Origin of the sequence: Nocardioides sp. REDSEA-S30_B4 (genome assembly GCF_001627265.1) — a bacterium.
GTDB lineage: Bacteria > Actinomycetota > Actinomycetes > Propionibacteriales > Nocardioidaceae > Nocardioides.
Window position 1 is genome coordinate 1 of the sequence record NZ_LUPI01000033.1, and the last position, 47,489, is coordinate 47,489.

General features: G+C 68.7%; 42 protein-coding genes and 2 pseudogenes. 25 read left to right on the forward strand and 19 right to left on the reverse strand.

Going from position 1 to position 47,489, the window contains the following annotated elements; translation table 11 throughout:
- Positions 1–422: 422 nt before the first annotated feature.
- Entirely contained in the window at positions 423–968 is a 546-nt protein-coding gene (locus A6R01_RS08545) for a TetR/AcrR family transcriptional regulator (RefSeq protein WP_166191367.1), read from the reverse strand.
- A 222-nt stretch (positions 969–1,190) separates the two neighbouring features.
- Here A6R01_RS08545 and A6R01_RS08550 point away from each other — a divergent pair, with 222 nt between their 5' ends.
- A complete protein-coding gene (locus A6R01_RS08550; protein WP_166191369.1) occupies positions 1,191–2,489 on the forward strand; it encodes a cytochrome P450 in 1,299 nt (432 codons plus the stop codon).
- 69 nt (positions 2,490–2,558) lie between these two features.
- On the opposite strand, the gene A6R01_RS08555 is transcribed toward A6R01_RS08550, so the two are convergent.
- Positions 2,559–3,611 carry an AraC family transcriptional regulator gene (locus tag A6R01_RS08555; protein ID WP_166191371.1) on the reverse strand — a complete coding sequence of 351 codons (1,053 nt, stop codon included), beginning with the start codon at positions 3,609–3,611 and terminating at the stop codon, positions 2,559–2,561.
- A 104-nt stretch (positions 3,612–3,715) separates the two neighbouring features.
- On the opposite strand from A6R01_RS08555, the gene A6R01_RS08560 reads away from it, so the two are divergent.
- From A6R01_RS08560 to A6R01_RS08575, 4 genes are all read left to right on the forward strand, one after another.
- On the forward strand, positions 3,716–4,036 hold the full coding sequence (locus tag A6R01_RS08560) for a 2Fe-2S iron-sulfur cluster-binding protein (protein ID WP_179616234.1): 321 nt from the start codon (positions 3,716–3,718) through the stop codon (positions 4,034–4,036).
- A 22-nt stretch (positions 4,037–4,058) separates the two neighbouring features.
- Positions 4,059–5,459 carry a cytochrome P450 gene (locus A6R01_RS08565; RefSeq protein ID WP_179616235.1) on the forward strand — a complete coding sequence of 467 codons (1,401 nt, stop codon included), beginning with the start codon at positions 4,059–4,061 and terminating at the stop codon, positions 5,457–5,459.
- Complete coding sequence (locus tag A6R01_RS08570) at positions 5,456–6,661, forward strand: FAD-dependent oxidoreductase (RefSeq protein ID WP_179616236.1); 1,206 nt, start codon at positions 5,456–5,458, stop codon at positions 6,659–6,661. The genes A6R01_RS08565 and A6R01_RS08570 overlap by 4 nt, the downstream gene beginning before the upstream one ends.
- 94 nt (positions 6,662–6,755) lie before the next feature.
- Positions 6,756–8,384 (forward strand): fatty acid--CoA ligase, encoded by a 1,629-nt coding sequence (locus tag A6R01_RS08575; RefSeq protein ID WP_292605034.1) that lies wholly within the window; start codon positions 6,756–6,758, stop codon positions 8,382–8,384.
- A gap of 243 nt (positions 8,385–8,627) precedes the next feature.
- Here the strand turns inward: A6R01_RS08575 and A6R01_RS08580 are convergent, their stop codons facing one another.
- Positions 8,628–9,773 carry a helix-turn-helix domain-containing protein gene (locus tag A6R01_RS08580; RefSeq protein ID WP_292605035.1) on the reverse strand — a complete coding sequence of 382 codons (1,146 nt, stop codon included), beginning with the start codon at positions 9,771–9,773 and terminating at the stop codon, positions 8,628–8,630.
- 470 nt (positions 9,774–10,243) lie between these two features.
- Between A6R01_RS08580 and A6R01_RS08585 the strand changes: the two genes are divergently transcribed.
- The 13 genes from A6R01_RS08585 (at position 10,244) to A6R01_RS08645 (ending at position 23,345) form a co-directional block, all read left to right on the forward strand.
- The gene (locus A6R01_RS08585) at positions 10,244–11,029 is read left to right on the forward strand and encodes an ABC transporter permease (protein ID WP_179616239.1); all 786 of its coding nucleotides are present in this window, start codon (positions 10,244–10,246) and stop codon (positions 11,027–11,029) included.
- Between the two features lie 58 nt (positions 11,030–11,087).
- Positions 11,088–11,894 carry an ABC transporter permease gene (locus A6R01_RS08590; RefSeq protein WP_292605036.1) on the forward strand — a complete coding sequence of 269 codons (807 nt, stop codon included), beginning with the start codon at positions 11,088–11,090 and terminating at the stop codon, positions 11,892–11,894.
- Between the two features lie 5 nt (positions 11,895–11,899).
- Complete coding sequence (locus A6R01_RS08595; protein WP_292605062.1) at positions 11,900–13,069, forward strand: MCE family protein; 1,170 nt, start codon at positions 11,900–11,902, stop codon at positions 13,067–13,069.
- A gap of 1 nt (position 13,070) precedes the next feature.
- Positions 13,071–14,114, forward strand: a complete 1,044-nt coding sequence (locus A6R01_RS08600; RefSeq protein ID WP_292605037.1) for an MCE family protein — start codon at positions 13,071–13,073, stop codon at positions 14,112–14,114.
- A gap of 255 nt (positions 14,115–14,369) precedes the next feature.
- Entirely contained in the window at positions 14,370–15,023 is a 654-nt protein-coding gene (locus A6R01_RS08605; RefSeq protein ID WP_292605038.1) for an MCE family protein, read from the forward strand.
- Entirely contained in the window at positions 15,020–16,228 is a 1,209-nt protein-coding gene (locus A6R01_RS08610) for an MCE family protein (RefSeq protein WP_179616244.1), read from the forward strand. The genes A6R01_RS08605 and A6R01_RS08610 overlap by 4 nt, the downstream gene beginning before the upstream one ends.
- Before the next feature lie 35 nt (positions 16,229–16,263).
- A complete protein-coding gene (locus A6R01_RS08615) occupies positions 16,264–17,472 on the forward strand; it encodes an MCE family protein (protein ID WP_179616245.1) in 1,209 nt (402 codons plus the stop codon).
- Positions 17,472–18,797, forward strand: a complete 1,326-nt coding sequence (locus A6R01_RS08620) for an MlaD family protein (protein ID WP_179616246.1) — start codon at positions 17,472–17,474, stop codon at positions 18,795–18,797. The genes A6R01_RS08615 and A6R01_RS08620 overlap by 1 nt, the downstream gene beginning before the upstream one ends.
- A gap of 71 nt (positions 18,798–18,868) precedes the next feature.
- Positions 18,869–19,333 (forward strand): hypothetical protein, encoded by a 465-nt coding sequence (locus A6R01_RS08625; RefSeq protein WP_179616247.1) that lies wholly within the window; start codon positions 18,869–18,871, stop codon positions 19,331–19,333.
- 74 nt (positions 19,334–19,407) lie between these two features.
- Entirely contained in the window at positions 19,408–19,875 is a 468-nt protein-coding gene (locus tag A6R01_RS08630; RefSeq protein ID WP_180923658.1) for a hypothetical protein, read from the forward strand.
- Between the two features lie 54 nt (positions 19,876–19,929).
- On the forward strand, positions 19,930–20,940 hold the full coding sequence (locus A6R01_RS08635; protein ID WP_292605039.1) for an ABC transporter ATP-binding protein: 1,011 nt from the start codon (positions 19,930–19,932) through the stop codon (positions 20,938–20,940).
- Positions 20,941–20,994: 54 nt separating this feature from the next.
- Positions 20,995–22,503 carry an aldehyde dehydrogenase family protein gene (locus A6R01_RS08640; protein WP_292605040.1) on the forward strand — a complete coding sequence of 503 codons (1,509 nt, stop codon included), beginning with the start codon at positions 20,995–20,997 and terminating at the stop codon, positions 22,501–22,503.
- Between the two features lie 14 nt (positions 22,504–22,517).
- A complete protein-coding gene (locus A6R01_RS08645; RefSeq protein WP_292605041.1) occupies positions 22,518–23,345 on the forward strand; it encodes an SDR family oxidoreductase in 828 nt (275 codons plus the stop codon).
- A gap of 82 nt (positions 23,346–23,427) precedes the next feature.
- On the opposite strand, the gene A6R01_RS08650 is transcribed toward A6R01_RS08645, so the two are convergent.
- Positions 23,428–25,122, reverse strand: a complete 1,695-nt coding sequence (locus A6R01_RS08650) for a GMC family oxidoreductase (protein WP_292605042.1) — start codon at positions 25,120–25,122, stop codon at positions 23,428–23,430.
- A 388-nt stretch (positions 25,123–25,510) separates the two neighbouring features.
- Positions 25,511–26,656, reverse strand: coding sequence for an acyl-CoA dehydrogenase family protein (locus A6R01_RS08655; protein WP_292605043.1), 1,146 nt, complete (start codon positions 26,654–26,656; stop codon positions 25,511–25,513).
- A 137-nt stretch (positions 26,657–26,793) separates the two neighbouring features.
- Between A6R01_RS08655 and A6R01_RS08660 the strand changes: the two genes are divergently transcribed.
- Positions 26,794–27,471, forward strand: a complete 678-nt coding sequence (locus tag A6R01_RS08660) for a TetR/AcrR family transcriptional regulator (RefSeq protein WP_292605044.1) — start codon at positions 26,794–26,796, stop codon at positions 27,469–27,471.
- 1 nt (position 27,472) lies between these two features.
- Here the strand turns inward: A6R01_RS08660 and A6R01_RS08665 are convergent, their stop codons facing one another.
- The gene (locus tag A6R01_RS08665; protein WP_292605045.1) at positions 27,473–27,985 is read right to left on the reverse strand and encodes a PaaI family thioesterase; all 513 of its coding nucleotides are present in this window, start codon (positions 27,983–27,985) and stop codon (positions 27,473–27,475) included.
- Positions 27,986–28,143: 158 nt separating this feature from the next.
- Between A6R01_RS08665 and A6R01_RS08670 the strand changes: the two genes are divergently transcribed.
- A complete protein-coding gene (locus tag A6R01_RS08670; protein WP_292605046.1) occupies positions 28,144–28,851 on the forward strand; it encodes a 1-acyl-sn-glycerol-3-phosphate acyltransferase in 708 nt (235 codons plus the stop codon).
- 9 nt (positions 28,852–28,860) lie between these two features.
- Here A6R01_RS08670 and A6R01_RS08675 read toward each other — a convergent pair whose 3' ends face one another.
- Both A6R01_RS08675 and A6R01_RS08680 read right to left on the reverse strand, forming a co-directional pair.
- The gene (locus A6R01_RS08675) at positions 28,861–29,532 is read right to left on the reverse strand and encodes a transglutaminase family protein (RefSeq protein WP_292605047.1); all 672 of its coding nucleotides are present in this window, start codon (positions 29,530–29,532) and stop codon (positions 28,861–28,863) included.
- Positions 29,532–30,608 carry a BtrH N-terminal domain-containing protein gene (locus A6R01_RS08680; protein WP_292605048.1) on the reverse strand — a complete coding sequence of 359 codons (1,077 nt, stop codon included), beginning with the start codon at positions 30,606–30,608 and terminating at the stop codon, positions 29,532–29,534. Before A6R01_RS08680 ends, A6R01_RS08675 begins: the two co-directional genes overlap by 1 nt.
- Positions 30,609–30,730: 122 nt before the next feature.
- Here A6R01_RS08680 and A6R01_RS08685 point away from each other — a divergent pair, with 122 nt between their 5' ends.
- Positions 30,731–31,357, forward strand: a complete 627-nt coding sequence (locus A6R01_RS08685; RefSeq protein WP_234411075.1) for a TetR family transcriptional regulator — start codon at positions 30,731–30,733, stop codon at positions 31,355–31,357.
- Between the two features lie 33 nt (positions 31,358–31,390).
- On the opposite strand, the gene A6R01_RS08690 is transcribed toward A6R01_RS08685, so the two are convergent.
- Positions 31,391–32,308 carry an IS30 family transposase gene (locus A6R01_RS08690; RefSeq protein WP_292605049.1) on the reverse strand — a complete coding sequence of 306 codons (918 nt, stop codon included), beginning with the start codon at positions 32,306–32,308 and terminating at the stop codon, positions 31,391–31,393.
- Positions 32,268–32,549, reverse strand: a pseudogene (locus A6R01_RS18270) (helix-turn-helix domain-containing protein); the annotation flags it as partial. The gene A6R01_RS08690 and the pseudogene A6R01_RS18270, both read right to left, overlap by 41 nt.
- Before the next feature lie 27 nt (positions 32,550–32,576).
- Here A6R01_RS18270 and A6R01_RS08695 point away from each other — a divergent pair.
- Positions 32,577–33,719, forward strand: a pseudogene (locus tag A6R01_RS08695) (IS256 family transposase); the annotation flags it as partial.
- Between the two features lie 139 nt (positions 33,720–33,858).
- Positions 33,859–34,173, forward strand: coding sequence for a hypothetical protein (locus tag A6R01_RS08700; protein WP_292605050.1), 315 nt, complete (start codon positions 33,859–33,861; stop codon positions 34,171–34,173).
- A gap of 18 nt (positions 34,174–34,191) precedes the next feature.
- Here A6R01_RS08700 and glnA read toward each other — a convergent pair whose 3' ends face one another.
- The gene (gene glnA / locus A6R01_RS08705) at positions 34,192–35,610 is read right to left on the reverse strand and encodes a type I glutamate--ammonia ligase (protein ID WP_292605051.1); all 1,419 of its coding nucleotides are present in this window, start codon (positions 35,608–35,610) and stop codon (positions 34,192–34,194) included.
- Positions 35,611–35,807: 197 nt separating this feature from the next.
- On the opposite strand from glnA, the gene A6R01_RS08710 reads away from it, so the two are divergent.
- A complete protein-coding gene (locus A6R01_RS08710) occupies positions 35,808–36,236 on the forward strand; it encodes an RDD family protein (RefSeq protein WP_292605052.1) in 429 nt (142 codons plus the stop codon).
- Between the two features lie 16 nt (positions 36,237–36,252).
- Complete coding sequence (locus A6R01_RS08715; protein ID WP_292605053.1) at positions 36,253–37,116, forward strand: DUF6612 family protein; 864 nt, start codon at positions 36,253–36,255, stop codon at positions 37,114–37,116.
- A 50-nt stretch (positions 37,117–37,166) separates the two neighbouring features.
- Here the strand turns inward: A6R01_RS08715 and A6R01_RS08720 are convergent, their stop codons facing one another.
- The 8 genes from A6R01_RS08720 to sucB form a co-directional block, all read right to left on the reverse strand.
- A complete protein-coding gene (locus A6R01_RS08720) occupies positions 37,167–37,883 on the reverse strand; it encodes a DUF4191 domain-containing protein (RefSeq protein ID WP_292605054.1) in 717 nt (238 codons plus the stop codon).
- 41 nt (positions 37,884–37,924) lie between these two features.
- Complete coding sequence (gene lipA / locus A6R01_RS08725; protein ID WP_292605055.1) at positions 37,925–38,866, reverse strand: lipoyl synthase; 942 nt, start codon at positions 38,864–38,866, stop codon at positions 37,925–37,927.
- Between the two features lie 66 nt (positions 38,867–38,932).
- Positions 38,933–39,904 (reverse strand): hypothetical protein, encoded by a 972-nt coding sequence (locus A6R01_RS08730; protein ID WP_292605056.1) that lies wholly within the window; start codon positions 39,902–39,904, stop codon positions 38,933–38,935.
- Positions 39,901–40,848, reverse strand: coding sequence for an ABC transporter ATP-binding protein (locus A6R01_RS08735; RefSeq protein ID WP_292605057.1), 948 nt, complete (start codon positions 40,846–40,848; stop codon positions 39,901–39,903). The genes A6R01_RS08730 and A6R01_RS08735 overlap by 4 nt, the downstream gene beginning before the upstream one ends.
- Positions 40,849–40,860: 12 nt before the next feature.
- Positions 40,861–41,598, reverse strand: coding sequence for a lipoyl(octanoyl) transferase LipB (gene lipB, locus A6R01_RS08740; RefSeq protein WP_292605058.1), 738 nt, complete (start codon positions 41,596–41,598; stop codon positions 40,861–40,863).
- 22 nt (positions 41,599–41,620) lie between these two features.
- Positions 41,621–42,529 carry a TIGR01777 family oxidoreductase gene (locus A6R01_RS08745; RefSeq protein ID WP_292605059.1) on the reverse strand — a complete coding sequence of 303 codons (909 nt, stop codon included), beginning with the start codon at positions 42,527–42,529 and terminating at the stop codon, positions 41,621–41,623.
- 54 nt (positions 42,530–42,583) lie between these two features.
- The gene (locus A6R01_RS08750) at positions 42,584–46,135 is read right to left on the reverse strand and encodes an ABC transporter ATP-binding protein (protein WP_292605060.1); all 3,552 of its coding nucleotides are present in this window, start codon (positions 46,133–46,135) and stop codon (positions 42,584–42,586) included.
- A 243-nt stretch (positions 46,136–46,378) separates the two neighbouring features.
- On the reverse strand, positions 46,379–47,489 hold a 1,111-nt coding region (gene sucB / locus A6R01_RS08755), incomplete at its 5' end, for a 2-oxoglutarate dehydrogenase, E2 component, dihydrolipoamide succinyltransferase (RefSeq protein WP_292605061.1).

A 47,489-nucleotide genomic window follows, 5' to 3' on the forward strand; every position in this document is an offset into this window, starting at 1 on the left:
TCCCAACCTCAACACCGGCTCTTCGGATCGGCCACTCCGGGGCCCGTCACGCCCCAGCCTAGAACGCCCCTGCCAGCCGTGTCTTGACACAGAGGGGAGACATGGGCGTGCACAAGGGAAGCGGCCGCGGGGGAGTGCCGGCGCCTGTACCTCTCGCCGTGCCCGGGATGCGACGAGGGCTCCGGCGACGCCGGAGCCCTCGTACTCGAACCTGTTGAGGTCGAGCCCTACGTGCACACGTGACTAAATGTCGTAGTAGTGACTGACTGACCCATGCTGACCTGCGCAGACTCTAGGAGATCTTGGTTACTTGTACCACGCTTGTAACGGAGGGCGGTTCCTTCTCGGGCGGCGCCGGGTTGGCGTCGTCATCGATGGTTGCACCCCGAGGCGCGAATCTAGTTCGAACAGGGTGTCCGCCATCAGAAGGCGGCACCTACGTAGCGTTCGATCAGTTCTCGCTCGGTGGTGGGGTCGTCCACGGGCCAAGTGATCATGCTGAGTACGACTCGAATGAGCCATTCGGCGCCGAGATCGTGTTCTTCGCCGAGGTCCATCAGAGACGCAGCGAGACGGTTCAGCATTTCGGAGTGGGTGAAGTAGGTGTCGTCGAAAGCCGGGGGTGACTTGACGAACTCAGCCAGGGTGCGGTCGCTGCGAATCGCTTGGACTCCGGCAAGGATCGACTCGATGACCAGTTGTTTGCCCTGCATCCCGCGAGTCTGCGTTCGCACCTGTTCGACCACGGTAGTCGCGGCTAGGCCTACCAGTGTGTCCACAAGGCTGCGCTTGTTGCCCACGAACCGGTAGACGGTCGCGCGTGAGCACCCTGCTCTGCGGGCGACCTCTTCCAAGCTGAACGTCTTGGGACCGCGCTCGCGCAGGACGTCGCTGCCGGCTGCGTAGATGCGTTCCAGGGCGGCTTCCCTTCGACTGCCAGGAATGAGCCATGCGTCGGAATCTGGCATTTTGTACCCTGACGTTACTGAGCGATTTAGTCTCACGGTGAGACGATTGTAAGGCTAGCGAAGACCCCGGTCCCGGGCGGCCTGGTGGCCTCCAAGAGGCGGCGCGCTTGGTCTGAGACGGCCTCCCGATGACTCGTCCCCGCCAGGCGTCTCAGTCATTCAAGAGGCCTTGTGGGTGCACGTCTCCGCGGTTGAGGATTGCTCCTGAGACGGAGGATCGTGATGACAACCCGCACACGCACAGACGGTGCCCCTGACCTGTTCAAGGTGGTCGGCACTGCAGCATGGCTGAACTTCGAGGGTGCCGCGCGCACCGTGATCCGCGGCCGTCGCGGCTGGGTGGGGGCGGTCAATACCGACTACGATCCCTTGGATCCACGGACGGCGGCCCAGCCGCATGCGGCGTATCGACGCCTTCATGAGACGGGGCGGGTGCACTACAACCCGCGTCGGGCCATGTGGGTCCTCTCGCGCCTCGACGACGTCCGCGCCACACTGAGAGCCACCGACAAGGTGACCAGCAGTCAGGGGGTCACCCGGTTACGGATCCAGGCGCCGCTCGTCGTCCTCACTGACGGCGAGGAGCACGCCCGGCTACGCAAGCAGATACAGCCCATGTTCACCACAGGTGCGATGGCCTCCTGGCGCGCGATGGCGGAGAAGCTGGCCTCCGAGATGGTCGACGAACTCGTGCGTGCTCCCGGCTCGGACGTGATGACGACACTGGCCACTCCGCTACCGATGAGCCTGATCGCTCACATCATGGGTGTCTCCGATGGCGACTTCGACGACTTCCGCCGATGGTCGGAGACGACGGTGCGCATCATGGACGCGAATGCGACGCCGCTGGGCATCCGGCACGCACGAGATGCCGCGACAGGCCTGGCGTCCCTGCGGCGGTACTTCACCGAGCAGTTCGACGCTGGGAGGATTCGGGAGTCTGACTCGGCTCTCGGTCGACTCATGAACCACAGTGAGAACGGTGCTCTCACCGGCAACGACCTGTTCATGATCGCGATGCTGCTCCTCGTGGCTGGTAACGAGACCACGACGAACCTGCTGGGCGGGATGTTCGAGACGTTTGCTCGCAATCCGGAGGAGTACGACCGCGTTCGACAGGATCCTGGTCTGGTCCCGATGGCGATCGAGGAACACCTGCGGTTCTCCAGCCCCATCCAGAATCTGTACCGCTACACGCGCGCTGACTACGACATCGCCGGTGTCACCATCCCGCGAGGGTCCAGGGTGTTGCTGTCCTTCGGTGCTGCGAATCGGGACCCCGAGGCGTTCGAGGAGCCCGACACCTATCGGGCTGACCGCAACCCCAGGATGCACGTCGGGTTCGGGCACGGCGCACACCTGTGCGTCGGAGCACCGCTCGCTCGGATGGAGGCCCATGTCGTGCTCACCGAGCTCCTCGGTCGCGTCTCGAGGATCGAGCTGTCCGGTGACCCGACATGGTCGACCAACAGCTCGTTGCGCGGGCCCACCAGACTCCCCGTTCGACTGGTCACCACGTGATGCGCCTCGCCTGTCGCCGCTTCGCGGATAGCCCGCTCCGGTCGTAGACGTGGCGCCGAGTGCGCCGAGCTAAGGGCGGCCGCTCCCGCTCAGGACGGCCGACCCCCCTGGTCCGAGGCGCCCCACGTTGCGGAACTCGCTCGGCGACTGCCCGGTCCAGCGCTTGAAGGCGTGGGAGAAGTTCCCAGGATCGCCATAGCCGAGATCGACCGCGATCTGACTGATCGTCAGGGAGTGGTCGAGAAGCAGCACGATGGCTCTCTCGCGCAGCAGGGACTGTCGGACCTGACGGAATGTCGTGCCCTCGTCCTCGAGCCGTCTCTTCATGGTGCTGGTGGAGACGTCGAGGAGTGCGGCGATGTCCCGGCTGCTCGACCGTCCTGGGTCCTGCTCGAGCAGTCGTCGCACCCGCTCCGTCACGCTGGTGGCACTGGTACTGCGGTCGAGCATGCGGCGCAGCTCGGCGATGGCCAAGCCGTAGGCGACCGGGTCCGGGAACCGGCAGCGGACACGAAGGGCCTCGGCCGGCACGTCGATGAAGGACGTGTGCGCGTCGAAGTCCAACCGTTCGCTCATCAGGTCGGTGCGAGTCTCCACAACTCCGGGGGCAGGCCATGCCAGCTGCAACGTCACCCCTGGTAGCGGGCCGGCCAGCAGGTCGAGTAGTCGAAGCAGCGCCGCACCACCGTAGGTGATGACCAGGCAGTCGAGATCGGGATCGCCGGTCTGACCGCTCAGCCCCACTGTCAAGCCGTGCTCGCCCGGGTGGAAGTGAGGGCGAAGAGCGCCGGAGATCACGGGCAGATACCCCAGCAACTGGAAGATCTCGTCCACCGAGCCAGCGCTGACCAAGGGCAGGCTCAGCGGGCCGAACGAGGTCAGCTGGGCCTTCTCGGCGAAAGCGAGCCCGAGGTAGGTAGCACCGTCGGGGTCGAGGTCCGGGTAGACCTCGCGGAACCATCGGATGGGCACTTGCCGGTCGCGCTGTACCAGTTCGACCTCCGAAGTGCCCTGGAGTTCGATGATCCGACGGAAGTGCGCGACGGCGCTGGGCTCAAGCGCGTCGCTGTTGAGGAGCTGGACGAACGCCAGCGGAGGCACGCCGGGTTCGGGAACTCTCACTGCACCTCCTGAGCCGAAATCACAATATATTGACGTAGGTGACCATAGCCACAGCCTGACGGGGAGACACAGGATTGAGGGCCGGTCTACCAAGGAGTTTCTTCATGTCCGTTGTCACCTTCATCTCCCACGACGGGGAGAAGCACGAGACACCGCTGGAAGAGGGTGTCTCGCTGATGCAGGTCGCCGTCGACAACATGGTTCCTGGAATCGACGGGGACTGCGGCGGCGAAGCCGCCTGCGGTACGTGCCACGTGGTCGTCGAGGACGGATGGATCGACCAGGTCGGCCGTTCGGGTCCCGTGGAGGAAGAGATGCTCGCCATGAACCCCGAGCGCGAGCCGAATTCCCGGTTGTCGTGCCAGATGCGGTTGAGCGACAGCCTGGACGGCCTCGTCGTCCGGCTCCCCGAGTTCCAGCTGTGACTGTCGAGAGGAACATCGCACCATGACGACCCTGACCACCGTGACCGACGCCATGACCGAGCGAGCTCAGTCCATCGTCCCCATGAGCATGCAGATCCGCGGGGCGCACCTGTACGACCGGGCGCGTCGCTTCGTGACCCGTACCAACGGGCAGAAGATCTTCGTCGAGAAGCCGATCCCCCCCGTGGAGGAGGTTGCCCTGGTCGACATCGACCTGAGCAACCCGTTCCTCTATCGGCAGGGCAAGTGGCAGTCGTACTTCGAGCGGGTGCGCAACGAGGCTCCCGTCCACTTCCAGGCCAACAGCCCGTTCGGTCCCTTCTGGTCGGTCACCCGCCACGCTGACATCATCGCGGTCGACAAGGACCATGAGACGTTCTCGGCTGAGCCGTTCATCATCATCGGCGAGCCGCCGCGGTTCATGGATGTCGCCATGTTCATCGCCATGGACCCGCCCAAGCACGACCGGCAGCGCGCCGCCGTCCAGGGCGTCGTGGCTCCGAAGAACCTGCGCGAGATGGAGAGCCTGATCCGCTCGCGGGTCCAAGAGGTGCTGGACGACCTCCCGATCGGTGAGCCCTTCAACTGGGTCGACCGCGTCTCCATCGAGCTGACTGCGCGGATGTTGGCGACACTGCTGGACTTCCCCTACGAGCAGCGCCGCAAGCTCGTCGAGTGGTCGGACCTGGCCAGCTCCATGGAGCAGGCCAACGGCGGCCCCTCGGACAACGACGAGGTGTTCCGCGGATTCGTCGACGCAGCGCAGGGGCTGAGTGCTCTGTGGCGCGACAAGGAGGCGCGGCTGGCGGGGGGAGAAGAGCCTGGCTTCGACCTGATCACGATGCTGCAGCGCAACGAGGACACCAAGGACCTCATCGATCGTCCCATGGAGTTCCTGGGCAACCTCGTCCTGCTCATCGTGGGTGGCAACGACACGACGCGGAACTCCATGAGCGGTGGGATCCTCGCCATGAACCGGTTCCCGGACCAGTTCGAGAAGCTCAAGGCCAACCCGGACCTCATCCCCAATGCGGTCTCGGAGATCATCCGGTGGCAGACACCTCTGGCCTACATGCGGCGGGTCGCCAAGAAGGACACGGTGCTCAACGGACAGTTCATCCGCAAGGGCGACAAGGTCGTCATGTGGTACGCCTCGGGCAACCGTGACGAGCGAGTCTTCGACCGGCCCGACGACCTGATCATCGACCGCAGCAACGCACGCAACCACATCTCCTTCGGCTTCGGAGTCCACCGCTGCATGGGCAACCGGCTGGCGGAGATGCAGCTCAAGATCCTCTGGGAGGAGCTGCTGCCGCGCTTCGAGAAGATCGAGGTCGTCGAAGAGCCTGAGTACGTCCAGTCCAACTTCGTGCGCGGCATCAGCAGGCTGATGGTCACCCTGACGCCGAAGACCCAGGCGTGACCGAGGGGAGGGCGCTGGTCGTTGGCGCCAGCCACGCCGGTGTCCAGGTGGCCGCCGGCCTGCGGCAGCAGGGCTGGTCAGGAGAGGTCGTCGTGGTCGGCGACGAGCCAGCGCTGCCCTACCACCGTCCTCCCCTCTCCAAGGCCTACCTCGCCGGCACGAGCAGCCTGCAAGACCTCGCTCTGCGCAAGGCGGAGTTCTACGCCAAGCACGACATCCGCCTGGTGCAGTCGACGGTCACGCAGGTCGATCGTGCCGCGCAGCAGGTGGGGCTGAACGACGGCACCACGATGGGCTACACCCATCTCGCCCTGTGCACGGGTGGCCGGGTGCGCACCCTGGACGTGTCCGGTATCGACCTGCCCGGGGTGTTCTACCTTCGGACCTTCGCAGACGTCGAGTCGATCCGGGCCTTGGCGGCTTCCGGCAGCCACGCCGTCATCGTGGGCGGCGGGTACGTCGGCTTGGAGACAGCCGCGTCCCTGCGCGCTCTCGGCCTGGACGTGACAGTCCTGGAGGCCGCCGAGCGCGTGCTCGAGCGGGTCACAGCACCCGAGGTCTCGGCGTTCTACGAGCGGGTCCACCGCGACGCCGGCGTCGTGATCCGGACGGGCGCCCAGGTCAGCGCCATGGCCGGCGACCAACGCGTGCGTGAGGTGGTCCTGCGGGGTGGTGAGCGGATCCCGGCCGATCTCGTCGTCGTCGGGGTGGGCTTGGTTCCCAACACCGAGCTGGCAGCCGAGGCTGGCCTGTACGTCGAGAACGGGATCGTGATCGACGACCTGGCTCGCACCAGCGACCCCCGCATTGTCGCCGCCGGCGACTGTGCCAGTCACCGGATGGCTCGCTACGACCGCCTCGTGAGGTTGGAGTCCGTGCCCAGCGCCGGGGAGCAGGCGAAGACGGCCGCCGCGACACTGTGCGGCAAGGAGAGGCCGATCGCAGCGCTGCCTTGGTTCTGGTCCGACCAGTACGACCTCAAGCTGCAGATCGCGGGGTTGAATCTCGGCTACGACGAGCTTGTGCTGAGCGGCGACCCCTCTCGAGATCGCGACTTCACCTGCTACTACCTCCAGCAGGGACGGCTACTGGCCGCGGACTGCGTGAACCGACCGCGGGACTTCCTGAAGGCCAAGCAGCTGATCAGCCAGGGCCTCGGGGTCGACCGAGCCCAGCTCGAATCTGCCGCGGCCGCATCCTGACGACCCCTGTCCCCCGTCTTCCGGGTCCACCCGACGCGCTGGCCGACCGGCCGCGTCCCTGCCCCCGAACAGCTTCGATACCCAAGGAACCCCCATGCAGAGCACCATGATGAACGTCCCCCTCACCACCGCCGCTATCCTGCGGCACGGTTCGCGCGTGCACCCCACGGCCCGTGTCCGGACGATGCAGCCGGACGGCTCGGTCAAGGTCGGCACCTTCGCGGACGTCGCTCGCCGCTCGGCGCAGCTGGCTCAAGCCCTGCGCGACTGCGGCGTCACGGGCGACGAGCGGGTGGCGACCCTGATGTGGAACAACCAGGAGCACGTCGAGGCGTACTGTGCAGTGCCCTCGATGGGCGCGGTCCTGCACACTCTCAATCCCCGCTTGACCCCTGAGCAGCTGATCTACATCGCCAACCATGCCGACGACCGGGTGGTCATCGTCGACGGCACGCTGGCTCCCCTTCTGGGGGCGGTCCTGCCGCACCTCGCCGGAGTGCGCACGGTCGTGGTGACGGGCGCCGTCGACCTGGCGCCACTGCAGCGTGAGGGCCTCAACGTGGTGGCCTACGAGGAGTTCATCGCCGGCCGGCCGGAGACGTTCGACTGGCCGGAGCTCGACGAGTTCTCGGCCGCGGCCATGTGCTACACCTCTGGCACGACGGGCAACCCCAAGGGCGTTGCCTACAGCCACCGCTCGACGTACCTGCACTCGATGGCGGCATGTGCCGCCGACGGGCTGAGTGTTACCGGTGACGACGCGATCCTGGCAATCGTCCCGATGTTCCACGCCAACGCCTGGGGTCTGGTCTACGCAGCGCTGATCGCTGGAGCGGATCTGGTCATGCCTGACAGGTTCCTCCAGGCGGAGCCGTTGGTCCGCCTCATCGCCAGCGAGCGCCCCACGATCGCCGGCGCGGTGCCGACGATCTGGAACGACGTGCTCCACTACCTCGAGGCCAACCCCGGGTCTGACATCTCCTCGCTGGGGCTGGTGGCGTGCGGGGGGTCGGCTGTGCCGCTGCACCTGATGCAGATCTTCCAGGAGAAGTACGGCGTGCAGATCGTGCAGGCATGGGGGATGACCGAGACCTCGCCGCTGGCTGCCATCGCCCGGCCTCCGGCGTCGGTGAGCGAAGAGGAGCACTGGACGCTGCGCGCCTCCCAGGGCAGGCCCGTCGCGGGCGTCGAGCTGCGGCTGGTGGACGACGAGGGCAACGAGGTACCGCACGACGGTGAGTCGGTCGGGGAGATCCAGGTGCGCGGTCCGTGGATCACCGGGGCGTACGTCGGCGGTGAGGAGACGGACAAGTTCGACAACGGGTGGCTGCGGACCGGGGACGTCGGTCGCATGGACGATCGCAGCTTCATCACCCTGACCGACCGCACCAAGGACGTCATCAAGTCAGGCGGGGAGTGGATCTCGTCGGTGGAGCTCGAGCTGCTGCTCGCCGGTCACCCCGCCGTGCTGGAGGCAACAGTCATCGGTGTGCCGGACGAGAAGTGGCAGGAGCGCCCTCTCGCGGTGATCGTGACGCGGGAGGGCGCCGACGTGACCCCCTCGCAGCTGAGGGACTTCCTGGACGGCAAGGTGGCCAAGTGGTGGCTGCCCGAGCGGTGGTGCTTCGTGCCCGAGGTCCCCAAGACCTCGGTTGGTAAGTTCGACAAGAAGGTGCTCCGTGCCCAGCACGCAGCCGGCGCCCTCACGGTCGTGGATATCTGAACTGCACCCCCTTGGCGGCGAGATCTACGCGAACGTGAATGCGCGGGCGGCCGTCCCCACTCACGCAGCAAGGGTCTCGGCGACAGATCAGGGCGCTAGCACTGCCGTCAACACCAAGCAGCCACGACCACGGTCTGCCCCGGGTCTACTCATCGCTGCTGTCCTGGAGGCCGCGTGAGTGAAGCCCATGAGCGCAGGCACCCCGGAGGGCCATGACTCGGTTGGCCGTGACGATAATCCCGGTCACGGCGCCAACTGCCCATTGTGGCTCAGTTCCAAGTGGCGCAAGGCGAGGGCCACCTCGCTGCTCGTCGGCCCCAGATCGCGGCCGAGGAGGGTGGTCGCCTTCTGGAGCCGGTAGCGAATGGTGTTGCGGTGCACTGAGAGTTCAGCTGCCGTCCGATCGATGCTGCCGCCCAGAGCCAGATACCTCGCGACGGTCTTCCGGAGGCTGACCTCATGGACCGCATGGCCGGCCAAGTTGCCTAGTGTGCGCCGCATGAAGTCGTCCACCTCCTCGTTGCATCCGAGGAGCACGAGGGCTTCGTGATGAGCGTGGAGGAAGACGCCCCGCTTGTCGGGATGCACGATGTCCAGTGTCCTCCGAGCCAGTTGATGAGAGGACGCGAAACCAGCCAGCCCAGGTCTACTCGGCCCTACAAGGACACGCAGATCGCCAACAGGGCTGTTGGACAGCGTCAGCTCCGCGTCGGGGGTCAGCTGTCGACTGGTCGAAGTCCACATCCAGGCCTGACGGCCGCCCGGACGCACTACCAGCGGCGGCCGCAGCCCCGCCTCCGCCGCCAGATGTCGGCACGATTCCTCGAGCGACTCGACAGCATCCTGCTCCTCGCCGGCTGCCAGGATGAAGGCAGTGTGGTACCCCGTCATGGGATATCCCCCCAGCTCGGCAGAGAGTCGCCGGATGTCCAGCGCCTCTCCGTCCAGCACCCGTGACACCGTTTCCATCCAGCGCGCGTTCTGCCCGATCTCAATGCGACGGCGCGCCTCGTGGTAGATCCGACTGGTCTCGTTGATGGAGCGATCGATCCAGTCGGACGCTCGCTCCCACAGGAAAATCAGCAGTTCTGTCCGCTCGGATCGGGCATCGTCGATCTCGGCGATCAGATCTGTGACATAGCCCCACGTGCTCTGCTGTGCGATGCGGTATACGCGATTGAGGGTCTCGAGCGGGAGCGACGTCTGTGCCGATTCGCGCGCGATGTGTACGGCGGTAGGAACCAGGACGAAGGCCGTTTGCGGCTGCGTCAGTTGGTCGAGGAAGCCGGTCCAGTGTTCGCGGATCGCTGCTTCGATCCCCTCGGGCAGGCCGGGTCGGGAAGCCAGTTCCGGGACCTCCTCCAGGATCGTGTAGGCGGTGCGCTCCACCCAAGCCTCAACCTGGCTGGCGCTCGACTCTTCGAGGACAAAGAGTGTCACCCATTCCTCGACCCACGGCAGTGGACGTGTCGGCATCTGGCTCCTGTGGTCGAGTCGACGGCTTAAGAACCGCCATGATTGTGCAAAGATACAAGAACTAGTTACGCGTTGGGCATCATTGACGAGACATACGCCCCGCCCTCTCTGTGTAATCGCGGTCACATCGTGAATCGGAAGGGTGAGCGCATGGGGATGCGGGGTGGACCTGCCGCGACAGAAGCGTCGCCGAGGGCTGTTCGAGTGTTACCAGTTCAGCGGGGGTGTTGTTCGGTGGGCTTACATCAGTCGCCCCACGGTCTCGACGACCCTTCGTGGGCTGAGAGCATCCCGGGCCGCGTCGCACGATGGTGACGGCGACTACCCCCCGGGACGCGGTCCAGCGGCCCGGACCGTCCGGCTTGACGCCGAGCTCGCGAAAGATGGCCAACGAGGCCATGAGTTCGAGCGTGTTCGTCCAGGCGCTGAGCACGTTCGGCGACTTCTATTCGTTCACCGGCAATGTCTTCAAGCAGATGTTCACCCGTCGCTTCCAGTTCCGCGAGTTCGTCTCCCAGGCATGGTTCCTCACGACCGTCTCCTTCGCGCCGGCCATCCTGGTCGCCATCCCCTTCTGCGTCGTGATCATCTTCCAGGTCAACCAGTTGCTGATCCAGATCGGCGCCGTCGACCTGGCTGGAGCGGGCGCGGCCGTGGCGGTGGTCCGTGAGATCGGACCCATCGTGAGTGTTCTGGTGGTGGCCGGCGCCGGTGCCACCGCGATCTGCGCCGACCTCGGCTCGCGCAAGATCCGGGACGAGATCGATGCCATGGTGACCCTCGGCATCGATCCCATCCAGCGACTCGTCGTTCCGCGCGTCCTTGCCTCCATGCTGGTCGGCGTCGCGCTGAACGGAGTGGTGACCGTCGTCGGCATCGTGGGGGGCTACATCTTCTCGGTTGTCCTCCAGGGAGCCACGCCCGGTCTGTACGTCTCCGACCTGACCCTGCTCGTCGGTCTCGCGGACTTCATCACCTCCGAGATCAAGGCCGCTGTCTTCGGCATGTTGGCCGGTCTGACCGCGTGCTACCTCGGGCTGAATGCCAAGGGCGGCCCCAAGGGCGTTGGAGACGCCGTCAACCAGACCGTCGTCTTCGCCTTCATGCTGCTGTTCGCCGCCAACAGCGTGATCAGCGCCATCTTCCTCCAGATCAAGTTGGGAGCCTGACATGGCGGTCCACGCCACCACGCCGCGTCCGAGGCAGCGAGCGCTGCGCCTGGGCCACGTGGCGAGTCGACCGGCCCAGGGGCTTCGAAATCTTGGCGACCAGCTCGGCTTCCACACCTCGGCCTATCGTGCGATGCCGCGCGCGATCCGAAGCTACCCCAAGGAGATCATCCGGCTGCTCGCCGAGGTGTCCCTCGGCTCGGGTGCCCTGGCCCTGATCGGCGGCACCGTGCTGGTCATCGGCTTCCTGACGGCCGCATCCGGAATCGAGGTGGGGCTGCAGGCCTACACCTCTTTCGACAACATCGGGGTCTCCGCGCTGTCGGGCTTCTTCTCGGCGTACTTCAACACCCGTGAGGTCGCCCCCATCATCTCCGGCATCGCGCTCACCGCCACGGTCGGCGCCGGTTTCACCGCCCAGATCGGAGCGATGCGGGTCAGCGAGGAGATCGACGCGATCGAGGTCATGGCTGTGCCTCCCATCCCGTACCTCGTCACCACCCGCATCATCGCCGGCTTGATCGCCGTCGTGCCGTTGTTCACGATCGCCCTGATGTCCTGCTGGCTGGCCACCGAGCTCGTGGTGACGGTCGGTTACGGCCAGGCGTCCGGCACCTACGAGCACTACTTCGACACCTTCCTCGTGCCCACGGACCTCTTCCTGGCCGGCATCAAGGTCCTGATCATGGCGCTGGTCATCGTGTCCGTGTGCTGCTTCCACGGGTTCCGTGCCAGTGGAGGGCCGGCTGGAGTGGGTCAGGCGGTGGGGCGGGCGGTCCGCTCTGCGCTGATCGCCACCATGTTCGTCGACCTGATCTTCGCGCTCGCCGTCTGGGGCGGGCCGTCGGTCCACATCGCGGGGTGAAGACCATGGTGCAAGCTCGAGGGATCGACCGGCAGTTCCTGTCCGGCCTGACCATCATCGTCCTGCTGGCGGCGGTCGTCGTGGGAACGCTCATGCAGTACAACGGGGTCTTCCGGCCCAGCGTCGACGTCGTGGTCGAGGCGGACCGCGCTGGGATCACCATGGCGCCGGGGGCGCCGGTGAAGCTGTACGGCGTCGAGGTCGGCGCCGTGAGCGACGTCGATATCGACGGCGACCGTGCCGAGATCACCCTCGAGCTGGAGCCGGACCAGGCCGACTCCGTGCCACGCGACGTCACCGCGCAACTCGTGCCGCCGACCGCATTCGGTGCCAAGTACGTCCAGCTGACTGTCCCGGAGGGAGCGAGCTCGGAGTCGATCGAAGCCGGCGACGTCATCCCGGCGAGCGCCACCACGGTGGAAGTGGACGAGGCATTCACCAATCTCAGCGCCGTCCTCGAGGCTGCACGCCCAGCCCAGGTCAGCGAAGCCTTGAGCGCTGTGGCGGGGACTGTGGACCAGCGTGGTGAGATGCTGGGAGAGCTCATCACCCTGACCGATAACTACTTGACGTCCTTCAATCCCTCGCTCCCGGCCCTCAGCGAGGACCTGCGGCGCCTCGACGACGTGGCCGCGGTGTACGACCTGGCCCGGGACGATCTCATCACCACCTTCGATGGTGCGGCCACGACGTTGGAGACGGTGGTCGAGCAGCAGGCGTCGCTGCGCGCCCTGGAGCTGAGCCTCACCTCCTTCAGCAGCGAGGGCGATGCCCTGTTGAGGGACAGCGGTCAGGGACTCAGCACCTCCTTGCGGTTGCTCGATCCCGTGACCCGGTCACTGGCCCGGTACTCCCCGGAGCTGCCGTGTCTCATCGAGGGCCTGGCCCAGGGCAACGAGCTCGCGGAGATCGCGGTGGGAGGCATCAATCCGGGCATCACCACCTTCACCCACGTGGTCCGCGGTCGGGAGCCCTACCAGTACTCGTCCGACCTCAAGCTGCTGGGCGAGAACCGGGGTCCCAACTGCTTCGGCCTGCCGTACGTGACGCCGGAGGAGGCGTCGCTCACCTATGAGCCGACCTTCGCGACCGGGGTGAATCCGTTCACACAGTCATCCGAGGGAGCCCCTGGCTCCGCCGACGTGCTCGATATCTTGGGAATAGGGGGTCGCTGACGTGGCGACGAGTCCAGTGCGAGCCAGGGAGCGGGCCGATCTGCTCAGGCTCGTCTCCTTCCTGGTGGTCGCCGCGCTCGTGACGTTCTGGGTGGGTGCCGTGACCAGCGAGTACCGCTCCGGGGGAGCGGCGCCTTACCGAGCCGCCTTCGCCGACGTGTCGGGTCTTCGTCAGGGAGACCAGGTCCGGGCCGCGGGCGTCAGGGTTGGCGAGGTGACGGACATCGACGTCCGGCCGGACAGCACGGTCGTCGTCTCCTTCGAGGTCGATGACGCCCTCGTCCTCGACGAATCGACCACGGCCACGATCGAGTACCGCAACCTCATCGGCGACCGGATCGTTCAGCTGGCCACGACCGGCGGAGCCAGTGCGGCCGAGCTGTCACCGGGAGGAATGATCTCGATCTCCAACACCGCCTCAGCGCTCGACCTCGACACCCTGCTCAACGGATTCAAGCCGCTGTTCGCCGGCCTCAACCCCGCCCAGGTCAACGATTTGTCGCAGCAGCTGGTGCAGGTGCTGCAGGGTCAGGAATCGGCCGTCGAGACGTTGACGACCCGCGTCGGCTCGTTCACCTCCGCGATCGCCCAGCGCGAGCAGCTGATCACCCAGGTGATCGGCAACCTGAACGAAGTCCTGGAGACCGTGGATGGGCGTCGCGACGAGCTCGGGCAGGTGATCGACGCGCTCGACATCGTGCTGACCCGCTTCGACGAGCAGGACACCGAGATCCTGATCGCGGCCGACAAGATCGATCGATTCGCCCGTGAGGCATCGGGACTGCTCGCCCGAGCCCGCGGCGACCTCACTCCCGACCTGCGTGCGCTGACGGTGGCGGCCCGCGGTCTGAACCTGGAGAAGGAGGAGCTGGTCGCCGTGCTGCAACAGCTTCCCCGTCACTATCGCAAGCTGCAGAACGCCGGTTCCTACGGCAACTTCTTCAACTTCTTCCTGTGCGGTGTCCGGGTCCAGACCGACGTCGTGGCCGGTGCCCCGGTCCTGACGCCCTGGATCAACTCCGATGCTGAGAGGTGCCAGGCATGAATGGCTTGCTTCGTGGTCGTGCTCGCCGCGGACTTGTGGGCACGGTGGTGATCGTGCTGGTGGTCCTGGCCAGCCTCAACTTGAACCGGTTGCCCCTGGTGGGCAACAGCGACGTCATCCATGCCCGGTTCGCTGAGGCGGGCGGTCTGCGCGGGGGGGACTCGGTGATGGTCTCCGGAGCCGAGGTCGGCAAGGTGCGATCACGGGGCCCGCATCGTCACCACCACGCTCCTGGGGCGTGCGGCGGTCGAGCTCGTGCCCGCCGGAGACGGGGCACTCGAGGCGGGGGACACGATCCCCGTCGAGCGCACCGATGCGCCCTACAGCATCACCAGCGCTCTCAATCGGCTCACCACCGAGAGCGGGGAGATCGACAAGGCCGCCCTCCAGCGCGCCATCGACCAGGCCTCGGGCGTCCTCGAGGGTTCGCGGGACTCCGTCGGCCCCGCCCTACGCGGCATCACCGACATCTCCCGTGCGATCGCTGCCAACGACGAGCAGCTGGCCACCTTGTTGGATCGTGCCACTCGGGTCACCGACGTCCTGGCCGATCGCGACCAGGAGATCGCGTCACTGCTGACCGCGGGTGAATCGCTCTTCGCCGAGCTGGACGCGCGTCAGCGTGTCATCGAAGCGCTGCTGGAGAGTGCCCAGATGCTCGCGGATCAGCTGCAGGGCGTCCTGGAGGAGAACACCCAGGTCATCGGTCCCGCGCTGAGGCAGCTCAACAGCATCGTCGAGGTCCTGAACCGCAACCGCAAGGCGATCCAGGACACCCTGGTCGGTCTGCGGGGCTACGCCACTGCGTTCGGCGACGCCGCGTCGACCGGTCCGTGGTTCGACGCCTACATCCAGAACCTCACCGACCCTGCCACCTTGGCGCCCATCCTGTCTGGAATCCTGCCGTGACCGACATCTCCAAACGCGGCCTCGTGCGCCGCCTCGCCGTCCTCCTCGTCCTGGGCCTGCTCGTGGTATCGACCGCGACGCTCATCCGTGGCGGTGACACGACGATCAACGCGACCTTCACCAGTGCCGAGGGGCTCTACGTCGGAGACGACGTACGAGTGCTGGGCGTCCCAGTGGGCACCGTCAGCCAGATCACCCCGTCGGAGACGGGTGTCGAGGTGGAGCTCATCATCGAGGATGACCAGCCGATCCCGGCCGACGCACGGGCGGCCATTGTCTCGCCCAGTCTGGTCAGTGGGCGGTTCGTCCAGCTGGAACCCGCCTACGTCGGGGGCCCGCAGCTGTCGGACGGTGCTGAGATCAGCGTTGAACGCACCGCGGTCCCCGTCACCTTCGACGACGTCAAGCAGCAGCTGACCGACCTGACCGGCGCACTCGGACCCCAGGAAGGTGCCGATCGCGGCGCCCTGGGGCGTGCTGTCGTCGCGCTGGACGGGAGCCTGGCGAATGGCAACGCCCTGGAGCTGCGACGAGCCATCGCGGGGCTGCGAAACGCTACCGCGGCCCTGTCTGACCCCAGCTCCGACCTCTTCACCACCGTGGCTAACCTCGACACTTTCACACGTGCCCTGGCAGTGAACGACCAGGCCGTGCGTGGGTTCGCCGAAGAGATCGACGCCGTAGGTGAGGTCCTCGAGCGCAACCGGTTGACGCTGACCGCGGTGCTACGCGATCTTTCGGCGACGCTGCGGACCACGCGCGACTTCCTCGACACCAACCGAGCGGGCATCTCGACCGCGGTCCGCCGGGTGAACCTGCTCTCGGCAGCCCTGGCCGACCGCTCGGACGCGCTGGCGGGGTCCCTCCACCTCGGCACCAACGCGCTCATCAACCTGGCGAACATCGTCGAAGGATCCGCGCTGAAGGGGCGCGCCACCCTCAGCGCGCTGGACAGCCTTCCGCAGCTGCTGTGCGGGGCGATCCTGGGTGCGGGGGGCACCGCAGCTCAGTGTGACAAGGTGCTCAGTCCGATTCTCGAGGCTCTGGGTCTGGAGAGCTTGGACCAGGGCCTGGTCCCGGGCATCAACGTGGGCGAGCCTGGTGACGGTGACGACGTCCCGATCCCCGGGCTGGCGGGCGTCGAGATCGACCTCTTGCAGACCCTCGGAAGTCTGCTCACCGGCACCAACGGAGGCACGCCATGACGACCCGCTCCATGCTCAGGCGACGAGGCGCACACATGCGGCTGACCGCCGCCGGTACGCTGCTCGCCTGCCTGGCCACGGGATGCTCGCTCCAGCCGAACGAGAACACCTTGCCCGGCCAGGTGGCCACCGGGTCCGACGGCTACGGGGTCACCGTGCGCTTCGAGGCCGTGGAGAATCTCGTCCCGAACTCCCAGGTGCTCCTGGACGACGTCGTCGTGGGAACGGTGACGGCCATCAGGGTGGATGACTGGCACGCCGTGGCCGACCTCCGGCTCTTGGACTCGGTCCCGATCAGCGACCGGGCCAGGTTCACCATCGGACAGAAGACGCTGTTGGGCGCGCAGTACGTCGACATCGACTCCCCGCCCGTCGATGCCGCCGCCTCGCCCGTGGGACTGCTCGGTGACGGGGACGAGGTGCCCTTGTCTCGCACGGGCCAGGCTCCGGGCACCGAGCAGGTCCTCGCCGGCGTAGCCCTGCTGCTCAACAACGGCGGCCTCTCGCAGATCAGCACCATCACCAGCGAGCTGACCACGGCGCTGGACGAGCGGCAGCTGGACGCCCGCGACCTCGTCACGCGGTCCAACGAGCTGTTGACAGTGCTCGATGACACCAAGGGAGAGATCATCAACACGCTGGAGTCGCTCGAGAGCCTGAGTCGGGGCCTTGCCGACGACCGCGAGGTCATCGCGCGGGCCATCGACGAGGTGGGTCCGGGTCTGGAGGCGTTGGAGCAGGAGCGGGCGCGTCTGGTGGACGCCGTCACCACCTCGGGGCGAGCCAGCACGAGAGCTGTCGGTGTGATCCAGGCCAGCCAGGAGGCGATCCTGGCCAACCTCGACTCCCTGGGGCCCATCCTCAGTCAGCTCGGCAAGACGGCGACCCGACTCCCCGAGGCGCTCAAGATCGCGATCACGGTCCCCTTCCCGGCCATGACCACGGAGAAGACGCTTCGAGGCGACTACTCCAATCTCTTCGCCACGATCGACGTCAGCGCCCAGAGCCTCGCCGACCTGCTGCTCGGCACTGGTCAGCTCCCGTCCCTCCAGTCAGGGGATCCGTTGACTGACCCCCTGCAGCAGTCTGGAGGCAACGGCAACAGTGGTCAGGGAGGCCCGCGCGCCGAGGACGCCGAGGGGGGCAGCGGGTCGGGCGCCGACGGGAAGCCCCCCGTTGAACCGGACGATGGCCGCGGCGAGGGCGACGGGGCCTGCCTGCTCGGACTCCTGGGTGACTGCTGATGATCCTGACGACCCTGATCAAGCGACAGCTCCGCATCTTCGCGGTCCTCACGCTCGTGGCGCTGTTCTTCGCCGTGGTGGTCTACGCCCGCGTGCCGGCCCTGCTAGGTGTCGGCGTGTACGAGGTGCGCGCCGAATACGCTGACGCCAGCGGGCTCTACCCGAAGGCCATCGTCACCTATCGAGGCGTCCAGGTCGGCGAAGTGGCTGACCTCGAGGTGGGGGACGGCGGCGCGGTGGCTGACCTGCGCATCGACGACGAGCATGACATCCCGGCCACCGTGGTCGCGGAGCTCCACAGCACCTCCGCCATCGGGGAGCAGTACGTCGACCTGGTGCCCGCGCCCGGGGAGGACGCCGGGGAGGACTCCGCCTCGTTGGGGGAGGGAGATGTGATCCCGGTGGAGCGGACCGTCGAGATGCCCCAGATCACTCCGGTGCTGGAGTCCGTCAACGACCTCCTCGCGTCCGTGCCCCGCGCGCGGACCCGTCGCGTGCTCGACCAGGTCGACCAGGGTCTGGCCGGGAGCGGTCCCGACCTGGCCGGCACGATCGAGAACGCCGACAGCCTCCTCCGCACCGCGCAGGATCGACTGGCTGTCACGACGTCCCTGATCAGGACTGCCCAGCCGGTCCTGGGTACCCAGCAAGCCCTGCGGGGGACCACCCTCAGCTATGCCCAGTCCCTCGCGGCCTTCACCAGCGAGCTCGCTGGGCGGGATCGTGACCTCCGCGCCCTGCTGTCGCAGGGGCCGGCCGGGCTGCGAGCCGCCACCGAGTTGGTGAACGACCTCCAGCCGACGCTCCCTCTGCTGGTCACCAACCTCACGACCAACGCTGAGGTGCTCAACACCTACCTGCCGCAGATCCAGGAGGGTCTGGTGTACTACCCGGTGACCGTCGCGCGGCTGCAGTCCGCCATCAACCCGCGCGCAGAGTTCGGTGACGTCAACCTCGACCTGCGCGCCAACGTGAACAACCCGCCGGCCTGCTCACAGGGCTACCTGGCGGCGTCGGAACGTCGCGATCCCTCGGTCGCGCAGTTCCGTGACGTCGACCTCCTGGCCCACTGCACGGTGCCCGAGGCGGACCCCAAGTCCGTGCGCGGGGCCCGGTTGCTGCCCTGCCCCCAGGGAGGCGGGCGCGGACCCCTGCCCTCCTCGTGCGGCTTGGACTTCGGGAAGGGGGTCTGGCCGGAGGGCGCCGGCCCTTCGGGCCGACGTGACCTGAGCCGCGGCGTGACCGTCGGTGGCGACGCCTCCATGGAGCTGCCGGCCGAGCAGGGATGGCAGGCGCTCGTCCTCGGCCCGGTGAGCGTGCGATGACTGAAGAGCGGGACGGTTCGGAGCTCACGCCCTCAGCGGACTCCAGGCCTCGCGGGCGGCGCACCGCCGTCGTGAGGACCTTACTGAGCGCAGTCCTGGTCGCCGCGCTCGCACTCGCGGTCGAGCGGGGCCTCGCCTGGCGTGACGCTGAGCGGCGCGAGCAGGCGCGCGCCGATGTGGTGGAGGCAGCCGGGGACGAGGTGGTGGGTCTGATCACCATCAGTGCTCGTACGACGGACGAGGATCTCGAGGAGCTGATCGAGGGGGCCACAGCGACTTTCCAGGACGACCTGCGTGAGCAGGCCGACCGCCTGCGTCAGGAGGTCGTGGAGAACGAGGTGGAGGCGACCGGCGAGGTCGTCTCGGCCGGCGTGGTGAGTCTGGAGGACGAGGAGGCCACGGTGATCGTGGCGGCGCGTGGCACGGTTGACAACCGCAGTGCTCGGCAACCCGAGCCGCGGAGTTACCGCCTCGAGGTGGAGCTGCAGCGCGTCGAGGACTCGTGGTTGGTCTCGGCATTGAGGTTCGTCGCATGACCTCGCGCGCACATACGAGGGATGCCCCCTCACTGTCCCTCGCCCCGGGTGCCGGCCGCCCGCCGCGTCGTCGAGTGGAGCTGCTTCTCGTGGTGCTGGCTGTGGTGGTCGCGACCGCAGCGGGCGCGGCCGCCTGGCGCGTCGACCAGCTTGAGGACCGCGACTCCGCCGCCCGTGACGCTGTGGCCGCCGTCCGCGAGCGCGTGCCGCTGCTGCTGAGCTATCGCTACGCCACGCTCGAGGAGGACCTTGACACGGCGTTGGACCAGACGACCGGTGCCTTCACCGACGAGTACGGCGACCTCATCGACGAGGTCGTGCGCACCGCGGCGACGCAGCGTCGGATCATCACCGAGGCGAACGTCAACGCTGCTGGGGTCGTCTCGGTCGACAGCGACGAGGAGGTCGTGGTGCTCGTCTTCCTGACCCAGTCCACCACGAGCCGAAGCTCGCCCGATCCAGTCGTCAGCGGAAGCAGGGTCGAAGTCACCATGCGTCGGGTGGGCTCCGCCTGGTTGGTCGCAGGACTCGACACCCGATGACGGTGGCCACTCCGGTGGTCGTCACCACCACCGAAACGATGGGAGAACGCTGACATGGGCGTGGAGATCAAGGTCGAGCACCTGAGCAAGTCTTTCGGCAAGCAGCTGATCTGGGGGGATGTCTCGCTGACGATCCCGGCTGGGGAGATCAGCGTGATGCTGGGTCCCTCCGGCACCGGCAAGTCGGTGCTGCTCAAGACCATCATCGGGCTGCTGAAGCCCGACCAGGGCTCGATCATCATCGAGGGCACCGACCTGGCCACGTGCTCGGAGAAGGAGCTCTACGAGATCCGCAAGCTGTTCGGGGTGCTGTTCCAGGACGGTGCGATGTTCGGCTCGATGAACCTCTACGACAACATCGCCTTCCCGCTGCGTGAGCACACCAAGAAGTCGGAGTCGGAGATCCGCGCCATCGTGATGGAGAAGCTGGACCTGACCGGTCTGCTGGGGACCGAGGACAAGCTGCCCGGCGAGATCTCCGGCGGCATGCGCAAGCGTGCCGGCCTGGCCCGAGCGCTGGTGCTGGACCCCGAGATCGTGCTCTTCGACGAGCCCGACTCCGGCCTCGACCCGGTCCGCACAGCGTTCCTGAACCAGCTGATCATCGACCTCAACGCCCAGATCGACGCCACGTTCCTCATCGTCACCCACGACATCAACACCGCGCGCACGGTGCCCGACAACATCGGCCTGCTCTACCACAAGCACCTGGCGATGTTCGGCCCGCGCGAGATGCTGCTGGCCTCGGAGGAGCCGGTGGTGCGTCAGTTCCTCAACGCCCAGCGCGTCGGCCCGATCGGCATGTCGGAGGAGAAGGACGCCGACGAGTTGGCGGCCGAGGTCGGCCAGGAGCTGCCGCCGTTGCCGCCGATCCCGATGCAACTCGAGCCCTCCAACGGCATCCCCCGGCGCTCCCAGCGCGAGCCGGGCGCCTGGTGCCGCGAGCACGGCGTGACCCCGCCGCCGGGCTCCTTCGGCAGCGAGGTGGCGACGGCCTCAGACCCTCGCACTCCAGCGGAGGCCACTCGACGCACCGGCGGTCGGCCTACGCCCGCCGTCGTGTGACAGCACAGCGAACCAGGCCTTTCCAGACACCGTCACCGACCTAGAGGAATGCTCATGAACCCCCCTTCGGTCTCCACCCTGGAGATCCGCCGCCCCGCCGACGGCCGTGCACTCCGATCGATTCCGATCGTCGACGGCGACCGCGTGCGCTCCGCGGCCCTGGAACTGCGTGAGGCACAAGTCGCGTGGCACGACATCGGTCCCGCGGCGCGCGCCTCGTGGCTTCGCAAGTGGCGCGGATGGATCCTCGACCACACCGACGAGCTCACCGACCTGCTCGTCGCAGAGACCGGCAAGGTCCGCCCGGATGCCCTGGTGGAGACGACCGGCTCGTGCGAATTCATCTCCTTCTACGCCGATCATGCCAAGGAGTTCCTCGCCCCTGAACGAGTCGGGGCAGGTGGGTTGCTCAGCCTCCCGAAGCGATTGACCCGCAGTTATCGACCCTACCCGTTGGTCGGACTGATCATCCCGTGGAACTTCCCGATCACTCTGTTCCTGATGGACGCAGCGCCCGCGCTCGCAGCAGGGTGTGCGGTGCTCACCAAGTCCTCGGAGATGACCCCGCTGACCTGCGCGCGCGTCATCGAGGGGTGGCAGGAGATCGGGGCCCCGCCGGTCCTGCGACACGTCGCCGGGGCAGGGGAGACCGGTGAAGCCGTCGTAGAGGCCGTCGACTTCGTCCAGTTCACCGGCTCGACGTCGACCGGCCGCCGGGTGGCCACGCGTTGCGCCGAGCTGCTCAAGCCGGTCAGCCTGGAGCTGGGAGGCAAGGACGCAGCCATCGTGCTCGAGGACGCCGACCTGGATCGGGCCGCACACGGGATCGTCTGGGGCGGGATCTTCAACTCCGGTCAGGTCTGCATCTCGGTCGAGCGGGTCTACGTAGTGGACGAGGTCTACGACCGGTTCGTCGAGAAGGTGTCCGCGGCGCTCGAATCGTTGAAGCAGGGGTCTCGGGCCCGCGACGACGTCGGTGCCATGGTGACCCTCGGGCAGGTCGACACGGTCGAGCGGCACGTACGGGAGGCCGAGCAGTCCGGCGCACGCGTGCTCGTGGGCGGGGCGAGGGGCAAGGAGGGGAACTTCTTCGCTCCCACGCTCCTCGTCGACGTCGATCACAACATGACGTGCATGACCGAGGAGACCTTCGGGCCGACGCTGCCTGTCATGCGAGTCTCCGACGAGGCCGAGGCCGTGGCCCTGGCCAACGATTCCGAGTACGGGCTCTCGGCGACCGTGTGGACACGTGACGTCGCCCGCGGTCGCCGTATCGCCGGCCAGCTCGAGGTCGGCGCAGTCAACATCAACGACGTCTTCAGCAACCTCTTCGCTGTGGAGCTACCCCACAGTGGCTGGAAGTCCTCGGGCCTGGGAGCACGCCTCGGCGGCGCGCAGGGTCTGCGCAAGTACTGCCGGGTCCAGGCCATCACCGAGCCGAGGTTCCCGCTGACCACTAAGGAACTCACCTGGTACCCGTACTCCGCACGGCGTACGGCAATCGCCGCCCGAGTGCTGCGCCTGGCCGCCGGCCGTGGCCTGCGCCAGCGACTCGGGCTTTGAAAGGAACAGCAGCCATGACGACAACGAACGCGCGACGAGTGGTCGCCATCACCGGGGGTGCCCGGGGAATCGGCTACCACACCGCAGAAGAGCTCATCCGGCGCGGACACCGGGTGGCTATCGGCGACATCGACGAGCGCCAGCTCAAGGTGGCCGCCGAGGAGCTGGGCCTCGACGTCGCGGTGCGTCTTGATGTGACCGACCCGGCGTCCATCGAATCGTTCCTCGACGTGACCGAGGAGGCGCTGGGGTCCGTCGACGTCTTCATCAACAACGCGGGCGTCATGCCGACGGGGCACGTGCACGAGGAGGCCGACGAGGTCACCCGTCGGCAGGTGGAGATCAACGTGCTGGGAGTCATCTTCGGTACCAAGATCGCCCTGCAGCGGATGCTGCCCCGGCGCCACGGCCACATCATCAATACTGCCTCATTGGCCGGGGAGCTCCCGGTCCCGGGGCTCGCGACCTACTGTGGCACCAAGTTCGCAGTCATCGGGTTCACAGAGGCCGCCCGGCAGGAGTACCGCAGGTCGGGCATCACGCTGTCCACGGTGCGTCCGACCTTCACCAACACTGAGCTGGTCTCGGGGACGAGCGGGGCGAAGGGCATGCGCAACGCGGAGCCGCAGGAGATCGCGCGCGCTACCGCCGACCTCATCGAACGCCCGCGACCTTTCGTGCGAGTTACACGTGTCGCGGGGACGATGGTGGCGGCGATGAAGTTCGTTCCCGACCGGGTCGCAACCCAGCTCGGGGCGATGCTCGGGACCGACACCGTCTTCCTCGACCGCGTAGATGCCGCGGCGCGTCAGGCCTACGTGGAGCGGATCGGTCGCAGCTGATGCCACCGGCGTAATCTCGCGTCACGCAGCCATCCGGGACGACCGCGAGCCACGCCGCTCGTGGTCGTCTCCAGCCCCCGGCCTAACTCCGGTTCTGGTCTCCCTCGGTGAGGGATGCTGCCGGGTGAGTGAAGGCCGGCCGCCCGGCCTTGATGGGGGACAGCTGCTGGTAGTCGGCGCCCAGCGGGGGACGTTCGTCCGGCTGGCCCCTATTGGGCCACAAGGAGGCGGCCCGCTCAGCCTGCGCGGTGATCGTCAGCGAGGGGTTGACGCCCAGGTTCGCCGAGATGCTGGAGCCGTCGACGACGAAGATCCCGTCGTGGCCGTAGAGGCGGTGGTAGGGGTCGATGACCCCCGTGTCCGGGGTGTCCCCGATGGCGCACCCGCCGATGAAGTGAGCGGTCATCGGGATGTTGGCGATCTCCCCCGTGGATCCGCCGGCCACGCCGTTGATCTTTTCGGCGACGCGACGGGTGGCCTCGTTGCCCACGGGGATCCAGGTGGGGTTGGGTGCTCCGTGGCCGGGTCCCGAGGTGATCGTGTGGCGACCGAGGAGGTTCCTCTTCGACCGCACCGTGATGGAGTTGTCCAGCGTCTGCATCACCAGCAGGATCACCGTCCGCTCCGACCACCGTCGTGGACTGAACCAGGTCAGGTGCGAGGGCTGGGTGGCGATCGTTCGCAGCCAGCGCCACCACCGGGGGCCGCGGCCGTCCCCATCGGTGAGGGCGGTCTGAAGCAGGGACATGGCATTGCTGCCTTTGCCGTAGCGAACCGGCTCGATGTGGGTGAACTCATCGGGGTGGATCGAGGATGTGATGGCCACGCCACGCGTGAAGTCGCTGGATGGATCGCGGGACTTCGCCCCGAGGATTGATTCGGAGTTGGTGCGGGTCAGCGTGCCTAGCCGGTCGGAGATGTTCGGCAGGGAGCCAGTGGCCTTGAGTCGGTGGAGCAGCTTTTGGGTGTTGTAGGTGCCCGCTGCGAAGACGACCTGGTTGGCCGTGAATGACTGCCGGTTGCGGCGCCGGCGCACGGACCTGCCGGTGCGGACGGCGTCGACGACGTACCCGCTTCCCCTGCGCGGGCGCACGTCGACCACGGTGGTCAGGGGATGTAGTTCAGCCCCGAGCTTCTCCGCGAAGTACAGGTAGTTCTTGTCCAGGGTGTTCTTCGCCCCGACCCGGCACCCGGTCATGCACGACCCGCACTGGGTGCAGCCGGTGCGGCGCGGCCCCGCCCCGCCGAAGAACGGGTCGGGCACCTCTTTGCCGGGCTCTCCGAAGAAGACGCCTACGGGGGTGAGCGTGAAGGTGTGCTCCACACCCATGTCGCGCGCGACCTCGCGTAGCACCTCGTCCGAAGGCGTCACGTGGGGGTTCTGCGTGACACCCAGCATCTGCCGTGCCGTCCGGTAGTGCGGATCCAGCTCGGCGTGCCAGTCGGTGATATGCGCCCACTGTGGATCGTTGAAGAACGGGGCAGGGGGTTGGTAAAGGGTGTTCGCGTAGTTGAGCGACCCTCCACCGACTCCGGCGCCCGCCAAGATGACGACGTCGCGCAGCAGGTGGATACGCTGAATGCCGAAGCAGCCGAGCCGTGGCGCCCAGATGAACCGACGGGTGTCCCAAGACGAGGCGGGCAGGTCGTCGGTGTCGTAGCGCTTGCCCGCTTCGAGCACCCCGACGCGGTATCCCTTCTCCGCCAAACGCATGGCGGTTACCGAGCCGCCGAAGCCGGAGCCGATGATCAGCACGTCGTAGTGGGTCGAGGTCATGGGATGTGGAACCTTTTCGTGAGGGGGCGACATGAGCGGCGCACGAGAGCGGAAGGTCCGCCGATCTGACGGATCTGCGTGCAGTAAGGCTTCCGCCTACGAGAGCAGAGTGAAGCCGAAGGGATCGGGCAGCAAGCGCCGACGGCTGCAAGACCCATGTGGGTCACCCCCGACGCGGGGAGCGGCGACGCGGATGGCACACCCGGTAGAAGAAGTCGACTCGCTGGTTCATGTCACTCCTTTCAGACGATGACTGTCGAGGCTGTCACGCCGGCGGAGTCGGCGTCTTGTGCTCTCGTCCAACGCTGAGGCCCCCGGCGGGGCTCGGCGCACAACACCCGGCCCGCCGGCTCCCGCTCCGGCGGTGCCGCCGGAGCGGGGCCAGTCCTCACAGGGACCGGCTGATGATCTCCTTCATGATCTCGGAGGTGCCGGCGTAGATCTGCGAGACGCGCATGTCGGCCCAGATGCGGGCGATCGGGTACTCGTTCATGTACCCGTAGCCGCCGTGCAGCTGGAGGCAGGTGTCGGCGACGCGCTGCGCCCGCTCCGAGCACCACAGTTTCACCATGGCAGCGGTGGGGATGTCCAGACCCCCGGCGAGGTGGAGCTGGATGCACTCGTCGACGAAGGACCGTGCGACGCGAGCCTCGGTGGCAACTTCCGCCATCTTGAACTTCGTGTTCTGGAACCCCCAGATCGGCCGACCGAAGGCGCTCCGGTCATGCACGTAGGTCATCGTCTCGGCCAGGCAGAACTCCATGGCTGCGACGTTCGAGACCCCTACGAGCAGCCGCTCCTGGGGGAGCTGCTGCATGAGCTGTAGGAAGCCCTGGCCCTCGGTGAGGCCAAGCAGGTTGGTGACCGGGACACGAACGTTGTCGAAGAAGAGCTCCGAGGTGTCCTGTCCCTTCATCCCGATCTTGTCCAGCACCCGACCGCGGGAGAAACCCTCCGCGCTGGTGGGGACGAGCATCAGCGAGATACCGGCGGCGCGGTCGTCGGGATCGGTCTTGACCACGGTGAGCACCAGGTCGGCCTGCGAGCCGTTGGTGATGAAGGTCTTTGAGCCGCTGACAAGGTAGTCGTCACCCTCGCGCACCGCCTTGGTCTTGATGTTCTGCAGGTCCGAGCCGGTCCCGGGCTCGGTCATCGCGATCGCTCCGACGACCTCGCCGGACGCCATCTTGGGCAGCCAGTGCTGCTTCTGCTCCTCGGTGCCGTATGCGAGCAGGTAGTGGGCGACGATCCCGTTGTGCAGGGACGCTCCCCAAGAGCTGTCGCCGACCCGTGCCTGCTCCTCGATCAAGATGGCCTCGTGGGCGAAGGTGCCACCGCCGCCGCCGTACTCCTCGGGGATCGACAGGCAGAGCAGACCGACGTCACCAGCGCTGTTCCACAGTTGCCTGTCGACGTGCTTGTCGGCGATGAAGGTCTCGATGTGTGGCTTGATCTCCTTCTCGCAGAACGTGCGTGCAAGGTCACGGACGTCGTCGAGGTCGTCGTCCATCCAGGGGGAGCGGCGAGTGATCACGGGGAGCCTCCAGCGAATCGGGTACAGGATGTACCCATTCGACCATGGCGATGGTGCTGGGTACAAGGTGTCCCATTGAGCGCAGCCCGACCTGGTCAGGTCCGGCCCCTCGGCGCCCCGGGCGTAGGCTGCGGTCTGTGGTCGAGGTAGGGCGATGGGTGGATTCGACGGTGCGGCGCCGGTCTTCCCGCGATGATGAGGTCCGCGACCGCCGGCGGCGTCACGTGGCCAACGCTGCTCTGCAGGTCGTCGACGAGACGGGCGCGGACGCGGGCACGGCACTGATCGCCGAGCGGGCTGGGATCCCGAGGCCGCATGTCTACCGCTACTTCGCCAGCCGCGAGGACCTCGATAACGAGGTGGTCCGCCTTGCCGCGCAGGACCTCATCCAGCGGGTCCGCCCGCACCTGGCTCGGCGGGGCACGCCCGGACAGGTCGTCGAGGGGCTGGTGCGCGCCTGCGCGACTTGGGCGGACGCCCACCCCCATCTCTACCGCTTCCTGGCGGCTCGGGGGCAGAGCCGGACCATGCACCGCTCTCGGATGGGTCGTTCGCGTCTGCTGGACGAGATCGCCGTCGCGGCACGGGGGTACACCAAATCGGGGGGCGAGTCGTTCCCTGAGGGCATCCTGGTTGGCGTGATGGGGATGGTCGACGCCACGGTCATCTGGTGGCTCGACCAGCGCGACGAGACCCTGGACGTGATGGTGCGGCGTCTCTCGCGCCACGTCACCCTGGTGCTGCAGGACGCCTTAGCCGCCCACGACATCCACCTCGACCTGGCGGTTGAGCTGGAGCCCTTCGTCGGCGAGTGAGTCAGGAGCGCCTCGCGGGACTGCCCTGTTCGAAGTGCTCGACGTCAACGATGACGAACGTGGCGTGCGCTATCGCGACCTGCCGGCCGCTCTCGTCCGCGGCTGCAGCGTTCACGTGGAGCCGCCGTCCTGCCCGGTCCCGGATATGCGCGGTGAACTCGTAACTCACCCCCAGCAGCACCGGACGGAGGTACTCCACGGTCAGCGACCTCGTCACGGCGAGCTCGCCGACGCGGTAGAGGAGGAATCCGAACAGGTCGTCGAAGGCGGCGGCGACCAGGCCGCCGTGAGTGATCCCCGGTGCTCCCTCCTGGCGATCGTCGAAGCGGTGCACCGCGCTCACGCCGTGCTCGGTGGCGTCGACCTCTAGGGCGAGTCCGGCGGGATTGTCCTTGCCGCATCCCGCGCAGGTGGGGGAGTGGGAGGGCAGGCGGCCCACCGTCGTCGGTGCGGGCCGCGACATGGACCGGATCCATGCATCCAGCGTCGACGCCGTGCCCTCGTCGAGACGCATCTCGTGGCTCGGGGTAGGGGGCTCGGTGTCGTGACCGCCTACTAGCGCATCACTCATCGGGGGCTCCTCGGAATCCAAAACCACAGTGGCATCGAAACATCCTTACATGTTTGTCCTCGCGAGAGACGAAACGGCCATTGATGTCTACAATGGCTGAGATGCGAACGACCTCTACCCTCCAGCGCCGCCCGATCCATAATGACCGACGTGGCCTCGCTTGGTGGCTGGCGGTGGCGGTCTGCAAGCCAGTCCTGGTGGTGCTGCGTCGCCCGGACTGGCGCGGGGTCGCGGGCATCCCCCGGGTGGGCGGAGCGGTGCTGGCCGCCAACCACGTCTCGCACCTCGACCCGTTGCTGGTCGCGGAGATGGTCCTGGCTGAGGGGCGGGTGCCGCGGTTCTTGGCCAAGGACAGCCTCTTCAACAAGCCGGTCGTGGGCAGGTGGTTCCGTGCCGCCGGCCACGTCTCGGTCGACCGCGCCGCCGGCCGCGCGGGGTACGACGACGCGGTCCGCGCGGCGCGCCACGGGCGGCTCCTCTTGGTGTACCCCGAGGGTTCCATCACCAAGCGGAAGGATGGTCTGCCGATGACGATGAAGTCGGGGGCGGTGCGGATCGCTCTGGAGGCATCGGTACCGCTCGTGCCGGTGGCCCAGTGGGGGGCACAGGAGATCCTGCCCGCCTACAGTTGGCAGTTGCGCTGGGCGTGGCGGCGGCGTGTCGTCATAGTCGTCGGACCTCCGGTCCCGCTGGACGACCTGCGGGACCTGGAGTCGGCCCGTGCCATCGAGGTGGGTCGTCGGCGGCTCGAGGACACCCTCTCTGCGATGGTGTGCGAGCTGAGCGGACCCGACACGCCGCCGCAGTGAGTTGGGCGTTCACGCCCGGAAGCGGGGATCCTGGGGGCGCGGGGTGTCGGAGCCGCGCACCATGGCGGGACCGTAGGTGTCCAGCAGCGTCGCCATGAGCTCGTCGAACGGCAGGTCCGCGAACATGCCTCGTTCGCGGACGTACTCCATGTGACGTCGGCCGGCGCCGTCGGCTGCGTGGAGCAACGCATCCCGCGACCCGTCGAACTCCAACGGGGGTACGCCAAAGCGACGGCACAGCTCGGAGTTGAAGGCCGGCGACCCCTTGCGCCACTGGCCGTCGACATACACCGCGCTCCATCCGTGGAACACGAACAGATCGGTGCCCATCAGCTCCAGCAGAGCCGCGCTGTTGAGGTGATTGCGCACGTCGGAGAACCCGAGTACGGCCGGGATTCCCGCAGCGCGCAGGCTCGCGGTGAGCAGCACCGCCTTGGGCACGCACCACGTGGGGCCACCGTCGAGGATCGCGCTGGCGTGGTAGTCCAGGGGCTCGGCGGTGACGCTGTAGGGGTCGTATCGGAGTCGGTCGCGTACGGCCGCGAACAGCAGCGCGATGCGCTCTCGTGGATCGCGGACACCCCGCACGACGGACTCGGTGAAGTCGCGGACTTCGGGGTGGTTGCTGTCGACGAACCGGCTCGGGTCGAGGGCCTCCCGAGGGTCGAGCTCGCCCCTCATCAGGCGCCGGTCCGGAGGTCCTGGCGCGCCCCTGCGATCTCGAGAGCGGTGACGAGGTCCCGCTCGAGCGAGGGGAGTACGGCGGCCGCGCGAGCTGCCTGCTCCACCCGCCCTCGTGCTGGGCCGTCCTGACGGGCCAGCGATGCGACCAGGGACCATGTCTCCGCGCACAGGTGCGCGGCGGCGGCAACCTCGTTCGCCCGCCCGTCCCCGGTCAGGCGCGCGATGTCGTCGGCGCCGCTGGACAGCAGTCGGCGAAACAGCCCGCCGCCGGTGCCGGCCTTCTCGACGAAGGCGCTGAGTGCTTGGAGGACCAGGTCCAGGATGTCGTCGGGGAAGACCTCCGGCCATCCTGCGAGGTCCTCGGCGAAGAGGTCGACGGCGGCCAGCCCGGTGGCCCCGACGGCCGAATCCCTCCCGGTGACGATAGAGCTGCCGGTGGAGGTGGTCATCGCCTCCGCCGCCTGGGCGAACGCCGTCTGCGCGATCTCGGCCAGGTCGGGCAGCCGGTCGGGCCAGGCGATGTCGAAGTAGGTGTGACGCGTCGGGACCGGGAACCCCTGGGAGGAGCGGGCTCGGGCCAGTGCCGAGTAGGGCACGAGCTGCACCTCGTCCCGGTCGTTGTCGACGACGTGCGCGACCTGCTGCTCGTCGTCATAACCGATGACGACGATGTCGTGGCGACTCATCTGCAGGCGTACGCGGAGGTAGGGAAGCTCCGCGATGTCGGCCCACACCAAGGCGGGACGGCCCTCGCGCACGGCGTCGCGCACCCACGCCCAGCCCTCCTGTGGGTCATCCGTCGCATGCACGGAGACCTCGGCGCCCAGCCGCATCGGGAGGTCCGTCTCCAGGTCGCCTCCCCGCCCGACGAGGTACACCGGCGGCATGAGTGCCGCGTCCCTGACGTACGAGAGATCCAAGGCGCCGCTCAAGGCAAAGACGAGGCCTTCGTCAGGGGGGCCCTCCCAACCGAGTCCGGCCCACTCCAGGAGGTCCCGCATGGCTCCGGAGCCGCAGTGCCCGCCGCGTCGGTGCGGGTACTCGACCACTTCGGTGTCGCTCGAGTTGACCATGAGGCTTCCTTCTGGAGACAACTAGTGACTTTTGTTCAACCTAAGGCACCGCGCTGAGAATGTCATCACGCGGCCCAGCTAACGCGTGTCCAAAGTCGGACATTGTCGATACTCTGTCCACCGTGTCGTCCCCCTCCATGCGAGAGCGCTACCGCGAGCACGTTCGTGCAGCGGTGCTGGAGACTGCCCATGACCTGATCGCTGAGCGGGGCTGGGAGCGGGTGCGCATGGGCGAGATCGCCGAGGCGGTCGGCGTCTCGCGCGCACTGCTGTACAAGGAGTTCGGCGACAAGCCCGGTTTGGGAGAAGCCGTCGTCCTGAGGGAGGCGGCGCGATTCATCGAGGGCATCGAGAACGTGCTCGCGCATCACGGCTCCGACGCTTCAAGCGGCCTCGCGGCGTCGGTGGGCTTCGTGCTGGAGGAAGCCGAGAACAGTCCCTTGCTCAGAGCGGTCCTGATCTCCAACCGCGATTCCCCACCACCCGCCACGGGCATCCTCCCCCTCCTCACCACGTCTGCGCAGCTGTTGGAGCTCGCCTCCGGCTCCCTGGCCCGATGGCTCACCTCTCACGTGGCCGGTTTGCGGGCGGATGAGGTGTCTGACGCCGCCGAAGCCCTGGTGCGGCTCACCGTGAGCCACCTCGCCCTACCGACCAGGTCCCGGGCGGACACCGCCCGGAAGATCACGGAGGTGGGACTCAGGTGCCTCGGGCTTCCCATCACGCCGGAGCAGGGAATCGCGACGTGACGGTTGGGCGGTGTCCAGCGGTCTAAGCGACGCTCATGCTGCTGCCGGGTTGGCGAGCTGTTCGGCCAGCGCTTGGGCTGGGGTCTTCAGGTCCAGGGTAGGGCGGGGTCGGGCGTTGAGCTTGGCGGCGATGGTGTCGAGGTCCTTGGCGGTGAACCGGGACAGGTCGGTGCCTTTGGTCAGCCAGTGCCGCAGGAGCCGGTTGGTGTTCTCGTTCGATCCGCGTTGCCACGGCGAGTGGGGGTCGCAGAAGTAGATCGGCATGTCGAGCTTGAGGGTGATGTCGCGGTAGCGGGCCATCTCGACTCCGCGGTCCCAGGTCAGCGACTGCCGCAGCTGTTCGGGCAGCTTTCCCATCTGCTTGATCATCGCCTCGGCCACGGAGTCGGCGTCGTGGCGACCGGGTATGTGCAGCAGCATCACGAACCGGGTGGTGCGCTCGACCAGGGTCCCGACCGCAGATCCGTTGGCGGTCCCCACGACCAGGTCGCCTTCCCAGTGACCCGGGACCGCACGGTCCTCCACAATGGCGGGGCGCTCAGCGATCGTGAACGCCTCGCGGTACAGCTTCCCGCGCCCATCGACGGTGCCGCGGGGCTTGCGTTGGATGCGGCCGGTCGAGAGCTGTTTGGCCAGCTCACGACGCAGACCACCGCGGCCCTGGACGTAGAGCGCCTGGTAGATCGTCTTGTGGCACACGCGCTCCATCTTCGGTCGCCCGGGCTCGTGGCGCAGCACCGTGGCGATCAGCTGCGGTGACCACCCGTCCGCCGAGCCACCCCTCGATCGCGGTGCACAACCGCGGGTTGCCGGCGAGCTTGAAGGCCTTCGGGCGCCGTCGACGTTCGTGAGCCGAACGGTGGGCGACCTTGTGGTGGTAGTGCCCGGCCGGGCCGGCGTTGCGGGCCAGCTCGCGCCCGACCACCGAGTGGTGGCGACCGACCAGGACACCGATCTCGCGCAGCGACATGCCCCTGGCCCGGCACACCGCCATCACCGCGCGATCGGCCTCACTCAACGGCCGACGGCCACCGGGCCCCGCAGTGCCTGGCGTCGGCGGCGCTGGGCACCCGCGTAGTCCTCCGGTGCGACCGGTGTTGAACAGCTCTTTGGGAAAGTCCACGGGAGCGAACTTCGCCCACCACCGCAGCCCAGGACCGAACGACACCCCCAACCGGCGGTTGGCTTCCATGTAGGCCACGCCTTCAGCGATCAGCCCCAGGAGCTCATCGAGCTCGAGGCCACCGAACGCATTGGTGCCGCACCGTATGAGCGCACCGAGGACCGTGTCACCGAGCGCAACGGCCACCGGCCCCGGATGCTGACCACCAAGGCCGGCGACGTCGAGCTGCGAATCCCCAAGCTGCGCAAGGGGTCGTTCTTCCCGATCATCCTCCAGCCTCGCCGCCGCATCGACCAGGCGCTCTACGCGGTGGTGATGGAGGCCTACGTCCACGGCATCTCGACCCGCAGCGTCGACGACCTGGTCGAAGCGATGGGCGGCACCGGGGTCTCGAAGTCGGAGGTGTCGCGGATCTGCGCGGGCCCGGACGAGACCGTCGGCGCGTTCCGCACTCGCACGCTGGACCACGTCGAGTTCCCCTACATCTACCTGGATGCGACCTACCTCCACGTCCGCAACGCCCCAGGCAAGGGCGGGCAGGTCGTGTCGATGGCCGTCGTCGTCGCCACCGGCGTCACCGCCACCGGGGAGCGGGAGATCCTCGGCCTCGACGTCGGCGACAGCGAGGACGAGGTCTTCTGGCGCAGCTTCCTGCTCAGCCTCAAGCAACGCGGCCTGGCCGGTGTGCAGCTCGTCATCAGCGACCAGCACTCCGGCCTCGTCGCAGCCCTGAATAGGGCGTTCCAGGGTGTCGCGCACCAGAGGTGCCGGGTCCACTTCGCGCGTAACCTCCTCGCGCACGTCCCCAAGGTCCAGGCCGAGCTCGTGGCCACCGCGTTCCGGATGATCTTCGCCCAGCCCACCGCCGAGGACGTCCACGCGGCGTGGGACAAGACCCGCGACGAGCTCGCCGCCCGGTTCCCCAAGCTCGGTCCCCTGATGGACGATGCGAAGGCCGAGGTGCTGGCGTTCACTGCGTTTCCGCGCGAGCACTGGCGCAAGATCTGGTCCACTAACCCCCTCGAGCGGATCAACAAGGAGATCAAGCGCCGCTCCCGGGTCGTGGGCATCTTCCCCAACGCCGCCGCGGTCATCCGGCTCGTCGGAGCGGTGCTGATCGACATGCACGACGAGTGGATCGCCGGTGACCGCCGCTACCTGTCCGAGGGGTCCATGGCCAAGCTCTACGACACCAGCGATACTGACTCCGTCGCCGCCATCGAGAGCAGCGACGCGTAGGCACCGAGGATCACCTCAAAGCCCACCACCCCGCGGGGCTCAGTCAAGACTCCTGGTTCCATAGCCGGCACGTTCGAGTTCGTTGCCATCATCAAGCCCCTCCTCGCGGCGTTGACGGACAGTTGGTCTACGGGCACCTATGTCCGACGGCGGCGTGGGAGCGATCACGTCGATGGAGATGATGTGGCAGCAAGATGACTCGGGCATCGCCGCGGTGGTCGCCGAGCTGTGCGATGCCAGGCTGGTGGGTGGGGCAACCGACACGGGTTGCGACCTAACAGGAAAGGTCCCTGCGGACCGTGTGGCAGGGGATGGGGCTCCCGAAATTTGTACCGAATTTGTAACAGAAGAGCGGCTACCAACAGCAAACGCCGCCGAACGACCAAAAGGTCGCTCGGCGGCGTTTGTGCAGGTCAGCGGCTGTTCTTTGCGGTCGTTCGGCGTTGCTGAATGACCGCAGCCGGAGGCCCGGTTAGATGTCGTAGTAGAGCTCGAACTCGTGCGGGTGCGGGCGCAGCTGCACGGGGGCGATCTCGTGCTCACGCTTGTAGCTGATCCAGGTCTCGATCAGGTCGGGCGTGAAGACGTTCCCCACGGTGAGGAAGTCGTGGTCGGCCTCGAGGGCGTCGAGCACGGCACCGAGGCTGGTCGGCACCTGCTCGATCTCGGCCATCTCGTCCGGCGGGAGCTCGTAGATGTCCTTGTCGATCGGAGCGGCGGGCTCGATCTTGTTCTTGATGCCGTCGACACCGGCGAGCATCAGGGCCGCGAAGGCGAGGTAGGGGTTCGCCGACGGGTCCGGGAAGCGGGTCTCGACGCGCTTGGCCTTGGGGTTCGACCCGGTGATCGGGATGCGGACCGAGGCCGAGCGGTTGCGCGAGGAGTAGACCAGCGAGATCGGCGCCTCGTAGCCGGGCACCAGGCGGTGGTAGGAGTTCACCGTCGGGTTGGTGAAGGCCAGCAGCGCCGGGGCGTGCTTGAGGATGCCGCCGATGTACCAGCGGGCGGTGTCTGAGAGGCCGCCGTACCCGGTCTCGGAGTAGAACAGCGGGTCGCCGTCCTTCCACAGGGACTGGTGGACGTGCATGCCCGAGCCGTTGTCACCGAAGATCGGCTTCGGCATGAAGGTGACCGACTTGCCGGCCTCCCACGCGGTGTTCTTGATGATGTACTTGAACTTCATCACGTCGTCCGCGGCCTTGAGCAGCGTGTCGAACTTGTAGTTGATCTCCGCCTGGCCGGCGGTGCCGACCTCGTGGTGGGCGCGCTCGACGAGCAGGCCGACGTCCTCGAGGTTCTTGACCATGTCGTCACGCAGGTCGCCGTAGTGGTCGTACGGCGCGACGGGGAAGTAGCCGCCCTTGAAGCGGGTCTTGTAGCCGCGGTTGTCGCCCTCCTTGCCGGAGTTCCACCACCCCTCCTCGGAGTCGATGTGGAAGTACCCCTCGTTGGGGCCGGTGGAGTAGCGCACCGAGTCGAAGATGTAGAACTCGGCCTCGGGGGCGAAGAACGCCGTGTCGGCGATGCCCGTGGTCGAGAGGTAGGCCAGCGCCTTGCGCGCGATGTTGCGCGGGTCGCGGGAGTAGGCCTCGCCCGAGATCGGGTCGTGGATGAAGAAGTTCAGCGCGAGGGTCTTCGCACGACGGAACGGGTCGATGTAGGCCGTCGTCGGGTCCGGGAACAGAGCCATGTCGGACTCGTTGATCGCCTGGAAGCCGCGGATCGAGGACCCGTCGAAGGCCAGACCGTCCGTGGCGACCGACTCGTCGAACGAGGACACCGGGACCGTGAAGTGCTGCATGATGCCGGGAAGGTCGCAGAAGCGGATGTCGATCATCTCGACACCCTCGTCCTTCACGTACTTGAGGAGCTCCTCGAAGCTCTGGAACATTCGTCCTCCTGAGGCCGTCCCAGCACGGGGCAGCCGGCCGATCGGTGAAGAGTGGTCAGCCCTCGGCGACATTGCCTCAGACTTGCGCCCCCACCCTAGGAGGGGTGAGGTTTCTCGACCGTATCGGAAGTGTTTCGCCGACGTAACAGCCTGTCCGGAAGCGGGGCCCCCTCGAGGCGGCTCCTAGGGTGTACGCCGTGAGCAGCTCCCCGCGCCCGTCCTCGGCGCAGTCCCCGGTCGTGCCAGAGGCGGCGTCCTGGCCGCGTCGGATGGTCGCGCTGGCCGTGGACTGGTTCGCCTGCCTGCTGGTGGTCGGCCTGTTCACCCCGGTGTACGGCGCCGACGCCGGCTCGGCCTCGGGGTTCGTCGTCCTCGGTGTGTTCGTCCTGGAGTCCGCGCTGCTCACCGCCACCATCGGCGGGTCCTTCGGCCAGGTGGCCACCCGGTTGCGGGTCGTCCGGGTCACCGGCGACGCCCGCCCGGTCGACCTGCTGCCCGCCGTGCTCCGCCAGGTGCTGGTGGCGCTGGTGATCCCGCCGCTGGTCTTCAAGCCCGACGGGCGCGGTCTGCACGACCTCGCCTCGGGCACCGTCTGCGTGACACTGCAGACCGCCCGGGGGCAGTGAGTCGTAGGCTCGGGTCATGCGCACCCGACTCGCCGCCCTGGCCCTGACCCTGCCGCTCGGCCTCGCGGCGCTCACCGCCTGCGAGGACGACACCTCCGCGTCGACGGACGCGAGCGTCGGCTCCGGGACCGGCGACTCCGGCGACGCCGGTGACTCCGGCGACGCCGGTGACTCCGACGGCGAGCTGCCCGACGTCGCCGAGGGCGAGGAGATCAGCGCCGAGGAGCTCAGCGCGCTGATGATCTCCGCCTTCGAGAAGGCCACCACCGCCGACCTGGTGATGTCCATGACCGCTGGCGGCCAGGACATCGACGTCACCGGCCAGGCCGACTACACCAGCGACCCGGTCTCGATGCGCATGGAGATGTCGGGCATGGGCGGCACCGGCGACATGGAGATCATCGTCGTCGACAACGCGATGTACATGAAGCTCGCGGTGATGAGCGACAAGTTCCTCAAGCTCGACCTCGACGACCCCGACAACCCCGTCGGCGGCTCCTTCACCGGCCAGCTCGACCCGCGCGCGCAGGCCGAGGTGATGGAGGAGGGCCTGCAGACGGCGACGTACGTCGGGCAGGAGGAGGTCGAGGGCGAGACCCTCGACCACTACACCGCCGTCGTCGACTCCACCGCGATGCTCGAGCAGATGGAGGGCGCCGCCGACGTCGCCGGCCAGCTGCCCGAGACCATCACCTACGAGCTGTGGCTCACCGACGAAGGGCTGTTCCGCCTGATGGAGGTCGACATGGGTGCGGTCGCCGGCGAGGTGCTGATGCGCTTCGAGGACTGGGGCACCGACGTCGACATCGAAGCACCGCCGGCGAGCCAGGTCACCGACATGTCCGACATGTCCGACATGGACGGGATGATGGGCAACTAGGTCTCGACAGGCTCGACCAACGAAGCGGTCGGCTCGACCAACGAAGCCGGTCAGCGCCCGCGCATCTGGCCGCGCATGCCCTTCATGCTGGTCGGGATCGGACCCTTGGGCAGCGGCAGCGTTCCGCGGGTGGCGTCGAGCGCCTTGATGCGGTTGAGCACGTCGGTCATGTCGGCGGGACGCAGCTGGCGCTTCATCTTCTGCAGGTGGCGCATCAGCTTCGGCAGCGGCACCTCGCCCTCGCCGCGGCCACACACGACCTCGTGGATCGGCACGTCCGAGGCCACGCGCTCGTGCTTGCGGCGCTCGGAGGCCATCAGGGTGCGCACCCGGCTGGGCTGACCCTCACCGACGAGCACGATGCCGGGAGGACCGACGACGCGGTGCACGACGTCCTGCTGCTTGGTGAAGCCGACGGCGGGGTCGACCTTCCAGCCGCGCTTGAGCACGTTGAGGGCCGCGGCGGCCGCACCTGGCTGACCCTCCATCTGGGAGTACGCCGCCGTCTGGGCCTTGCGGCTGAAGACGATGAGGACCGCGAGCGTGCCGAGGAGCAGACCGCCGACGACCGAGAGGATCCACTCGATGACGCCGCTGCCGGGCAGGATCTTGAAGAGCGTGAAGCCGATGGCACCGGCGAGCAGGAGGGTGCCGAGGAGGACCAGACCGATGCGCGGGTAGGTGCGCTTGGTGATCCGGTAGGTCTCCGCGATCTGCTGGCGGCGGTTCATGGCACCGGGGGTGGCGGGGGTGTCGCTCTTGGCCATCGGTGGGGCAAGCCTCGTCTGTTCGTGGGGGCCTGAACGGGTCAGGCGGACGCACCCTGGCGCGCGTCCATCGCCTGACGGTACAGCCGACCGGCGCGGTAGGACGAACGGACCAGCGGGCCGGACATCACGCCGGAGAAACCGATCTCGTCGGCCTCGTCCTTGAGCTCCACGAACTCCTCGGGCTTCACCCACCGCTCCACGGGGTGGTGGCGCACCGAGGGGCGGAGGTATTGGGTGATGGTGATCAGCTCGCAGCCGGCCTCGTGCAGGTCGCGCAGCGCCTGGCTGACCTCCTCGCGGGTCTCGCCCATCCCGAGGATCAGGTTGGACTTGGTCACCAGGCCGAAGTCGCGCGCCTGGGTGATGACGTCCAGGGAGCGCTCGTAGCGGAAGGCCGGGCGGATGCGCTTGAAGATGCGCGGCACGGTCTCGACGTTGTGCGCCAGCACCTCGGGGCGTGACTCGAAGACCTCGGCCAGCAGGTCGGGCTTGCCGTTGAAGTCGGGAATGAGGTTCTCGACGCCGGTCTCGGGGTTGAGCTGGTGGATCTGGCGCACGGTCTCGGCGTACAGCCAGGCGCCGCCGTCCTCGAGGTCGTCGCGGGCGACGCCGGTGATGGTGGAGTAGCGCAGCCCCATCGTCCGCACGGACTCGGCCACGCGGCGCGGCTCGTCGCGGTCCAGCGGCTCGGGCTTGCCGGTGTCGATCTGGCAGAAGTCGCAGCGCCGCGTGCACTGCTCGCCGCCGATGAGGAAGGTGGCCTCGCGGTCCTCCCAGCACTCGAAGATGTTGGGGCAGCCGGCCTCCTGGCACACGGTGTGCAGGCCCTCGCCCTTCACCAGGCTCTGGAGCTCCTTGTACTGCGGGCCCATCGTGGCCCGCGTCTTGATCCACTCCGGCTTGCGCTCGATCGGGGTCTCCGCGTTGCGGACCTCCAGTCGGAGGAGCTTCCTGCCATCGGGTGCCGGTGCCTGTGCCACGGGCTCGACTGTACGCCGGTGGTCCAGGTCACCCCCCAATCGAGGGCGCCTGCGCGGGGCCCCCCGTCAGGGGACGTCGCGACGCCGGAAGGAGACGACCGAGGCGCCGCAGACCAGCAGCAGCGCCGAGCCGAGGTAGAGGCCGCCGTCACCGGCGGTGAGGGTGCGCTCGGGGTCGCAGTCGTCCGCGGGCCCGGCGGTGCCGAACCGGCACTCCGGGGCGATCGCGGACTCGTCGTAGTAGGTGACCTGCCCCTGCATCACCGCCATCACGTTCAGCGGGGGAGTCCAGCGCTGGGTGGTCTGCCCCACGATGCCCAGCAGTGCACCACTGGCGACCGCCAGACCGAAGAGCACGCCCACGGTCGCGACGGTGCTGCGGAACAGCATGGTCAGCGCGTAGCCGCCCAGCGCCGTGGCCCCGGCCAGGACGCCGGTGCGCAGCGCCTGCTCGTAGCCGTCGCCGACCACGCCTTCGGCCACCGCGACGTCGCGCACGGAGGCCAGCGTCGTGACGCCCCACCAGTACGCCGACAGCACGGCCGTCCCCAGCAGCAGGCAGGTCACGGTCACGGCTGCGGCCTTCGTCGCCCACACGCGTCCACGGCGTGGCTCGAAGAGCAGCTGGTTGCTCATCGACCCGGTGTTCCAGTCGTGTCCCACGAAGGTCGTGCCCAGCAGCAGCACCAGCGCGAGCACCAGCGTGCCGGCGGCCAGGACGGTCCCGTCGAGCTCCTGCGCGGGCCGGAGCGTCTGCCGTCCGCCGTACCAGCCGGCGATCATCTCGCGGCACCCCTCCGGCTCGACCGCCTCGCCGGAGTAGTCGACGTACTGCTCCGGTCGTCGTTCGCAGAGGGCGACCTCGCGCTGCGCGTAGCGCTCCGAGAGCAGCGAGTCGATCTCGGCGTCGCTCATCGGGCGGGTGTTCCAGGCGGTGGTGGCGAGGAGCAGCGCCGGCAGCACCACGACGGCCACGAGCAGCAGCAGGACGGCCCGGCGCCACCGCAGACGGGTGAGCTCGACCAGCAGGCCCCTCATCGGCCCGCCTCCTCGTCGTCGGCGGTGAGGGAGAGGAAGTAGGACTCCAGGTCCTGGCGCGAGGGGACCAGCTCGCTGACCCAGATGTCGCGGGCGGCGAGCAGGCGGGTGATGGCGGCGGGGTCGTCGGTCTCCACCGCCAGCACGGCGCCGTGCGCGTGGTCCGCGTCGTCCTCGAGGTGGACGGTGAGGCCGGCGGTGCGCAGCACTCCGGCGGCCGCGGCGGCGTCGGTGCACCGGAGCCGGTGGCTCGTGGCGGCGCCGAGCAGCTGGTCCACGCGGCCCGAGGCCAGGACCTTCCCGTGCCCGATGATCGTGGCCGCGGTGCACACCTGCTGGACCTCCGCCAGGATGTGCGAGCTCAGCAGCACGGTCGTGCCCGCCTCGCCGAGCGCGCGGATCGTGTCGCGGACCTCGCGGATGCCGGCGGGGTCCAGGCCGTTGGTCGGCTCGTCGAGGATCAGCAGGGCGGGGTCCTTGAGCAGCGTCGCCGCGATGGCCAGGCGCTGCTTCATGCCCAAGGAGTAGGTCTTGTAGCGGTCGCCGTCACGACCGGTGAGCCCGACCGTCTCGATCGCCGCATCCACCCGGGTGTCAGGGGCGCCGATCGAGCGGGACAGCAGCAGCAGGTTGCGACGCCCGGAGATGTTGGGCGAGAACTTCGGCGACTCGACGACCGCCCCCACGCGCCCGACGACTTGCGGCAGCCGCTCCGGCACGGGCTCGCTGAAGAGCCGCATCGTGCCCGACGTCGCCCGCGCCAGCCCGAGCAGCATGCGGATGGTGGTGGTCTTGCCGGAGCCGTTGGGACCCAGGAAGCCGTGCACCCCGCCGGCCTCGACGGAGAGGTCCAGGCCGGCCACCGCGACGCGGGTGCCGCGACGGGTGGGGTACTCCTTGCGCAGGCCGCTGGTCTCGACGACCGGTCTCGAGGTGGTGCTCACCTCGGGACGATCTCACGCTCCCGGGCGGCTGAGGACCTCGACGCGCGGGCCGCCGGCGGCGGCGCGACCCGGCTCGGGACGGGGCTCGTAGTCGGGGGTGGGGGTGTAGTCCTCCCACCGCAGCATCCGCTCGAGCTCCCGCTGCAGGACGGGGAGCACCTCGGTGACCGGCACGTCGCGTCCGAGCTCGGCGGACAGCGAGGTGACGCCGGCGTCGCTGATGCCGCAGGGGACGAACCGTTCGTACCAGCTCATGTCGACGTCGCAGTTCAAGGCGATGCCGTGCATCGTCACCCCGCGCGAGACGCGGATGCCGATCGCACCGATCTTGCGCTCGGGCCGCTCGGGCGTCGCCCGCAGCCACACCCCGCTGCGTCCCGGGACGCGGGCGGTCTCGACGCCGTACGCCGCGCAGGTGGCGATCATCGCCTCCTCCATGCGTCGCACGAAGTCGACGACCAGCACGTGCTGGGGGAGCCGGACGATCGGGTAGGCCACGACCTGGCCCGGGCCGTGGAAGGTGATCTTGCCGCCGCGGTCGACGTCGATGACCGGGGCGCCGCCGGGGTCGGCCGGGCGCTCGTGAGGATCGGTGCGCTTGCCCGCAGTGAAGGTGGGCGGGTGCTCGAGCAGCAGCACGGTGTCGGGTGCGCCGTCGACCACGCGGGCGTGCACCTCGCGCTGGTGCTCCCACGCCGCGAGGTAGTCCACGGCCTGCTCGCCGAGCCCGACGATCTCGAAGGCGGTCATGGCGCGAGCCTACGCCCGACGGCTACGGGTCCAGCCGCTGCAGTCCCGCCTGCACGACCGCCCGCACGTCGGGGTCGCGGAAGACGAAGCCCTGGTCGAGCAGCGCCTGCGGGCGGGCGTTGACCGACCCGAGCAGCTCGGGGGCCATCGGGCCGGCCGCGACCTCGAGCACCTTGGCCGGGACCCGCGCGAACGCCGGGCGGTGCACGGCCGAGGCGAGCGTGCGGGTGAACTCGGCGTTGGTCGGGGTGTCGACGCAGCACAGGTTGACCGGGCCGTGGGCGTCGTCGTCGACGGTCAGGTGCAGGACGGCCCCGACCCAGTCGCGCAGCGAGATCATCGGCATGTGCTGGGCGCCGTTGCCCAGCTTGCCGCCCAGGCCGCTCTTGAACAGCAGCGTGAGCGGACCGAGCGGGGCGCTGCGACGGTCCATCACGGGCGAGGTGCGGAGCACGACCACGCGGGCCCCGGCCTCGCGGGCCGGGGTCGTCGCCTCCTCCCACTGGCGGGTGACGGTGGTGAGCAGCGCGTCGCCGGTGCTCGGGGAGGTCTCGGTCAGCACGGTGTTGCCCTGCGAGCCGTAGATCGCGATCCCGTTGCCCGCGAGGTACGCCGCCGGCCGCTCGCTCTCGGCGATCGCCCGTGCCAGCAGCCGGGTCGTCGTCACCCGGCTCTCCAGCACGTCCTGCGCCCAGCGCTTGGAGTGCACGTTGCCGACCAGCGGAGCGCCCGCGAGGTTGACCACGACGTCGGCGGACTCGATGACCTCGCGGTCGTAGACGTCGGAGTACGGGTCCCACGTCGACTCACCCTCGTGCTCGGCCGGGCGGCGCACCAGGCAGGTGACCCGGTGCCCCTGACGCTGCAGGGCAGCGGTCAGGTGGGTGCCGAGGAACCCCGACGAGCCGGCGACGACGACGTGCAGTGACATGCCATCAGCCTGCCAGGGTGGCTCTCACCCGGCCAGGTCCTTCACGGCAGTCGCTCAGCCCGCCAGGTGCGACCAGCGGGCGGCCAGCTCCGACCAGGGGCCGGAGTCGGCGACCCGACCGTCGGTGAGCACCACGACCCGGTCGGCGCGGGCCAGGGCCGCGCCCTTGGAGGTCGCGCCGATGACGGTGGCCCCCCGCTCGCGCAGGGTCTCCCACAGCTCGATCTCGGTGGCGGCGTCGAGGGCGGACGACACGTCGTCGGCCAGCAGCAGCTCGGCGTCGCAGGCCAGGGCACGGGCCAGCGCGAGCCGCTGGACCTGCCCGCCGGAGAGCCGGACGCCCCGGTGACCGACGAGCGCGTCGATGCCACCGGCCTCGGCGACGTCGGGACCGAGACGGGAGGCCTCGACCGCGGGCTCGACCCGACGGTCGGGGTGGTCGAGGGCGACGTTGCCGCGGAAGGTCCCCGAGAGCACCCGGGGGACCTGCGCGACGTGGGCGACCCGACCCGGGCGCAGCTCGACCTCGGGGTCGGTGACGACTCGGTCGTTCCACCGCAGCTCGCCGGTGCTGCCGATCAGCCCGGCCATCGCGGCGAGCAGCGAGGACTTGCCCGAGCCGACCTGGCCCAGCAGCAGGACCAGCTCTCCACCCTCGACCGTCAGGTCGACCTCCTCGGCGCCCAGCGTGCCGTCGTCGTGGAGCGCGGTGAACCCGCGCAGGCTGATCTGGCGCAGCGGTTCCCGGTCGGTCGGCGCCGGCGCGGGGGAGTGGCCGTGGACCAGGTCGACCCCGGGGGCCAGCTTCATCAGGTCGCCGCCGCCGGCGAGCTCGCTGGTCGCACGCATCCACGCCTTGGTGCCGGGGGCCTCGGTGACCACCGAGCCCGCGACGCGGCCGAACCAGTCGAACCCGCTGACCGCGTTGGCGACCAGCAGCGCGGTGGCCAGGCCCCATCCGCCGCCGACGAAGATCGCCCAGGCGGCGACGACGCCGGCCTGCACCATCACGATCGGGACGCCGTCGAGCAGCGCCTGGACACGGTGCTCGCGCACGGCCGCGTCGACCCGTCCGCCGTCGACCTGGCGCAGGTGACGGTGCACGTCCGGGGTGGCCGCGGCCAGCTTCACGGTGCGCACCGACTCCAGCGTGGAGACCAGCGAGCGGCCGAAGCGGGCCCGTGCGGCGGAGGAGGCGGCGGCCGAGCGGCCCGCCACCCGACGCCCGAGCGAGGACGCCAGCGCGGAGATGCCCATGACCAGCAGCAGGATGCCTCCTGCGACCAGGCTGCGCGCGATGAGCGCGGTGACCACGGCGATGAGCAGGCCGTTGACGAAGTCGACCCAGCGGTCGGCGTAGCGGGCGAACCGGTCGGCGTCCATGGCGCGGGCCACGACCTCGCCCGGGGGCGTGCGGTGCAGTCGGCGTTGCTCGGTCTGGCCCTGCAGCACGGCGGCGCGGACCCGGATCATCACCGCGACCCACCACCGCGGGTAGCGCCGGATGGCCGAGGCCAGCAGCAGCGGGCTGACCAGGATCGAGACGACCAGGGCGATGGTGAGCAGCCAGGGGGAGCGGCCCTGCTGCAGGTCGGAGACGACCAGGCCCCACAGCCACCCGGTCACCGCGCCGAAGGCGCCGGTGAGCGCGGAGAGCAGGAAGAGCCAGATGGCGACGAAGCCCCAGCGGGGCTCGATGCGCAGCGCGTTCCAGGTGCCGCGCGCCAGGCTCGGGATCGGGCGCAGGGCCGGCGGCGGCGGGGGAGGGCCGATCCGGCGCGCGCTGCCGATGCCTGTGACGTGGGAGTCGAGGGAGGAGTGCGGCGAGGACTCCGGCAGCTCCGGCAGCTGCGGGGTCGACATCCGGTCGGTCGAGTCGCTGGCGTCCAGCAGGCTGCGGAACGGACCGGGCCGAGCGGCGAGCTCGGCACGCGGCCCCTGCTGGACCACCCGGCCGTGGTCCATCACCACGATGCGGTCGGCCCGCTCGGTGGTGGAGAGCCGGTGGGCGACCAGGAGGCCGGTGCGACCGGTCAGCAGCCGGTCGGCCGCGCGCACCACGCGCGCCTCGGTGACCGGGTCCATCCGGGCGGTGGCCTCGTCGAGCACGACCACGTGGACGTCGCGGACCAGCAGCCGTGCGAACGCGACCAGCTGCTCCTCACCGGCCGACAGGGTCAGCCCGCCGGGGCCCAGGAGCGTGTCGAGGCCGTCGGGCAGACCGGCCACCCAGTCGGTGAGCGCCAGCTCGGCGACCGCGGCCTCGACGCGAGCCCGGGGGAGGTCGCCGAAGAGCGCGATGTTCTCCACGAGGGTACCGGCGAGGATCTCGGTGCGCTGGGTGACCACGCCGACGGACGCGCGCAACTGCTGCAGGTCGAGCTCCAGCACGTCGGTGCCGTCGATGAGCACGGTGCCGCGCTGCGGCTCCACGGCGCGGGAGACCAGCGAGGCCAGGGTCGACTTGCCCGAACCGGTGCGGCCCACGAAGGCGCAGGTCGTGCCGGGCTCGATGGTCAGCTCGACGCCCTCGAGGGCGAAGCTGCCGGTGCCGTAGGAGAAGTGCAGGTCGCGGAAGCGCACCTCCGGGACCCGGTCGGGCATCGGCACGCCACCGGCCGGCTCGGGCACGGCGCCGAGCAGCGTGCGCAGCCGCAGCACCGCTCCGAACCCGGCCTGCAGATCAGGGAGGTGCCGGGCCAGCTGGTCGACCTGGCCGACGAACTGGGTGGTGACCAGGAACAGTGTGATGAGCGCTCCGGTCGAGAGACGCCCGTCGATCACCAGGGCGACGCCCGCCAGCCCGATGGCGGCCAGCATGGCGTGCAGCAGGGTGCCGGTGCGGCGGCTGACGCTGCTCTCCATCGCCAGCACCTCGTCGAAGCGCTGGTGCAGCGTCGAGGCGAGCTCGGTGCAGCGGCGTACGACGTAGGACTGGCCCAGGCTGGTGCGCAGGTCGTCGCGGGCGGCCACGCCCTCCTCCATCGCCGCGGCGTGGTCGGTCCAGGCCATCTCCTCGATGACCTTGCGCCGCGAGATCTCCGGGAGCCGCGACTTCACGAACCAGAAGGTGACGACGGCGGTGACGGGGAAGAGCACGAAGGCCGGGGCCCACGTGAGGCCGGCGACCAGCCACAGCGGCCCGGAGGCCAGCAGGGTGCGCATCGCCATCCAGACGCTCTGGCGCAGCAGGCTGCCGACCTCGTGGGTGTCGTCGTCGACGCGGTCGAGGATCTCGCCGACCGCCTGCTCGCTGAGCTCGGCGAGCGGCTGCGCCATCGCGGCGTCCAGCAGGTCGCCGCGCAGCCGGCCCTCGGCCCGGTCGACCACGCCGGCCCACACCGTGCGCGCCACGGTGTCCACCAGGGCGCCGCCGACCACGCACAGGGCCAGCAGACCGAGCAGCCCGGTGGTGGGCCCGTCGGCCAGACGACCGGCCACGACGGTGCCCAGGCTGGTGCCGATCGCGGCCACGAAGGCGCCGAGCACGCAGGCCGCAGCGACCGGCCCCCGGAGACGGCGCCAGTCGATCGGCTGGCGGTGGTCGGTGGTGGGCAGGACGGGCTGGGTGGGCCGCGGGGTGGGCGGCGAGACGGTGCTGGTCACGGTGGGTCGAACCTACGACGACGGACCGACATTTCGCTCCTTGATTACGGTCCGGTCACGGCCCCGCCGGTCGAGACCCCGGGACGCACGACGGCCCGCCCGGGTCTCCCCGGACGGGCCGTCGTGGTGGCGCTGGTGCTGAGGTCGGCGACTGGGTCTCGACCCGCGCGTCACGCCTTCGCAGGCTCAGGCGTAGCGCTCGCTCGACCTCTTCGCGTTGCTCGGAGCAAGCTCCGAGCAGGCTCAGACCTCGAAGCTGCCCGACTCCAGGCGCTGCTTGACCTCCTGGAGGAACCGACCGGCGTCGGCACCGTCGACCAGGCGGTGGTCGTAGGTCAGCGCGAGGTAGACCATGTGCCGCACGGCGATGGTCTCGCCGAGGTTCGGGTCGTCGATCACCACGGGACGCTTCACCACGGCACCGGGGCCGAGGATGGCGACCTGCGGCTGGTTGATGATCGGGGTGTCGAAGAGCGCCCCGACGCTGCCGAGGTTGGTGATCGTGAAGGTGCCGCCGGACAGCTCGTCGGGACCGATCTTGTTGGTCCGGGTGCGGGCCGCGACGTCGGCGATCTTCTTGGCCAGGCCCGAGATCGACAGGTCGCCGGCGTCCTTGACCACGGGGGTCAGCAGGCCCTTGTCGGTGTCGACGGCGAACGCGACGTGCTCGTGGTCGTGGAAGGTGACCTCGCCCGCCTCGTCGTCGATGGTCGCGTTGAGCTTGGGGTGCTGCTTCAGCGCGTCGACGGCCGCCTTGGCGAAGAACGGCAGGAAGGACAGCTTCACGCCCTCGCGGGCCAGGAAGTCCGCCTTGGCGGCGTCGCGGAGGCGGGCGACGTTGGTGACGTCGACCTCCACGACCTGGGTCAGCTGCGCCGAGGTCGCCAGCGACTCGTTCATCCGGGTCGCGATGATCTTGCGCAGGCGCGACATCTTCTCGGTGGTGCCCCGCAGCGGCGAGGGGTTCACCGGCACCGGCACGCCGGTGGCGGCCGGGGCGGAGGGGCTGCTGGCAGGCGCCGACGCGGCGGGCGCGGCGGGCTGCTTGGCGGCCTCCGCGGCGGCGAGCACGTCCTGCTTGCGGATGCGGCCACCGACACCGGTGCCCTCGACGGTGGACAGGTCCACCCCGTGCTGACCGGCCAGCTTGCGCACCAGCGGCGTGACGTAGCCGGGGCCGTCGCCGGAGCCGCCCGCCCTGGCCGCGAGGAAGCTGCCCGCGAACGCGACGGCGAGCAGGATGACCAGCGGGACGAACAGGACCTTGACGTGGGTGCGCGTCGTGGTGACGACCTGTTCGCCGTCCATCATGAACTTGCGGGAGAGCGCCATGCCCGAATCCTCCCACGGCGGG

Coding starts and splice junctions, on each gene's coding strand:
- A6R01_RS08545 (WP_166191367.1), bottom strand. CDS start 968: ATGCCAGATTCCGACGCATGGCTCATTCCTGGCAGTCGAAGGGAAGCC.
- A6R01_RS08550 (WP_166191369.1), top strand. CDS start 1,191: ATGACAACCCGCACACGCACAGACGGTGCCCCTGACCTGTTCAAGGTG.
- A6R01_RS08560 (WP_179616234.1), top strand. CDS start 3,716: ATGTCCGTTGTCACCTTCATCTCCCACGACGGGGAGAAGCACGAGACA.
- A6R01_RS08565 (WP_179616235.1), top strand. CDS start 4,059: ATGACGACCCTGACCACCGTGACCGACGCCATGACCGAGCGAGCTCAG.
- A6R01_RS08575 (WP_292605034.1), top strand. CDS start 6,756: ATGCAGAGCACCATGATGAACGTCCCCCTCACCACCGCCGCTATCCTG.
- A6R01_RS08585 (WP_179616239.1), top strand. CDS start 10,244: ATGGCCAACGAGGCCATGAGTTCGAGCGTGTTCGTCCAGGCGCTGAGC.
- A6R01_RS08595 (WP_292605062.1), top strand. CDS start 11,900: ATGGTGCAAGCTCGAGGGATCGACCGGCAGTTCCTGTCCGGCCTGACC.
- A6R01_RS08615 (WP_179616245.1), top strand. CDS start 16,264: ATGCGGCTGACCGCCGCCGGTACGCTGCTCGCCTGCCTGGCCACGGGA.
- A6R01_RS08620 (WP_179616246.1), top strand. CDS start 17,472: ATGATCCTGACGACCCTGATCAAGCGACAGCTCCGCATCTTCGCGGTC.
- A6R01_RS08635 (WP_292605039.1), top strand. CDS start 19,930: ATGGGCGTGGAGATCAAGGTCGAGCACCTGAGCAAGTCTTTCGGCAAG.
- A6R01_RS08640 (WP_292605040.1), top strand. CDS start 20,995: ATGAACCCCCCTTCGGTCTCCACCCTGGAGATCCGCCGCCCCGCCGAC.
- A6R01_RS08645 (WP_292605041.1), top strand. CDS start 22,518: ATGACGACAACGAACGCGCGACGAGTGGTCGCCATCACCGGGGGTGCC.
- A6R01_RS08650 (WP_292605042.1), bottom strand. CDS start 25,122: ATGACCTCGACCCACTACGACGTGCTGATCATCGGCTCCGGCTTCGGC.
- A6R01_RS08665 (WP_292605045.1), bottom strand. CDS start 27,985: ATGCGTCTCGACGAGGGCACGGCGTCGACGCTGGATGCATGGATCCGG.
- A6R01_RS08670 (WP_292605046.1), top strand. CDS start 28,144: ATGCGAACGACCTCTACCCTCCAGCGCCGCCCGATCCATAATGACCGA.
- A6R01_RS08675 (WP_292605047.1), bottom strand. CDS start 29,532: ATGAGGGGCGAGCTCGACCCTCGGGAGGCCCTCGACCCGAGCCGGTTC.
- A6R01_RS08680 (WP_292605048.1), bottom strand. CDS start 30,608: ATGGTCAACTCGAGCGACACCGAAGTGGTCGAGTACCCGCACCGACGC.
- A6R01_RS08700 (WP_292605050.1), top strand. CDS start 33,859: ATGTCCGACGGCGGCGTGGGAGCGATCACGTCGATGGAGATGATGTGG.
- glnA (WP_292605051.1), bottom strand. CDS start 35,610: ATGTTCCAGAGCTTCGAGGAGCTCCTCAAGTACGTGAAGGACGAGGGT.
- A6R01_RS08715 (WP_292605053.1), top strand. CDS start 36,253: ATGCGCACCCGACTCGCCGCCCTGGCCCTGACCCTGCCGCTCGGCCTC.
- A6R01_RS08720 (WP_292605054.1), bottom strand. CDS start 37,883: ATGGCCAAGAGCGACACCCCCGCCACCCCCGGTGCCATGAACCGCCGC.
- A6R01_RS08730 (WP_292605056.1), bottom strand. CDS start 39,904: ATGAGGGGCCTGCTGGTCGAGCTCACCCGTCTGCGGTGGCGCCGGGCC.
- lipB (WP_292605058.1), bottom strand. CDS start 41,598: ATGACCGCCTTCGAGATCGTCGGGCTCGGCGAGCAGGCCGTGGACTAC.
- A6R01_RS08745 (WP_292605059.1), bottom strand. CDS start 42,529: ATGTCACTGCACGTCGTCGTCGCCGGCTCGTCGGGGTTCCTCGGCACC.